Raw genomic sequence first — 57,671 nt, forward strand, 5'->3', positions numbered from 1 at the left:
GTTAATTTTGCAATTCAAACATGGGGGTGACTTTTAACAAATGCATATTGTGATGGTGGGTCTAAATTATAAAACTGCCCCTATTGAAATTCGTGAGCAGTTAACATTTAATGAAGCAGACCTAGGGGAAGCAATGAAAAAATTACAAACTAAAAAAAGCATCCTCGAAAACCTGATTGTTTCTACTTGTAATCGGACAGAGATTTATGCGGTTGTTGATCAGCTGCATACTGGACGTTATTATATAAAAGAATTTTTATCCGAGTGGTTTCAACTGGAACAGTCTGATTTTGTTCCCTATTTAAATTATTTTGAAGAGGACAATGCGGTAGAGCATCTCTTTACGGTTTCATGCGGGCTTGATTCAATGGTCCTTGGAGAAACACAAATCCTTGGCCAGATTCGGACGGCTTTTTTAGCAGCGCAAAAAAATGAAACAACTGGTACGATTTTCAACCAGCTGTTCAAACAAGCTATTACAGTGGCCAAACGCGGACACTCGGAAACGGAAATTGGCGCAAATGCCGTTTCTGTCAGCTATGCAGCGGTAGAACTTGCCAAGAAAATCTTTGGTTCGCTCGACCACAAGCACGTTGTGATCCTTGGTGCCGGGAAAATGGGCGAACTGGCTGCTCAGAATCTGCATGGCAGCGGTGTAAAAAAAGTGACGGTACTAAACCGGACATACGAAAAAGCGATCGATCTTGCCAGCCGATTTAACGGCCAGGCAAAAACGATGGAAGAGCTTGAGAGCTCTTTAGTTGATGCGGATATTTTGATCAGTTCAACAGGGGCAAAGGACATCGTTATTTCAAAAGAAACAATGGCTCGTGTAGAAAAAATAAGAAGAGGCAAGCCGCTGTTTGTCGTTGATATCGCTGTTCCCCGTGATCTCGACCCAGGAATTGCCGAGCTGGAAAATGTTTTTTTATATGATATTGATGATTTAGAAGGAATCGTCGAAGCAAACATGCTGGAGCGCAAAAAGGCAGCAGAAAAAATCCAGCTAATGGTTGAAAGAGAAATGGTCGAATTCAAGCAATGGCTGTCCGTACTTGGGGTCATTCCGGTTATTTCAGCATTAAGAGAAAAGGCACTTGCGATTCAGGCAGAAACAATGGAGAGCATTGAGCGCAAGATTCCTCATTTATCTGAACATGATCGGAAAGTACTAAATAAGCATACAAAAAGCATCATCAACCAGCTGTTAAAGGATCCAATCCTTCAGGCGAAAGAATTAGCTGCCCGGCCTGACGCAGAGCAAACCTTGGATTTATTTAAAAAGATTTTCAATATTGAAGAGCTTGTGGAAAAGCAGCAAGCAATTGCAGCAGAGACCCCAAAAGCAGCGATCAACAAACCACTGGCTTCTTTTCAGCCGTAAGAGGAATCATTTATGTTTGAGATCTATATGACCAAACTGCATGAGCTGACTGTCGTTGTGTATGCCTTCAGCGTGCTGTTATACTTTTGGGATTTCATTCACCATAACCGGAAGGCGAATCGGATTGCCTTCTGGTTACTTGCGTTTGTATGGGTATTACAAACGGTTTTTTTATTGCTGTATATGGTGAAAACAGGAAGATTCCCGGTATTGACGATTTTCGAGGGACTTTATTTTTATGCATGGGTCTTGATAACTTTGTCACTCGGAATCAATCATTTATTGAGAATGGATTTCATTGTTTTTTTTACGAATATCCTTGGGTTTATCGTTTTGGCCATTCATACCTTTGCCCCTGTGCAATATGAATCCCATTTGATCGGCCAAAAGCTGATTTCGGAATTATTGTTGATTCATATTACCATGGCGATTCTTTCGTATGGCGCGTTTTCGCTTTCGTTTGTGTTTTCCCTGCTTTATTTAATTCAGTACGATTTGCTGAAACGTAAGAAATGGGGCAAACGCCTGTTAAGATTAGCCGATTTGCAGCAGCTTGAATCACTATCCTTTATGCTGGCGGTAATCGGAGTGCCGATCCTCATTTTAAGTCTGATTCTTGGGCTTCAGTGGGCCTTTATTAAAGTTCCCGGACTCACATGGTATGACAGCAAAGTCCTTGGTTCCTTTGTTGTTTTAATGGCGTACAGCATTTATTTGTATTTAAGAATTGTAAAAAATTTCGCAGGAAAATCATTGGCACTCTGGAACATTGCTTCCTTTCTCATTGTATTGATTAACTTCTTCCTGTTCGGCCAATTATCATCATTCCATTTTTGGTATTCATAAAAGGAGGCTCCTCATGCGGAAAATTATTGTTGGCTCAAGACGAAGTAAACTTGCTTTAACACAAACAAACTGGGTAATTGAACAGCTGAAAAAACTCGGCGCTCCTTTTGAATTTGAAGTGCGGGAAATCGTGACAAAAGGCGATAAAATTCTTGATGTAACCTTGGCAAAAGTTGGTGGAAAAGGCCTGTTTGTCAAAGAAATTGAACAGGCGATGCTTGGCAAAGAGATTGATATGGCAGTACATAGTATGAAAGATATGCCTGCTGAGTTGCCAAATGGCCTTACCATTGGCGGCGTGCCTTTTCGCGAAGATCATCGGGATGCACTGATTTCAAGAGGCCATATTCCTTTAAAGGAATTGAAACCGGGTGCGATCGTTGGTACAAGCAGTCTGCGCCGCAGTTCACAGCTTTTGCTGAAACGTCCGGATTTGGAAATCAAATGGATTCGTGGAAACGTGGATACAAGGTTAAACAAGTTGAAAGAGGAAGAATATGATGTGATTATTTTGGCAGCTGCCGGCCTTTCCCGTTTAGGGTGGACCAGTGAAGTTGTCACCGAATTTTTGGATACAGATAGTTGTATTCCGGCAGTTGGCCAAGGAGCGTTGGCAATTGAGTGCCGGGAAGATGACAACGAGCTGCTCGATTTGCTAAAGCAATTTACTTGTCAGAAGACCGAAAAAGCTGTTCGGGCAGAGCGGGCGTATTTGCAAAAAATGGAGGGCGGATGTCAAGTCCCCATTGCAGGATATGCCGATGTAAATGACAACGGAGAAATTGCTTTGCATGCTCTTGTTGCCTCTCCTGACGGAAAAGAAGTATATAAAGAGAAAGTTTGCGGACAAGTTCCTGAGGAAGTAGGGCGGCTTGCAGCCGATCGTTTAATTCAAAAAGGGGCAAAAGATTTAATCGACAAGGTAAAGCGGGAGCTTGAAGGGCAATGACGGCTCCTCCCCCTTTGAAAAATAAAAAGGTGCTTATTCCGCGGGGAGAAAAGCAGGCAGAAGCTTTTTCAAAACTTGTGGGAAAATATGGTGGAATTCCTGTGGAGATCCCGCTTATTGCCTTTCGTCCCGTTAAACGCACTTCGGCGCTTGAGAGATTTTTACAGCGATTGAATCAGTATGATTGGATCATCTTTACAAGCAATGTTGCAGTCGATACCTTTTTATCATTTTTGGATAAAGCCTCGTTCACAAGCCTGCCCAAAATAGCTGTGATTGGGAAAAAAACAGCGCAAGTAGTATCAGCTAAAGGGTTGAAGGTTGAGTTTACACCGTCCCAATATGTCGCCGAGACGTTTGTCACCGAGTTTTCCTCCTTAATACAGCCTGGAATGACTATTTTTATTCCAAAAGGAAATCTTGCGAGAGAATACATTGGCAAATCATTAAGAAAAAAGGGTGCCGTTGTTGACGAGGCTATTGTGTATGAGACGTATTTGCCGGTAGAGAACCGTGCAAAGCTGTCTGAAATGATTGTTGCCGGAAAGTTGGATATTTTGCTGTTCACAAGTCCGTCTACCGTGGATCATTTTATGGAAATTGTCAGCGAATACGAACTTAAAGACCATCTGGCGGATTGCTTGATCGGGTGTATTGGCCCTATAACCGAGAAAAAATTGTTCACATACGGCTTGCCGGTACACGCTTCCCCAAAGGTGTACACGGTTGAGGAAATGGTTAAATGTATGATTACGTATCTTGAAGAAAAAAATAGAGGTGTTTAAAATGGATTTGCAATTTTCACGTCATCGCCGCTTACGCTCTGGCGCGAACATGAGAGCATTGGTCAGAGAAAATCAACTACACGCGGAAGATTTTATTTACCCGCTCTTTATTGCCGAAGGCGAAAAGATTCGAAATGAAGTTTCGTCAATGCCGGGAGTATACCAAGTTTCGCTGGATCACCTTGAGACGGAAATCCAAGAAGTTGAATCACTTGGAATCAAATCAGTGATTCTATTCGGGATCCCGGCAACAAAAGATGCTTGCGGAACAGGGGCATATCATGATCATGGAATCATCCAGAAAGGGACGCGTTTGATCAAAGAAAAGTTCCCTGATATGCTTGTCGTTGCCGATACGTGCTTATGTGAATACACAGACCATGGCCATTGCGGCGTTGTTGAGGGTGAAAAAGTTCTCAATGACGAATCGCTTGACTTACTTGTAAAAACAGCGGTCAGCCAGGCGAAAGCCGGTGCCGATATCATTGCGCCTTCGAATATGATGGACGGCTTTGTTGCCGCGATCCGTGCCGGTCTCGATGAAGCAGGCTTTATCGACGTTCCGATTATGTCTTATGCCGTTAAATACGCATCTGCTTTTTATGGACCGTTCCGCGATGCTGCTGAAGGTGCACCGCAATTTGGCGACCGCAAGACCTATCAGATGGATCCGGCGAACCGTATGGAAGCATTTCGCGAAGCGGAGTCAGATGTGGCAGAGGGGGCTGACTTTTTGATTGTCAAACCAGGAATGCCTTATCTCGATATTGTTCGCGATATGAAAAATCATTTTAATCTTCCTGTTGTTGTATACAATGTCAGCGGCGAATATGCAATGATCAAGGCTGCTGCACAAAATGGCTGGATAGATGAAAAAAGCACGGTACTTGAAATGCTGCTTGGGATGAAGCGTGCCGGCGGAGACTTGATCATCACGTATTTTGCCAAAGACGCTGTCCGCTGGCTGCGTGAAGCGGAGTAATGGAACATAACCTTATCGAAAAGAGGGAATTCGATGCGTTCGTATACAAAATCGATTGAGGCTTTTAAAGAAGCGCAAAAGCTCATGCCAGGAGGTGTAAACAGCCCTGTCCGCGCCTTTAAATCTGTAAACATGGATCCAATTTTTATGGAAAAAGGAAAAGGATCGAAAATTTATGATATTGATGGCAATGAGTATATTGACTACGTTCTTTCATGGGGGCCATTAATCCTCGGCCATTCCAATGAGCGGGTAGTTGAAGCATTAAAAAAAGTAGCCGAAATGGGTACGAGCTTTGGTGCACCGACATTAATGGAAACGAAACTTGCCAAGCTCGTTGTCGAACGGGTGCCGTCCATTGAGATTGTCAGAATGGTTTCTTCCGGAACAGAAGCAACCATGAGTGCATTAAGGCTTGCAAGAGGGTACACCGGGCGCAATAAAATTCTGAAATTTGAAGGCTGCTACCACGGTCATGGCGATTCCTTGCTGATCAAAGCAGGTTCCGGTGTTGCCACCCTTGGACTTCCTGACAGTCCCGGAGTTCCTGAAGGGGTTGCGAAAAACACGATTACGGTTCCTTACAATGATCTCGAAGGCGTCAAGTATGCATTTGAACAATTTGGTGAAGATATTGCCTGCATCATTGTCGAACCTGTTGCGGGAAATATGGGCGTTGTGCCGCCACTAACGGGATTTCTCAAAGGCCTTAGGGAAATTACCGCAAAATACGGCGCCTTGCTGATTTTTGATGAGGTAATGACCGGCTTCCGTGTGGACTATCATTGTGCCCAAGGCTATTTTGGCGTGACACCTGACATTACCTGTCTAGGAAAAGTAATTGGTGGCGGCCTCCCTGTTGGCGCATACGGCGGGAAAGCCGAGATTATGGAGCAAATTGCGCCAAGCGGACCCATTTATCAGGCAGGAACGCTTTCAGGAAATCCACTGGCAATGACGGCTGGGTATGAAACATTGTGCCAATTAACGCCAGAGGATTATCAAGAATTTAGCCGCAAAGCGGATTTGCTTGAAAAAGGTTTCAATGAAGCAGCGGAAAAATACGAGATACCCCACACCGTAAATCGCGCTGGTTCGATGATCGGCTTCTTCTTTACAAATGAAAAAGTCATCAATTATGAAAAAGCAAGAACGTCCAATCTTGATTATTTTGCTTCTTACTATAGAGAAATGGCTAACCAGGGCGTATTCCTGCCTCCTTCACAATTTGAAGGATTGTTCCTGTCGACTGCTCTCTCAGACGAAGATATTGACAAAACCATTAAGGCAGCAGAAATGGCTTTTTCCAAATTAAAATAATTTTCAACAACACACCTGTCAATTGTGCGGGTGTGTTTATTTTTTTATCATAAATAAAAATGATTTTTCATAGAGTGTAAGTGACATAGTGATTTTTAAATAAACGGAAATGAAGGGAGGAGTCGCTTTGTCTCAGGAAAATCAATCGTGTCTGCGATTTTCTTTGGAGGAATCATTGTGGTTTAGAAAAGGACAGGAAGTCGAAGAATTGATTTCGATTTCGCTTGATCCCGATATCACCATCCAAGAAAATGACCAGTACGTGACGATACGTGGGTCATTGGAATTGACCGGAGAATATAAAAGCTTTCATGACGGCGAGGGAATGGAGGAAGAAGCGGAGTTTGCCCAAAAATATGTACAACGGGTGGATGAAGGCGACGAAGGGGTTTATGAGTTTGCGCATCGTTTCCCAGTTGATATAACGATACCAAATAATCGGATTCAAAGCATTTATGATATCGATGTGATGGTTGAAACCTTTGATTACTCTCTTCCAGAACGAAGTTGCTTAAAATTATCGGCCGAATTGACGATTTCCGGTTTGTACGGTGCCCGGCAGGATCAGGGGGATGAGGTTGAAGCTGTTTTTGCAAATGCGAGCCGCTTAGCCGAAGATTCAGTTAGTGAAAAAGCCGCTGAGGAAACAGCAGAAGCAAGTTCTGTGGAGGAGCAAGAACGTCCACTATTTGTAGTAGAAGCAAGAAAGCCGCTGGAAGACGAAAGCTCACGGGAAACGGTATCCTATCCGACATTTTCCTATCAGCCGCAAGGGAAACCTGTAGTTCAGCCCGCATTCACCCAATTTTCGGATTTCAGCCAGCCGGACCGCGGTGAAGAAAAGCCGAAAATCGAAGTAGTGGCAGAAGAAGTAAAAGATGAAGTCGAAGTAAACGAAGCTGAAGAAACAGAAGAGATAGAGATCGAAGAAAAAGAGACAGATGAAGAAAGTTCATCCTCCTCTTCAAGTGACGAAGGTCCTGTTTCGAAGCTAACTGATGCGATAAAGAAAAAAGTAACGAAAAAGAAAAGCATGTCCTTAACAGAATTTTTTGCCCGCAAAGAAGACCGTGATGAGCAGCAGGCAAAGTTAAAAATCTGTATTGTCCAAAAAGGGGAAACGCTGGATCAGATAGCGGAACGGTATGATGTCACATTTCAAAATCTTCTTCGCGTCAACCGGCTTGAAGTAAACCAGGATGTGTATGAAGGGCAAGTCCTCTATATACCGACAGCTTTCGCAAAAAAATAGTGGGAGACGAAAAATAAGCATGAGCGGGTAACCTATGTGCCTGCTCCTTATTTTTCTATTGGAGGATTTTAAAAATGAGCGGCGAAAATCGACTGGCAGTACTGGCGCCAATTTTGCGAAATTATCAGCTTGAACCGTACTTTGTAGAGGATTACGGCAATGTCCAGAAAGTCTATGCCAATAAAGGGACATTTGCGCTGAAAAAAATCCCTCCAAGCAACGGAACCGATTTTATTCGTCATGTCCACTCCCTTTATCAAATGGGTTTCAATCGAATTGTGCCGATTTATCCGACGATTGATGGGAGATATGCTGTTTTAGATCAAGCGTACCTATATTATTTAATGCCTTGGCTCCCGAACGATGAAAGGGAACAACGAGAGAAAAGGCATCAGCAGTTATTTCGTGAGCTGGCGCGAATGCACACATTATCGGCAAAAGAAATTACGATCAAAAAAGAAGAGCGGACAGAGCATTATGAGAAAACCTTGCAGCAATTTGAGAAAAATAAAGAGTTTCTTGACGGCTTTACGGAAGAATGTGAAAAAAAGGTTTATATGTCACCGTTTGAGTTGTTGTATTGTCTCTACTCTAACGAAATCAGTCAAGCGCTGAAATTTTCGAAAAGCAAATTTGAAGAATGGTATGAAATGACGAAGGAGAATGAAAAAGCAAGAATGGTCATTAATCATGGGAAAATCTCGATTGAGCATTTTTTGTATGATGACAGAGGGTACGGCTATTTTGCCAATTTCGAAAAAGCTGGCTATGGTTCACCTTTTCATGATCTTTTGCCATTTCTTTCGCGTACATTAAAAACCCGCCCACAGCGCAATGAGGAATGTGTGGAGTGGATTTACTATTATTACAAATATTTTCCATTACGAGCAGATGAAAAACTGTTGTTTTACAGCTATCTAGCCTACCCGTTTTCAATTATTCAGACCGTTGAGACCTATTTCCGGAAACCGGAAAAACGAAATGAATTAAAAGCAGTTCAGCAGCTGCAGCGTCAGTATTGGTATTTAAAAAATACGGAATATGTAACAATGAAAATGGTAGAATTCGATAACAGCCAACAGACAAAAGAAGGAGCCCCCGAGTAATAGACGAGGTGCTCCTTAAATCATTTCAAAATAAAGGGCCAGGGCAACTAAAATAAAAAAGATTAACAGTAAAATATCAAAGGTTGTTGGCAACAAAAGCGTGCGGATCCCTTGAAAAATGGTGAACGGAATAATAAATTGTCCACAAACACGTTTTACCTTTTGCATCCATGGAGGCAGGACATAGCGATTAAATCGTTTTTTCATCAAAACACTCCTTCCCTTCTTACACGTTATTAGTCTATGTATATTCAATCCCCTGTGTGTAATCCCTAAAATTATCAAGCCATCGGCAACGAACAAACTGCATGCTTTTATTTGAATCGCTTTTTTGTGGATCTTCGTATAAAATATAAAAAATTGGTTATCATGATTGACGACACTCCCCTTTTTTCGGTAGTATATTGATATAAATTCATACATAAGCAAAGACAGGGAAGAGTACAATGTCCCCCTGCTTCAAGAGAGGGAATCCAGTTTCTGGAAGGTTTCCTAAGCAGGCCATTGGAATGTCGCCCTTGAGCTTCTTTTGCGAAAGGACCAAGTTTCGAGTAGTGAAAGACGGAAGATGTCCGTTATTCTTGGAAGAGCCAATCGTTTTTTTGATTGGAAAAAAGGTGGTACCGCGAAGCAAACTCCATTCGTCCTTTTACGGCGATGGGGTTTTTTCATGTTCAGAAAGTGAAGGAGGATATTAAATGGATACAAATGATCTTTCAATGCCGACCAAATATGATCCGCAATCAATTGAAAAAGGGCGCTATGATTGGTGGGTGAATGGCAAGTTTTTCGAAGCGAAAGGCGAAGCAGCGAAACAACCGTACACCGTTGTCATTCCGCCACCGAACGTTACCGGGAAACTGCATTTGGGTCATGCTTGGGACACGACCCTGCAAGATATTATTACAAGAATGAAACGCATGCAGGGCTATGATGTTCTTTGGCTTCCTGGAATGGATCACGCCGGAATTGCAACCCAGGCGAAGGTGGAGCAAAAGCTTCGCGAAGAAGGTAAAAGCCGTTATGATCTGGGCAGGGAAAAATTTATCAAAGAAACTTGGAAGTGGAAAGAAGAGTATGCTGACCATATTCGCAAGCAATGGGCAAAGCTTGGCCTTGGCCTGGATTACAGCCGGGAGCGTTTTACCCTTGACGAAGGGCTCTCCGCCGCAGTCAGGGAAGTCTTCGTTTCCTTATACAAAAAAGGGCTTATTTACCGCGGTGAATATATTATCAACTGGGATCCATCAACCAAAACGGCCTTATCCGATATTGAAGTTATTTATGAGGATGTCCAGGGAGCGTTTTACCATATGCGATACCCACTTGCAGACGGATCCGGCACGATTGAGATTGCAACAACCCGTCCGGAAACCATGCTTGGCGATACCGCTGTCGCCGTTCACCCGGATGATGAACGCTACAAGCATCTAATTGGCAAAACGGTTATCCTCCCAATTGTCGGACGCGAGATTCCCATTGTTGGCGACGATTATGTTGATATGGAATTTGGATCAGGCGCCGTTAAAATAACCCCTGCCCATGATCCGAATGACTTTGAAATCGGCAACCGCCACAATCTTGAACGGATCCTCGTCATGAATGAAGATGGGACGATGAATGAAAAGGCCGGCAAGTACCAAGGACTTGACCGTTTTGAATGCCGCAAACAAATTGTGAAAGACTTACAGGAGCAGGGCGTTCTGTTCAAAATTGAGGACCATCTGCACTCTGTTGGTCATTCAGAACGGAGCGGTGCGGTTGTTGAGCCGTATTTGTCCACGCAATGGTTTGTCAAAATGAAGCCGCTCGCCGAACAAGCAATCGAGCTGCAAAAGCAACCAGAAGCGGAAAAAGTCAACTTTGTCCCAGACCGTTTTGAAAAAACATATTTGCATTGGATGGAAAACATCCGCGATTGGTGTATTTCCCGGCAACTTTGGTGGGGACATCGCATTCCTGCCTGGTACCATAAAGAAACAGGTGAGGTTTATGTTGATCACAAGCCGCCAACTGATATCGAAAACTGGGAACAGGATCAGGATGTGCTTGATACATGGTTCAGCTCTGCGCTATGGCCGTTCTCTACCCTAGGCTGGCCTAATAAAGATGCGGCTGATTTCAAACGTTATTTCCCAACCGATGCCCTTGTAACCGGTTATGACATCATCTTTTTCTGGGTATCAAGAATGATTTTCCAAAGCCTTGAATTTACTGATAGCCGACCGTTTAAAGATGTCCTGATTCACGGACTTGTCCGCGATGCTCAAGGGCGGAAAATGAGTAAATCACTTGGCAACGGTGTTGATCCAATGGATGTCATTGATCAGTATGGAGCCGATGCACTGCGTTATTTCCTATCCACCGGAAGCTCTCCGGGTCAGGACTTGCGCTTTAGCACCGAGAAGGTTGAAGCAACCTGGAATTTTGCCAATAAAATTTGGAATGCTTCTCGTTTTGCTTTAATGAATATGGCGGACCTTAAATTTGAAGATATCGATTTGACAGGCGAAAAATCGGTTGCAGATAAATGGATTTTAACCCGGTTGAATGAAACCATTGAAACGGTCACAAGGTTATCGGAAAAATACGAATTTGGCGAGGTTGGCCGCGCTCTTTACAATTTTATCTGGGATGATTTCTGTGATTGGTATATTGAAATGGCGAAGCTGCCTTTATATGGGGAAGATGAGAACGCGAAAGTCACGACCCGCTCCATTCTTGCCTATGTGTTAGACAACACGATGCGCTTGCTGCATCCGTTTATGCCGTTTATTACCGAAGAAATTTGGCAAAACCTTCCGCATGAAGGTGAATCAATTACAAAGGCAAAATGGCCAGCAGCAAAGGGTACATGGAATGATGAGCAGGCTGCTGTTGAAATGAAGCTTTTAATGGAAGTGATTCGCGCTGTCCGCAATATACGGGCTGAAGTAAACACACCCATGAGCAAGAAGATCAAAATGCTTGTAAAGGCAAAAGACGAAGAGACGCTGGCGATTATTGAGAAAAATCGTGCCTATATTGAGCGGTTCTGCAACCCGGAAGAACTTGTGCTCGGTACGGATATCGAAACACCTGAAAAAGCAATGACTGCCGTTGTCACAGGACTGGAAATTATCCTGCCGCTTGCAGGGCTGATCAATATTGAAGAAGAAATTGCCCGGCTTGAAAAAGAAATGGAAAAATTGAATAAAGAAGTAGAACGAGTACAAAAGAAACTGGGCAATGAAGGCTTTATGAAAAAAGCACCGGAAACGGTTATTGCCGAAGAACGGGCAAAGGAAAAAGATTATCTAGAAAAGCGATCAATTGTAGAAGCAAGAATCAACGAATTAAAGGGATAATGAACAAGCAGGCGAATCCAGAAATGGGTTCGTCTTTACCTTGTTACTGTTGGGAGATGCGAATATGGTAACGACCTATCAAGAAGCGTTGGATTGGATCCACGCCAGATTAAAACTTGGCATAAAGCCGGGTTTGAAGCGAATGGAATGGATGATGGAGAAGCTGGGAAATTCGGAAAAATCGCTTAAGACCGTTCATATTGGCGGGACGAATGGCAAGGGCTCAACGGTCACCTTTTTACGATCAATTCTTCAGGCTGGAGGATACACCGTCGGCACCTTTACTTCCCCATATATTGAACAGTTCAATGAACGGATTAGTTTGAATGGGAAACCGATCAGTGACGAAGAGATCGTTAAGTTAACAAATGTCATTCTTCCACTTGCGGATGAACTGGAAAAAACGGAGCTTGGCGGGCCGACAGAGTTTGAAGTGATCACGGCCATGTCCTTATACTATTTTGCCAATGTTCATCCCGTAGATATTGTTATATATGAAGTCGGCCTTGGTGGCAGATTGGATTCAACCAATGTGATCAAGCCGCTGCTTTCAATTATTACAAATATTGGGCTTGATCACACGGCAATTCTCGGAAATTCCTATTCGGAAATTGCTTTCGAAAAAGCGGGAATTATTAAAAAAGGAACCCCGGTGTTTTCGGCAGTACAGCAGCCCGATGCGATTAACGTTATTACGGAAAAAGCAAGGGAGATGACTGCACCGCTTTCCCTTTTGAATCGGGATTTTTCAATTTGTTCCCATTCAGCACTTGAACACGGGGAAAAATTTTCGCTGGAGACATCTGTTAGAATTTGGGGTGATTTAGAAATCGGTATGATGGGTTCCCATCAAACTGAGAACGCCTCCCTTGCTGTTATGGCAGCGGACTATTTAAGCCGTTTTGCTTCTTTTCCGCTCGTTGAGGCGGAAATGAGAACCGGTTTAAAAACAGCGTATTGGCCAGGAAGGTTTGAGGTTGTTTCAACCAACCCGCTTGTTATTGTGGATGGTGCTCACAATGATGAAGGAATCAAGGCACTTGTTGAAGTGTTAACAAGCCGCTTTCAAAATCGAAAGATCCATCTTATCTTTACAGCGTTAAAGGATAAAAAGCTTGATCAAATGATTGCCAGTCTCGATCAAGTAGCCGAAGAAATTGTATTTGTTTCATTTGAGTTCCCTAGAGCTTCAACAGCTGCCGAATTATATGACTTAAGCTGCTCTCCAAATAAGGCAGCAAATGAAGATTGGCAATCGGCTGTTGTGCAACAAATCGGGAAAATCGGGAACAATGATGTTTTGGTCATCACCGGTTCGCTTTATTTCATTTCCATTGTAAAACCATTCCTGCGCGACCTATTGCAAAAATAGAATCATTACTTACACTAAAAAGGAGAGGTTTTTTATCCCTCTCCTTTTGCAAAACTATTTACCGTAAATGGTATTTAATTCTTTTTTGGTGATTTTAGCCGCTGTGGGGATTCCTAAAGGTAAATTTTTGAGCATGTCTTGATTGTACACAATGGAAAGTCTTGAGTTTGTATCATTCAAGGCAGCCAAATTAATCGGGTTGCCATATATACCCCCAACGATTTTTACATTTGAAAGAAACCCTAACATATTTAGCGAAGAATTTGTATAGAAAAAAGCATTCATTACTTTAGGATTTTCGCGATCACTGTTGGAAAAAAATAAAGTAATCGGACCGTCGGAGGCGACGATCACTGTTTGACGCTCGGTATCGGCTCGAAAATCAGAAAGTTGTGCACCTTTACGTATATAAATTGTTCCATTGCTATTGATGCTGTCCTTAATCTCGACAAAATCATCCGCATAAATGGGTCCTTTTAGGGTCAGATTGGATAGGGTTGCGTAATTTTTTACATATAAATAGTTGTTTTCAGAAAATGTCAATGTCCCCGATAAATCAGCGGTGCCATAAACCATTAGGGAGCCATTGATCGTTAACGTGCTTCCTTCTTCCATTTGCAAATTCCCTGCCACAACAAGATTTCCGTTAATCGTGTACGATTCATTTTTTTTGACCTTTAGATTTGAATCAATAAAATAACCTGCCTCGTTCGGGTAGCGGCTTACGTCCTTTAATTTCGAAATGGTCATCGACGTTTTTATAGGTGTGCTTTTGGTTTGAATGGCATGGAGTACATCAATTGATGGAATTACAGTGTCTTGCCATTGCTGCACGACAGGCGGGATTGCAAAATATTTTTTTAAGTTATTTTCATCTGGGAAATATTCAGTTAACCCAAGAAAACCGGTATAATACTTTCCTTTTACCGTTAAATTTCCTTTAACAGAGGGGAAACCAAAAAAATTGAATGTGTTGAGATTGCCTCCGACTAAAACATTCCCTTCAATATACGGTGTACCATAAAGAACCAAATCTCCAGGTGTGACAACACCATAATGAAAAACCTCCGAGACAGTTGATAAATCCAATGTTTTCGTAATCGATTTTCCGGATTTTCCAATCGGAGCTTTTATCGTGACATGTTCAACATATACTCCGTTTGCTGTATTCTTGGGTGCATGCGTCAATGTAAACGGATGGGCTCCAAGGCTTTTGACTTGGTTAAGGGAGGCCTGCACCTGCGCTTGTATCGATTCAGGCGGCAATTGGTTGCTGCTTATAGCTGAATTAACTGCGGCGATGAGATTATCGATTTGCGCCATTGCTTCATCAATCGCCATTTCGGCGGATGCCTTTTCTTCTATAGATGTTTTGCTTGTGCTCACGAATTTTAGTGAGTTTGCGGTCAATCCCGCCAGCGTTAAACCGATTATGCTGACCACCGTAAAAATCACGAGAACGGTGAGCAATGTATACCCGCTATTTTGCTTCATGTATTTCAGCATTGCAATCACTCGCCTTGTAAGTTATAAAGCTTAAAAAAAGTAAATTGTTTATGGGTTTTGAGTTCTTCGATGACATAGTAAACTTGCAAATTTCCGTTTACTTGCTTAAACATTGTCTTTGCAAGGGAGTAACCATCCGCGTTCATTTGCCGATGGTTAATCAATAATTTGCCATCTGCCGTAATTTCAAACGGGACAACAAGCGTTTCGACCTGATCCGGCTGTTCCTCATTGATTCGCTGATCAATGCCTTGAAAGGATTGAAACGTTCCGTCTGCATTTGGTGTTCCGGTTCTTTCAATCAAGTCAATATTCAGCATCGCCTGATCAAACTGTTGGGTAATCAAGATGGACTCATTGCGCAGCTTTGTTTGCAAGGTTGATTGTTCAGCGGATTTCATCATAGAAAACAGGATCGAGTATCCAACAGCAAGAATAATAGAAGAAAGGGCAATCACGGCCAATAGTTCTACTAAAGTGAACCCCTTTTGATCAATTTTCCTCATTTCGTTTATACCCTTCTAATGAAGTTTGTTTTTTTATCCCATTTACTTCCGAAAAGACCGTCACTTTAATGACAATCAGCCGGTTTTGCAGCTGCGGTTCTGGGTGTTTTTGAAACTCGACTTGTGCTGAATAAGAGCCGTAATCAAAGGAAGGATCCATTTGCAACTGGCTCTGTATATCAATTTTTTCGCTTGTTCCAACCCTTTGAGCGAGATCCGGGAAGCTCATTTTTTTATAGCTGTTTAATAGGCTCTCTGCCAGCTGAATGGCAGAGTATTGTTTGGAAATACCATTCGATTGCTGGTAGCTGTTAACGAAGTAGGCGCCAATAATGGTGAAAAGAATCGAAATCAGTAAAATAGACACTAAAACCTCAATCATCGAGAAGCCGCTTTGGCTTCCACTCATTTTGTATTTTCTCATTTTTCCACCACACTTATTTGGCTGAATAATTTTGGATATTCTTTTAAACTAGCTAAAATTATTATACAATATCAAAGAGAAGAAGTTTGTTTTTTTTAGGCTAAATGAATCATCTTTTCATTATTTTTGCAGAAGGATGTCGGAAAAGGAGGAAGAAAATGGTGCTTGCTGTCTGGGTCTTTAGTTCGATTCTTTTGGTCGGCGTGATGGTAACTGTCCTGCCCCTTGGCTTGAGTAAATCAGGTAAAGCCATCGCAACGTTTTCCTCCTTGCTTTTGGCAATGGCAGGGCTTGCTGCAGCAGTTTCTTTCCCGCTTTGGTTTACTTTTGTTCTCCTGCTCCTGCTTGCTTTTTTGACAGCATCTCTACTCGACAGCCGCTGGCATCGATTCATATACAAAAAAAGCAGCCAGTTTACTGTTCCCGATTTTTATGTGGCAGATCAAGATTCGCTTGCTGCTGAAAATAAAGAGCTAAACGTCCCTGAACAGCCTCCGGTTTTGGCAAACATATCTCCTGGATTCATGGAGCCTGCATCGGTTGTGCCTGATATCGAGGAAGATCTTGTCCGTATGTTAAGCCGAAATCAAGATGCTGGGGAGGAAGAAACATTCAAAATGTCCGAACTCGAAACAGACTACTTGTCTGATATTGAAGAATTGCTGGCAGCGAGGGTGGAAAATGGAATTGATTCTGTAGACATGGAGCAGTCAAGCACGGCCTTAGAACAAGAAAGTGAAATTCCATTGGTGACTGTTGACAGCAGCGGAGGCAAGTAGGATGAAAAAAAACATTCAATTGCTTAAATTATTTTTCGCCATTTCTGGCAGTACGGCGATTATCTTTAGTTCCGCCTATTTTGGCTCTAAACTGTATGGAGATTTTAAAAAATCAACAGCTACTGTCCGGTCTGCTTCCCAAATGAAGCAGAAGAATACGGTGGTTTCAACAGCTGCCCCAGCAAAAAAGGCGCTGCCAGTCGTGATTAGCCAGGCGTCGATCAGCAGTGCTCAGCTTCCGAATGATGCACACGATTTGCTTGGAAATAATTTGAAAATTGAACTTCCAGCGGAATCAACGTTTTCGTTTTTAGGCTTTTTAAAAAGTAGGAAGTTGGAACACGACGTCAGCAGCGAAGCACTCAGCATGATCGGATCATTACTGTATCAAACCATTTTGCCAACCAATTTTACGGTTGAAGAGCGTACGATTAGCAGCCATCTGCCCCGATTTGCGAAAATTGGCTACGAAACGAAAGTAAGTACAGACCAAAACCTTGATTTGTCATTTTACAATCCAAACAGCACTTCATATACATTGGAATTTCAATTCAATCAAGGCATCTTAAAAACGGTGCTAATCGGTGCGCCACTGTCTGCACAATTCAAGATCCGCACAAGCGAAGTGCAAACGTATAAGCCGAAAACAATCATTCAATACAGTTCACTCATAGAGCAAGGAAAGAAAAAAATTACCGTTGCTGGTGAAAATGGCCGAATGGTCAAGGTGTATAAAGATACGTTCCGAAATCAAGAACAAATCAAATCAGAACTAGTGGCAGAAGATTATTACGCGCCTGTTTACCGTGTTGAAATTCATCCGCTAATAGCTCCGGCAGCCCCGTTGTCCTCACAGACAGCCGACCCAACAGTTGCCCAGCCTGCTAATCCAGCAGAAAGTCAAAAGCTGCAGCCGGGAGCAGATCAATCGAGTGCGGCAGGGAATAGTTTGCAGACCGATTCTGCCGGTCAAGCCTCCTCATCAAACGCAAACGCAAGCAATCTTTTCGGAAAACCGGCTGAACTGCCAAAATAATTTTTACAAGTAAGGAGGTGGAACGATGAACCAGACTCGCAAGCGACTAGGTGATCTCCTGGTAGAAGCCGGTCTAATTACAGAGGAACAACTTCAGACTACTTTAAAAGAAAAGCCTGCTGAACAGCGGCTCGGCGATGCTTTGTTGATGCGGGGGTATATTACTGAGCAGCAATTGATTGAGGTTCTGGAGTTTCAACTTGGGATCCCTCATGTCAGTTTGTATCGCTACCCATTCGATTCAACGCTTTTTTCGCTCATCCCAAAAGAAGAAGCAAGGCGAAACTTAATTATTCCGTTAAAAAAAGACGGTAACCGCTTGTTTGTGGCAATGGCTGATCCAATGGATTTTTTCGTCATTGACGATCTGCGGCTGGCAACTGGTTTTCAAATTGAAGCGGCGATTGCAACAAAAGATGATATATTGCGATCCATTTCTAAATATTACGATGTAAATGAAGGGTTTGAAGAATTGCTTGGCGAACTGGGCCAGCCGGAAATAACTGAAGTTGAAGACGTTTCCGATCAGGATTCGCCCATTGTCAGGCTTGTCAATCAAATCATGAGCAATGCTGTTGTTCAGAGGGCAAGTGATATTCATATTGATCCACAGGAGACGAAGATTGCCGTGCGCTACCGTGTGGACGGCATTCTCCGAAATGAGCGGGTTTTGCCGCGTCATATGCAAAGTATGCTGATTGCCCGGATTAAAATAATGGCCAACTTGGACATCACGGAACACCGGATTCCACAAGACGGACGGATCAAAATCAATTTAGACTTTCATCCGATTGATTTAAGGGTATCAACCATGCCAACGATCTATGGTGAAAAAATCGTGATGCGGCTTCTCGACATGGGGACCACTTTAAATGATATAACCAAATTGGGATTTAACTCGCTTAATTTTAAACGATTCACAGAGTTGATTACAAAACCGACTGGAATGGTTTTAATCACAGGACCTACTGGATCGGGGAAGTCATCCACCCTATATGCCGCGTTAAATAAACTTAACAGTGAAGAAGTCAACATGATTACAATTGAAGATCCGGTAGAATACCAGATTGAAGGAATCAACCAAATTCAAGTCAATCAGCAGGTGGGAATGACTTTTGCTGCCGGTCTCCGTTCCATTCTCCGGCAGGATCCAAATATTATTATGGTCGGTGAAATCCGCGATAAGGAAACGGTTGAAGTGGCGATTCGCGCATCTTTAACCGGACATCTTGTGCTTAGCACTTTGCATACAAATGATTCGTTAGGGACAATCACTAGACTTCTTGATATGGGAGTCGAGCCGTTTCTTCTAGCCGCCTCTTTAAGCGGGGTCGTTGCCCAGCGGCTTGTTCGTAAAATCTGCCGCGACTGTGCTGGAGTTCATGAACCATCAAAGCGGGAAGTGGAGATTTTTTCAAAGCGCGGAATTAAGCTTGATCAAGTTGTTCGCGGAAAGGGCTGCTCTTCCTGCAATATGACCGGTTACAAAGGGAGAATTGCTCTTCATGAAGTGCTTGTTTTAAATGAAGACATGCGCCGGGTGATCATGAATGGCGAGAGTTTTCAGAAGATGAGAGAGCTGGCGATAAAAAATAAAACCATTTTTTTATTGGATGATGGATTGTTAAAGGTCAAACAAGGGCTGACGACGACCGAAGAAGTATTGCGTGTAGCCATGTTAGAGTAGGAGTGCCGAAAAATGAAGGAAAAAATTGATTATTTACTGCGGGCTGCTTTTGAATTAAAGGCATCGGATATTCACTTAACGGTTGGTGTTCCTCCCGTTATGCGTATCAATGGCGAATTGAGACGCTATGGAAAAGAACCGTTGACGCCAGCCGATACAGAGGGAATGGCAAAAGAAATCGTTCCCTTACAGATGTGGGAGTTGTTCAAAGAAAAAGGCGAGCTTGATTTTTCATATGGAATTCCCGGGGTTTCGCGCTTTCGCGTAAATACGTACCACCAGCGGACATGTGTGTCTATGGCAATCCGGATTGTTCCTTCAAAGATTCCAACACTGGAAGAACTTGAATTGCCTGATATCTTGAAAAAAATGATTGAAAAACCGCACGGCTTGATTTTGGTTACCGGACCAACGGGAAGCGGCAAATCAACAACCCTAGCGGCAATGATTCATTATATGAACCAGCATATGCATAATCATGTGATAACGCTTGAAGATCCGATTGAATACCTTCATAAGCATGGCAGCTGCATTATCGATCAGCGTGAGGTCGGCTTTGATACAAGGAACTTTGCCAATGGGTTGCGCGCGGCGCTCCGCCAGGATCCCGATGTGATTCTTGTTGGCGAGATGCGGGATTTAGAAACGATTCAAACAGCGATTACCGCAGCAGAAACAGGGCACCTTGTATTGGGGACGCTGCATACATCGAGCGCACCGGCAACAATCAACCGCATTATTGATGTATTTTCACCGGCACAGCAGCCGCAAATACGCATTCAGCTTGCATCGGTTTTAGTTGGCATTGTTTCGCAGCGCTTATTTCCCACCATCGATCGAAATGGGAGAAAAGCGGCGACTGAAATTATGATCAACAACTCTGCGATTGCGAATCTCATCCGGAATGAAAAAATTCATCAAATTGTCAGCATCATGCAAGCTTCCCGTTCTAAAGGAATGCACACGCTTGAGGCAAGCATCAAAGAGCTGATTGAGCATGGCCACATTCAAAAAGAAATCGCGCTTCCTTATTTGCAGGAGAAGTATAATTAAGATGGCTAGATTCAAATATTTGGGACGCGATACGCGTGGAAAGCGGCAAGGTACGGTTAATGCAGCATCCAAGCGTGAGGCAATGCTGAAGTTAAAAGAAGAGGGCATTCGGATTATTGAAGTTCACGAAGTTCCGGAAACCTGGTTAACGAAGGATATTACGCTTGGCAGTCCTGTCAAGCTTCAGCATTTTGTGATCTATTTAAGACAGTTTTCCACATTAATAAAAGCGGGCGTTACGGTTGTTGATGCTACGAAAATTCTTGCCTCTCAAACCGAGAGCAGGCATCTGAAGCGATCCTTGCTTACAATTGAACAGGACTTGCGTGAAGGAAATCCATTATCAGAGGCAGCAGCAAAGTTTCCGAAAATCTTCACCTCCATGTTTATTAATATGGTAAAAGCAGGTGAGGCAGGAGGAAATATGGATGAAACGCTGGAGCGGCTTGCCGATCATTTTGAGAAGCAGCATTTTACGAGGCAAAAGATTGTCTCAGCACTTATGTATCCATTGGTAGTGGGCTGTATTGCGATCGCAGTTGTTCTTTTCCTGCTTGTGGCGGTTGTTCCGACGTTTGTCCAGATGTTTGCCGATATGGGCAGCACGCTTCCGGCCATTACAAGATTTGTCCTTGGCGCAAGCAGTTTTATGCAAAAGTTCTGGTGGTTTGTTGTCGTTGCTTTAATTGGGCTAGCGGTTTTGTTTGTTTTTTTGCGAAGCAAGCGGAAGTCAAAGTATTATTTGGATTACTTTGCCCTTAGGATTCCCGTTTTCGGGAAAATGCTGCAAAAAGCCGCGATCGCTAGGATGATGCGGACACTCAGTTCGTTGTTTTCCAGCTCGGTTCCAATTTTGCAGGCGATGGCGATTGTCGAGAGGGTTGTTGAAAATGAGGTATTGGCAAAGGTGGTCCGTGAGTCGCGAGATTCGCTTGAAAAAGGAAAGTCGATGGCGATTCCAATGAAAGCACACTGGGCCTTTCCGCCGCTCGTAACGCAAATGATTGCCATCGGCGAAGAAACAGGTGCACTTGATTCCATGCTGAGTAAAGTGGCTGATTTTTATGAGAAGGAAGTAGAAGCAAGTACAGACCGGCTAAAGTCGCTTATTGAACCGCTGATGATTGTTTTGTTGGCAGCGCTTGTCGGAACGATCGTAACGGCAATTATCGTGCCGATGTTTGATCTGTTTAATCAAATCCAGCAAAAGTACTAAATGGTGGAAATTAAAACTTCGACAAATGTTTACAAAAAGTACAAAAAAATTATTTCATATTAAAATAATACCATTATAATAGAAGAGTAGAAAACGAATAGTTCAACCGAACTAAAAAAGGAGAGAAGAACAATGATTAAACTAGTAAAAAAGAAACTCAAAGATCAGCGCGGATTAACACTAGTCGAATTACTGGCTGTTATTGTGATTTTGGGAATTATCTCGGCCATCGCAGTGCCGAATATTGGAAATGTGATTTCCAACTCTAAAGATAAAGCGAAAGTAGCAGAAGGTCTTCAAATAATTGAAGCAGCCAAATTGTATGTTGCAAATAATGGGGATAGTATTACTTTTGACAAAGATGGAAAAGCCACTTTAGATAATAACACACTGGGTTCGTATTTGGATCATGTAAAAGATAATAGTTATGTTGTAAATTTAACAAAGGATGCTAATACTGGAAAGATTTCTTATTCTTTATCAAGTCATGAATCGGTTGCATTGGCTGCAAAAAGTGGTGCATCAGAAGCAACCGAACAGGATTTAGTTGATTATAGTAAAAAATGATTCAATTTTTACTATTCTTATACGGTCTCATCTTCGGCTCCTTTTTTAATGTTGTTGGTCTGAGGGTGCCGGTAAAGCAGTCGATTGTTGCGCCACGGTCGGCTTGTCCATTTTGTGGCCGCCAGCTAAAAGTGTATGAGCTGATACCAGTTATCTCGTTTTTGCTTCAAGGGGGAAAGTGCCGCGGCTGCAAAGCGCGCATTTCTCCCCTTTACCCAATTGTGGAATTACTGACAGGAGTTTTGTTCGCAGTCGCACCGGTTTTTGTAGGCTGGTCCCAGGAACTGATTGTGGCTTGGACGTTAATCTCCCTGCTAATGATTATATTTGTTTCCGATCTTCGCTATATGCTGATCCCTGATAAAATTTTGTTGATTTTTTCCGGAATTTTTTTGTTGGAACGAATAGTTATTCCACTTACGCCATGGAGGGACAGCCTGTTTGGTGCTGCAACCGGCTTTTTGCTGCTGCTTGCCATTGCACTCATCAGCAAAGGTGGCATGGGCGGCGGCGATATTAAGCTGTTTGCTGTGATCGGGTTTGTGCTCGGCGTAAAACTCGTAGTATTGTCTTTTTTTCTATCAGCCTTATATGGCGCAATCTTTGGAATTGCCGCATTGCTGTTAAAAATAGTAAAAAGACGGCAGCCGATTCCGTTCGGTCCCTTTATTGTGGCCGGAACCATATCTGCCTATTTTTGGGGTTCAACGCTTATTGCTTTGTATTTTCACTTCCTAGAACATGGCTTTTCATAAGGAGTTTTCGAAATGGCTTTCACTCTCATTACAGCAAAAAATCGTCATGCAAATCTGGTCATCAACGACCACTCCATTCGCTTCGTCGAACTTTTGCGCTCCCATCCTCTTACCATTCACAAATGGCGTGAGCATGATCTGCCGCCAGGGATTATCAGCGGTGGAAAGATTGCCGATTATGAAACATTATCCAATATTCTTGAAGAATGCATTGAAGATTGGAAGATTCATAAGCGGGATCTCCGTTTTCTCGTTCCGGACTCCCTTGTTATTATTCGAAAAATCTCCGTTCCTAAAGACATTCAAGATGATGAAATGCAGGGCTATTTGTACTTAGAAATGGGGTCAAGTATTCATTTGCCGTTTGAAGATCCGGTATTTGATTACTTCCCATTAAAAACGACTGAAAAAACAAAGGAAATACTGCTGTTTGCCGCACCTGAGAAAAATGTTCTTGAGTACGCAAATTTGTTTGCAACATTAAAGCTGAATCCAGTCGCAGCAGATATTTCTCCGCTTTCCTTATACCGATTGTATGATTATCTGGGCGATACAAGCGAAAAAGAGATTCTCTTTACGGTTCAATTTGACATAACAAGTGTAACCATTGCTATTTTTGAAGGAACTGTACCATATGTCATGCGCCAGTTCCCTCTCCCATTTGAAAGCAATAAGTGGGAAATTCGGCGGGGCGAGACTGCAAATGAATACGTTTATAATGGAAATGAAAACGAGATGTTGCTCCAGATCGAAGATATACAAAAAGAAATGAACAAACTGATGGATTTTTATAAGTATTCCTTAAACAATGGAAAAAAAGAAATCACGTTGATCCTTTTAAATGGGGATCACCCAATGCTTCCGTTTATTTTTCGAGAATTAAAAGAAAATTCTACTGTTCCCGTGGAAATTCTTACACTTAAAGGCAACGCAAGGATAAAAACAGCTTCTATTCCTCCAGGGCATTTTCTTGCATTAGGCCTGGCGCTTAAAGAGGTGAAATGATGCTCGTAGAAATCAATCTGCTGCCGAAAAAGGAGCCAAGAAAATTTGGCTTTTTTGCGGCGATGCTGATTTTCGCCGTCGTATTTTTATCGATAGCAGCCATATATTTTTGGCAAATCCATTCAACCAATCAGCAATTGGAAAAAACCAATAAACAACTCGCACTGCTAGATAAAGTAATCGAAACCAAGACGATCCAATCAAGTCAGAACAAAACGCCAAATTCTGTGAATCGTTTAAAAAAATCGATCGATTGGGTGGAGTCATCAAAAATGGAAACGGTGCCTGTTCTGGATGAGCTAACCTCCCTATTGCCAGAGCGTGGTTTTATCCTTTCCTATCAATCAGAAACGGAATCCGATACTGTAAAGTTGTCGGTGCAGTTTGATACTGCAAACGATGCTGCTTATTATTTAAACCGTCTCAACCAATCAAAAATGGTGGCCGAAGCAAGTATTGGTACCATTAGCAGCAATCCGGCTTCAACAGATGGATCGGCAACCTCCAATTCTTCGGCAACTATGCCAGGATTAGGGACAAACAGTCAAGTTCAAACAAGCAGTGGTAATCTAACGAACGGAAATAATTCTGCGGGAATAAAGGATGTTGCAGGTGCAGTAAATGGCCTGGCGCCAGTTGATCCCAGCAGTTCAAATACTCAGGGAATCCCCCGTTCCCTGGCTCAGTTTACAATTAAGCTGAATCGGGAGGAAATAAAGAAAATCGAAAATAACAACAATCAAGCGGAAGGGGCAGCAGGACCATGAACATTTATTTTTCGAAACAGCAAAAGCTGGTTCTGTTAATCGCGATGCTGCTCTTGATCTCATTTGTGTTATTTTTGCAATTCGTATTTTTACAACCTGCAAAAGCAGAATTAATGGCAAAACAAAAGACACTGCAAACCGAACAAAGGCTTGCCGTAGTTACGGCGCAAAAAAAGACCGGACAACCAAAGGATGAAATAGCAGACACTCACGCCCTTCAGTTGAAGCTGCCGGTAAAACCGCTTCAAGCACAGTTTATGTTAGCATTACAAAAAGTTGAAACCCAATCAAATAGCGAGATTAAGTCGATGAATTTTACAAATGATAAACAAGCTGCTTCCATGACAAACCAGTCAAATCCCCTAGCAGGGATGATCCAGCCGCCGCAAAACAGCAACCCAGGGACAAGCGGTTCATCCCAGCAAAGCGCAACCACTGGCAAACAGCCAGCAACGGTTGCAATACCAAATGGTTTAGAAAAATTAACCGTTCAATTGACTGTCCAATCACCAAGCTATCAAGACTTTGAAAAATTCATTGAAAATCTTGAAGGATTAAAGCGCTTGGTTGTGGTTGAAGCGATTCAGTATGCCGGTCCGAATGAAACGACTGCCATAACACGAGAAAGCAGACCATTTACGTCTACTCTTACGGTTTCCGCATTTTATATGGCAAATTTACCAGACTTGGAAAAGGATCTTCCAAAGATCGATACCCCGGAGCCAGCGGGGAAAAATGATCCATTAAACCAATTTCCCACTATCGTGAATCGATAGAAAAGGGGAAATTTGACGAAATCATTCGATAACAAGACGACAAAAGTCTTGTTATTTTTTTTGGCAACTATGATAGGATAGAACAGATCAGCCGTCAGGTGGAAAGGAGCGACTGCAAATGGACAAGCTGGAAAGCGGCAAAACGATTACGATAAAAATTAATGGCAAAAATCAGCCATTTATCGACGAACAAGCAGAAAAAGGAAGTCAAATGGAAACAGAGCCTGCAAAATCAACAGCCGATCTTCACGCAAAACCGGAAGCCCATCAAGAAGTAGCGGCTTCAAAGGAAGCGGCTGAAGAAAGCTTTGACTGGATTTTTCCGGAAGCAGAAACAGGGATACCGGAAATAGCTACTTATAAAAAGGTGAACAACGCTGGAGTAAAAACGCAAAAACTTTCTGCCGCATATAAAAAGGATCATATGCAAAAAAGACCGATCAAGACTATTCTTTTTTCAACCATATTTGCCGTCCTCATCGGGACAAGTTTTGGGATGCTTATGCTCAAGCTGGTTGTGATGAATCCAAGCAAACCGGCAGTCGTTGAACCCCCTGCAGCAGGTAATCAGGCAGCAGCTTCACCAAGCAGCAGTTCGGAATCTGCTGTGCTGAAAGCTTTTACGACGTATGTTGTACAAGAAGGCGTCTACACTTTAAAGAAATCAGCTGAGGACATCTCGAAATTAGCTGTGCAAAAAGGTTTGCCAGCCAAAGTTGTTGAGATCAACGGCCAGAACTTTTTGTTCCTCGGAATTGCAAATTCACTGGAAGCGGCAAAAGGGATGGAAAATGTTTATAAAGGAAAAGGGGTAAATGAACCATACTCAAAGGCATTGGCTGTTCCCGAAAAAAAACTAACGAATGTAAGCCAAGCTGAAAAAATATTCAGTGAAGCAATGCCAGCGTATTTTTTAACAATATCAAAAGCTGCAGCGAATGCAATGGCCTCGGCTGATGTGCCCGCCAATTTGCAAAAAGATCTTGCATCAATTTCCATAGATGAAAAGCAGGTAAAAAACAAGCAGTTAAAAAGTTTAGCAACAGCTTTAGCAGGAGCCAATGAACAATTAAAGGAGTTTCAAAAATCCAAAAATCAGCAAGCAATTGTTAAAGCCCAACAAGACCTGCTAACATTTCTTCAATTGTATTACTCACTGTAATTTTTTCGCCAAAATCTAACGAAATTCGATTATTTTCCGGGAAATGGAGAAGCTGTCATTATACACGACAGCTTCTTTTGATTATTTTGGCTACTCAGAATTTATATCCATAAATTCTGAATGGGAATCAAAGAAAGCATATGATCCTCGAAATGGGAATGATATATAACTTGGTAGCGTAGCAGGATTTATTTTGTAAACAGAAAATTTAATTGCATAGTTAGACAAATTTTATCAAATTTTAACAAATAGAAATTGTTTACTTTCGCTATTTTTGATACGATAAAAATGTATCTCCCGATTCTGAACAAAAGGCATGGTGATTTTATGCAGAACCTCATACTAGCCTCTTCTTCTCCGCGCCGCAAACAACTACTAGAAAACCTTCAAGTAACTTTCCAAGTTATGAGCAGTGAAGTAGATGAAAGCTTTGACTCTACGCTCACACCGGAAGAAATTGTTATGGAGCTGGCAGGTCGAAAAGCGATGGCTGTTTTTGAGGCAAATCCTTCTTCGTTTGTCATTGGCGCTGATACAATTGTAGTTGCTCAAGATCATGTATTAGGTAAGCCAAAGGACAAGCAGGAGGCTTTTGAAATGCTAAAAAAGCTATCAGGAAAGCAGCATGATGTTTTTACCGGTGTTTCGATAATGTCTCCACATTTTTCATCTCGTTTCTATGAAAAAACAGAAGTTGTGTTTTGGGAGTTGACGGACAAAGAAATTGAAGCCTATGTGCAAACGGGTGAACCGCTTGATAAAGCCGGGGCATATGGCATTCAGGAATTCGGCAGCATGCTTGTCAAAAAAATACACGGTGATTATTTTGCCGTTGTTGGACTCCCTGTTGCAAGGACGATTCGTGAACTGAAAAGAGCGGGTTACAGGCTTCCATTTTCCCTATAGCATCCCCGCAACTCCCGAGCCAAAGGGAGGAATAATTTTGTCAACCAACACGTTAATGATTCGTGATTTTCCCCAGGATGAAAGACCAAGGGAACGCTTTATTCAACAGGGACCGCAAAGTTTATCGAACCATGAATTGATTGCCATTTTACTCCGTACTGGCACAAAAGATGAATCGGTTTTGCAATTATCCAATCGGCTTCTTTCCCATTTCGAAGGGCTGAGACAACTAAAGTCCGCAACCTTAGAAGAAATAACCGCGATTAAAGGAATCGGTTCGGCAAAGGCAATTCAGGTTCTTGCCGCGATTGAAATCGGCAGAAGGGTAACAAGTTTGACGTTTGCAGACCGATATGTCATTCGCTCTCCAGAAGATGGCGCCAAATATGTCATGGATGAAATGCGCTTCCTTTCACAAGAACATTTTGTCTGCCTATACCTCAATACGAAAAATCAAGTTCTTCACAAACACACTGTCTTTATCGGCAGTCTAAATGCTTCGATTGTGCATCCGCGCGAAGTGTATCGAGAGGCATTAAAACGCTCAGCTGCTTCCATTATTTGTCTGCATAACCACCCTTCCGGTGACCCTACGCCAAGCCGAGAGGATATTGAAGTGACACGAAGGCTTTCAGAAAGCGGAAAAATCATTGGCGTTGATCTATTGGATCATTTGATTATTGGGGAAAATAAATTTGTGAGTCTTAAGGAAAAAGGGTATGTATGATACTATGATTTTCATGGACGTTACGATATAATAATGTTTATGATTTTTTCGGATTCATTGCATTATTGAATCCTGCTAGTTTATTGGAACCCATTGAAAAATAAGTAAAAAATTCACCTTACCTAAATGCATTTCGTATCAGAAAGGGAGATACAGCTATGTTTGGAATTGGTTCAAGAGATCTAGGAATGGACTTGGGAACAGCAAATACACTTGTTTTTGTAAAAGGAAAGGGCATCGTTGTCCGCGAGCCTTCCGTTGTTGCTTTGCAGACAGATACAAAGCAAATTGTCGCAGTCGGAAATGATGCAAAAAACATGATCGGCCGGACACCGGGGAACATCGTCGCTCTAAGGCCAATGAAAGATGGCGTCATCGCTGACTATGAAACCACGGCAACGATGATGAAATATTATATTAAACAGGCAATGAAAAATAAAAGCTTTTTCTCAGGAAAACCGTATGTAATGGTTTGCGTTCCATCTGGAATTACAGCTGTTGAGGAGAGAGCGGTTATTGATGCAACAAGGGCTGCTGGGGCGCGTGATGCCTTTACGATTGAAGAACCGTTTGCCGCTGCGATTGGCGCAAACCTGCCTGTTTGGGAACCGACCGGTAGCATGGTTGTTGACATTGGCGGGGGTACAACCGAAGTGGCGATCATTTCGCTTGGAGGAATTGTCACAAGCCAATCGATACGAATTGCCGGTGATGAGATGGATGAAGCCATTATTTCCTATATCCGCAAGAATTATAATTTGATGATTGGTGATCGTACAGCTGAAACAATTAAGATGGAAATCGGTTCAGCAGGAGATCCTGAAGGGATTGACAATATGGAAATCCGCGGACGTGATCTTTTGACAGGACTACCGAAAACGATCGAAATTACAGCCGAAGAAATTGCCGGAGCCTTAAAAGACACGGTATATGCGATTGTCGACGCAGTTAAAAACACATTGGAAAATACACCACCAGAATTGGCTGCAGATATCATGGACCGGGGCATTGTTTTGACAGGCGGGGGCGCCCTTTTGCGCAATTTGGACAAGGTGATAAGCGAGGAAACGAAAATGCCAGTTTTAATTGCTGAAAGTCCGCTTGATTGTGTCGCAATTGGAACAGGAAAAGCATTAGAGCATATCCACTTATTTAAAAATAAAGCGAAAGACTCACGATAATAACAGAGGTGTAAATCATGCCACAATTTTTCTGGAATAAAAGGCTGATTATGCTGCTTGTCAGCATTATCATTCTCGTGGCGTTGATTGGGTTTTCTTTACGGGGGAGGAGTCAGCCCTCCTGGCCAGAGCAGTTTGTAAAAGACACTGCTGGCTGGATTCAGTCCCTTGTTTCAAAGCCTGCCCAATATGTTGCCAGCTTCATTGGAAACCTTCAAGATTTGCAAAACACATATGACGAAAATAAACAATTGAAAACTCGCGTGGAAAAAATCGTCAGTTTAGAAGCGCAAGTACAAATGCTAAAAAAAGAAAATAAGCAGCTGCGCGATGTATTAGGCGAGAAAAAATCGTTGAGTGATAAAGAGCCAATGGCGGCAGCGGTAATTGGCAGAAATCCTGATCGATGGCAGGAAATTGTAATTATTGATAAGGGAAAAGTCAACGGCATTAAACAAAATATGGCGGTTATGACCGCTACCGGTTTAGTTGGTAAAGTAAAAAGCGTGAACCAATTTACTTCTACTGTCCAGCTGTTAAGTGCGATGGATCCGAAAAACCGGATTTCTGCAATTGTCCAAGGCAGCAACACAAACGGAACAGTCGAAGGGTATGACGAAGAGAAGAAGCTTTTGCTCGTTAAACGAATCCCGTATGACGCAAAAGTTGCGAAGGGGCAAACGGTCATTACCTCAGGATTGGGCGGCGTTTTTCCCGAAGGGCTTTTAATCGGAACGGTTGTTGATGTCAAACCGGATCAATATGGATTAAATCAAACAGCTTACGTCAAGCCTGGAGCGGACTTTTATGAGATTCGAAACGTTCTTGTCATCACAAGACTTATGCCCCAGCCTAGTTTAAGTCAAATGGGAAGCCAAAAGGGGGAGAATTTTTGAGAAAATTTCTTCTTCCTTTACTCTTTTTATTTTTGTTTGTTTTTGAAAGCATCTTTATGCAATTCTTACCAGGTACTATATTTCAAAGGGAATGGATCCTGGCTCCTCACTTTTTAATTGCCGCAATTCTTTTTTTTACGATCTATGGCAGCGAGAGGCGCGGTATACTCTACGGATTATTATTTGGACTTCTATTTGATGTCGTCTATACCGAAATCATTGGTATCTATTTGTTTTTGTATCCATTTGTCGCATATTTGGTGACCAAAATGATGAAGGTGCTGCAAACCAATCTTTTTTTGGCATCCTTGATGGTAGTAACTGGAGTGGCATTGGTCGAACTAGGTTCATATGAAATGAACATGCTGATCCATATAACAAGCATGAATTTTATAACTTTCGTTACGATTCGACTTTTTCCAACTTTGATTCTCAATGCAATTTTTATTCTTTTGGCCGCCTTCCCATTAAAGCGGTATTTTGAAAATTTCGCTAAAAACTTGCGCGCAGAGTAAGACAATCTTTTGTTAAAAAGAGGAGTTTTCTTTTTTTTATCGAATTCAGATATAAGGATAAAAACAATGAAAAAGCAAGCTGCCGTTCGCAAGCAGCTTGTTTAAATATGAGAAATGAATGGCTATGCTTGCTTATTGAGGTGAACTTCTTCATGAATAAACGGCAAAATGTAACAATTAAAGGAACAAAAGATGGATTGACACTAAACTTGGATGATAGCTGTTCTTTTCATGAGTTAAAAAAGGAATTGGATGATAAGCTGTCTGCTACCTACCGGGTACACGAAGACCGACCGTTGATTCATGTCAGACTTGAAACAGGAAATCGCTACTTAACAAACGCTCAGCAAGAAGAATTAAAAATGCTTGTCAGACAGAAAAAGAATCTTATTGTGGAAGAAATCCGTTCAAATGTCATCACAAAGGAAGAAGCAGAGGCATTAAGGAAGCAGCATGAAGTACTGACATTGGCAAGAATTATTCGTTCGGGACAAGTTGTTGAAGTTACCGGCGACTTGCTGCTGATCGGGGATGTGAATCCGGGCGGAACCGTAAAAGCGGGTGGCAATATATTTATCATGGGGACATTAAGAGGAATGGCGCATGCAGGCTGCTACGGCAATGAAGAGGCCGTGATTGCCGCCTCGAGCATGAAACCTTCGCAGCTAAGGATCAGTGATTGCATCAACCGTGCGCCTGACCATGCTATAAACGTTGAAAAACACGAAATGGAATGTGCTTACATAAATGAAAATCGTCAAATTATTGTTGATAGATTACAAGGTTTAGTACATCTTAGACCGAATCTAACTAGATTAGAAGGGGGACGTTAATATGGGAGAAGCGATCGTCATCACATCTGGTAAAGGCGGCGTCGGGAAAACAACAACATCTGCCAATATCGGTACTGCTCTAGCATTACAAGGAAAGAAAGTTTGCTTAGTCGATACAGATATTGGATTGCGCAATTTGGATGTTGTCATGGGGCTTGAAAATCGAATTATATATGATCTTGTAGATGTCGTCGAAGGGCGCTGCAAAATCCATCAAGCGCTTGTGAAGGATAAACGGTTTGAAGACTTGCTGTATTTGCTGCCAGCTGCCCAAACAACCGATAAATCGGCTGTTACACCGGAACAAATGAAAACGTTAATTGATCAATTGAAGCAGGATTACGATTATATTGTAATCGATTGTCCAGCCGGAATTGAGCAAGGCTACAAAAATGCGGTGGCCGGTGCCGATAAAGCAATTGTCGTCACCACTCCGGAGGTATCGGCAGTCCGTGATGCGGATCGTATTATTGGTTTGCTTGAAAAGGAAAAACACATTGAATCACCAAAGCTTGTTATTAATCGGATCCGCAACCATATGATGAAAAATGGCGATATGCTGGACGTTGATGAAATAACTACACATTTATCCATTGAGTTAATTGGCATTGTTGCCGATGATGATGAGGTCATCAAGGCATCGAATCATGGCGAGCCAATCGCAATGAACCCAACAAACAAAGCATCAATCGCCTATCGCAATATCGCCAGAAGAATTCTCGGTGAATCGATTCCACTTCAGCCGCTTGAAGACAGTGATAAAGGCGTCTTCGCGAAATTGAAAAAGTTTTTTGGCGGGAAATAATAATGAAAAGAAGTACTGAAAAAAACGCTTGAATCGAATTGTTCAAGCGTTTTATATTTGTCCATCAAGTCATACTCACCGCCTGTCCTTCATAAACTTGTACAAAGTGGAAAATGGATGAAGGATGGGGGATGAACGAGTATGGCACGCTCAAGACCTGATGAGATACGGCGGAGAATTGCCAAAAGACGAAAAGAAAACAGAGGAAACGGTTCGGAGCGCATGGTGGTTCTTCCGGAAGAGGATGAAAAATATGGCTTTAATCAGTTTGCTTCCTATGAACCGGGCGGACGGGATGAGGAAATTCACCCGTTATTCCGCAAAGAGGTGTTCTTTTTTAAGCTGCTTGCATCGATCTGTTTGTTCCTTGTCGTTGCGATCATGTTTCGAAATCAGTCGCCGGCACTGGATTCAGCAAGGTCGATTGTAAAAAACTCTTTTTCCCAGGAATTCCAATTTGCCGCTGTCAGCAAGTGGTATGAGAATAAGTTTGGCAAACCATTAGCACTCTTGCCATTTAATGAAAAAAAGCCTGATGTCAAAAACGTAAGCAATCAATATGCTGTTCCGGCATCTGGAAGAATCCTTGAGAATTTTGACAAAAATGGGCAGGGCGTAATGGTGGAAACAAGCAAAGGGTCACCGGTAAAAGCGTATAATGAAGGCGTTGTAACCTTTGCTGGAATAAAAGATGGTTTGGGAAAAACGGTTATCATCCAACATTCAGACAAGACGGAATCGTGGTATGGAAACCTCGATCAAATCAATGTCGGCTTATACGAATTTGTTTCAAAAGGAAAAGAGGTCGGCACGGTTTCGGGATCAGCCGGCAAGGACAAAACAAAGGGTGAATTTTACTTTGCCATCAAAAAAGGGGATGCGTTTATTGATCCCATTCAGGTGATTCGCTTTGACTAAAGCGTTCAAACTTTTGCAGCTTGTGCAAATTCATCCATTGTTATGGCTCGTGATTGCAGTCTCTGTTGCCACGGCGCATTTTTTAGAATTATCGATCATGATGGCGATTATTTTCATTCATGAAATGGGGCATGCTGCTGCAGCGGCTTTTTTTTCTTGGCGCATAAAAAAAATTGTCCTGCTGCCATTTGGCGGTGTAGCTGAAATGGATGAGCACGGGAACAGGCCTTTAAAAGAGGAGGCCATTGTTGTTGCTGCAGGCCCCTTGCAGCATGTGTGGATGATCGGCCTTGCGTATGTGCTCTATCTATCATCATTTATGCCTGAACCGTTCTTTCAGCTTTTTTTTCAATACAATTTGATGATTCTGTTCTTTAATCTCTTTCCGATTTGGCCGCTAGACGGCGGAAAAATGATCTTTTTACTCTTTTCATTGAAAAAATCATTTTCTCAGGCGCACCACATCACCCTAATCATCTCAGGCTTCGTTCTGAGTCTCTTTTCCCTGTTTATTGCCGTTAGTGCACCTTACCATATCAATGTTTGGGTTGTGATTGGCTTTTTGGCTTTTTCGCTCTTCCACGAATGGAAACAACGGCGATATGTTTTTATTCGCTTTTTATTGGAGCGTTATTATGGAAAAAAAACGGGATCCTATTTATTAAAGCCAATCCAAGCGGATGAAAGTGAATTGATTATTCATGTTCTCGAGCGGTTTCAACGCGGCTGCAAGCATCCAATTATGATCAGCGGCTCGGGCGGAGAACAGGCCACTCTGGATGAGAATGAAATACTGCACGCGTATTTTAGCGAAAGAAGAGTTTCGGCTAAAATAAGCGACCTTTTCTTTTCTTACTGAAATTCAAGGAAATCGTTATAATAAGAGTATAAAAGAAAAAGTGAGGCAGTAAGATTGAAAAAATTGATTGTCAATTATACAGCAAGAGAAAAGAGATTTGCCTTAGTAAACGATAACCGGGTAGAGAGCCTGGTTTTTGATCGGCCGGATCAGCAATCACTTGTCGGAAATATTTACTACGGAACCGTAACAAAGGTATTGCCCGGCATGAATGCTGTTTTTATTGAAATCGGCGAAGGGAAGCAAGCGTACCTGCCTCGCAAGCTGCTTGCAAGCTATGTACAATCCCAAGAAGATCGGGCTGTGAAAGAGAAAAAAAGTCTATCTGCCTTTGTTCATCAAGGGGAAAAAATGCTTGTGCAGATTGAAAAGGATGCTACAGGAACGAAAGGGCCAAAGGCGACAGGCATTATTGAAATTCAAGGCCGTCATCTCATCTATATGCCCCAGGGTAAGTATGTCGCTGTTTCCAAAAAGATTGCCGGGGAGAAGGAAAAAGCTGCCCTCAGAGCAATTGGCCGTCAACTAAAGAACGAGGATGAAGGTCTTATTTTTCGAACTTCAAGTTTGGACTGTTCAGAGGAAGAAGTGGCGTCAGAGCTTTTGACGCTCAGGAACCAATACCGCGAACTGCTCGGAAAAGCCGGCAGTTTCAAGTATCCAGGGTTGCTTTTGCAAAGGGATTCATTTTTGGATCAGGTGATCGAAGCAGCCAAAACCATTCCAAACGGTGAAGTCATGGTTGACGACGGAGAGGTAAAACGATTCCTTGAAACGAGCGAAGCAGTAAAAGATCGTGCAATCAATGTGACATTTTACAATCAAAAGGAAAATATTTTTGCAGCAGCCAAAATTGAACATGCGGTTGAAAAGGCGTTGAAAAGGCTTGTTTGGCTTGAAAATGGCGCATACCTTGTCTTTGATCAAACCGAAGCGCTGACGATTATTGATGTCAATACAGGCAAGTTTTCCGGAAAAGTCGATCTTGAGGATACGATTGTAAAAACAAACCTTTTGGCTGCAAAGGAAGCTGTAAGGCAATTGCGCCTTCGCGATATCGGCGGCATGATTTTGATTGATTTTATCGATATGGCAAATGACGGAGAACGGAAAGCCGTTTTAAAAGCGATTGAACAAGAAATCGAACGGGATGAAAAAAGGATCAAAGTCAGTGGCTTTACGGAGCTTGGAATACTACAGTTAACGAGGAAGAAAACGAAAGTATCACTGTCAGAAGCATTGGAAGAAAAATGTCCGGTGTGTGATGGGAAGGGAAGGGTCATGAGCGCCGAGACCGCTGCCTTTAAACTGGAACGAGAATTACTGGAACACCGCCACAGTGAATACGAAGCTGTTCTGATTGACACCACAGCGGCGGTAAAAGAAGCTTTTGAAGGTCCGGGCAAAGATTTTTTAAAGCAATTTGAAGAAATGATTCATTTAAAAATCTTTTTTTCGATTGAACCGAATCCTGTCCCGTTCTATTCCATAAGGCAATTTGGAACAATAAAAGACATTGCACAAAAAGGCGATTTCTATTGACACTCGAAAAGGTGTTGTGATAGACTTTTACTGTTATGTTTGTAGCACCTGTGCTACAACCGCACAGATCAGGTTTTAAGTTTTTGCGTTCTGCCAAACACCTGTGAATGGCGAGTCTGAGTTTATAAGGAGGTGCATTTCATGTACGCAATTATCGAAACGGGCGGTAAGCAAATCCGTGTGGAAGAAGGCCAAGCCATCTACATTGAGAAGCTTAACGCTGAAGCAGGCGAAACCGTTACTTTTGACAAGGTTCTTTTCGTTGGTGGTGATAATGTAAAGGTAGGCAGCCCATTAGTAGAAGGCGCTACGGTTACAGGAACTGTTGAAAAACAAGGCCGTCAAAAGAAAATCATTGTTTTCAAGTACAAAGCAAAGAAAAACAATCGCAAAAAGCAAGGTCATCGTCAGCCTTATACAAAAGTTGTTATCGGCAAAATCAATGCCTAAGGTGCTGGAAAATCGATGATCCAAATAACGATTAATCGTACAAAATCCGGAATCATTCATTCGTTTACGCTTGAAGGTCATGCCGACTTTGCAGATCACGGTGAAGACATTGTTTGCGCAGGAGCCTCTGCCGTTTCCTTTGGCACTGTTAACTCGGTCATCAAGTTAACCGGTGTGGAACCGGACATTGAAATGGGGGAAGGCGGCTTTCTCCACTGCGTCATTCCGAAGGGACTTTCGGAAGAAATTCAAGAGAAAGTACAACTGCTGCTTGAAGGAATGATCGTGTCACTGCAAACGATTGAACAGGATTACGGAAAGCACATAAAAATTACCTTCAAACAATAGGAGGTGAAACAAATGCTAAGATTAGATCTTCAATTTTTCGCTTCTAAAAAGGGAGTAGGTTCTACAAAGAACGGACGTGACTCAATTGCAAAGCGTCTTGGCGCGAAGCGTGCAGATGGTCAATTCGTTACTGGCGGTTCCATTCTATACCGTCAGCGCGGAACCAAAATCTATCCAGGTGAAAATGTTGGCCGCGGTGGAGACGATACTCTTTTTGCAAAAGTGGACGGCATCGTGAAATTCGAGCGCCTGGGCCGCGACCGCAAAAAAGTGAGCGTTTATCCAGTGGCACAAGAAGCATAAGCTGCCCGAAAGAAAACTCTAACCGATCGGTTAGAGTTTTCTTTTTTCCTCTGCTTGATTTTTTAGGAAAAGGATGAACAGGGAGATTCTTCAACAATCTTCGGAAAACTGCTTACGTGAAGCAGCTTTTTTGTTATACTAACAGCAAACAGTTTTGCAGGGATTATCTAGGAGTGCTTGTATGGAAAAAGAATGGAATATTATCGAGGTGCTGCGCCACTCTCGCCATGATTGGCTGAATAAACTGCAATTAATCAAAGGAAATTTAGATTTAAATCGAATTGATCGGGCAAAAGCGATTATTGATGAAATTGTTGTCGAATCGCAAAACGAATCGAGGCTGTCCAATTTGCAGCTGCCGGCTTTTGCTGCATTGTTAATGAAAGCAAACTGGGAAAACTATTTGTTTCAAGTGGAATATGAAATCCTGGAGGATACAAATGCAATCCGTGTTAATGAACGTGAACTTGTTACATGGGCGAATTTGTTTTTCGACAGTTTAAACGCATCAGTAGCAATGGAGGCAGAAAATCTTTTGGCGATTACCATTGTTCCGCTTAAAGAAGGGGCTCGGTTCTTTTTTGATTTTCGCGGAATAATAAAGGAGAAAGAACGGATTGAACAGTTCCTGATTGATGTCAGCCGATTTGCAATCGAAACATCTGTAAAGGAATTTACTGAGCATGAACTCGCAGTAGAAGTTTATAGCCCCTAAGTACGAGCAGGGCTAAAACAATTGCGATTCTCGTCCGTCATCGTTCAATTTCCAAATGCAGTCGGGAGGAAAAAAATGTTTGTAGATCGAGTGAAAATATATGTTAAAGGCGGAGATGGCGGTAATGGAATGGTTGCCTTCCGCCGCGAAAAATATGTTCCGAAAGGCGGTCCGGCCGGTGGAGATGGCGGAAAAGGAGCGGATGTGGTTTTTGAAGTCGATGAGGGACTTCGAACGTTAATGGATTTCCGCTATCAGCGCCATTTTAAAGCACCTCGGGGCGAACACGGCATGTCGAAAAACCAGCATGGAAAAAATGCGAAGGATATGATTGTAAAAGTGCCTCCCGGAACAGTGGTAATGAATGAACAGACAAAAGAAGTGATTGCCGATTTGGTTGAGCATGGGCACCGGGCTGTCATTGCAAAAGGTGGCCGCGGCGGACGGGGGAATACCCGGTTTGCAACACCAGCCAATCCTGCTCCGGAGCTATCAGAAAATGGTGAGCCTGGACAAGAGCTTGAAGTCATTCTTGAATTAAAGCTGCTTGCCGACGTTGGTCTTGTTGGATTTCCAAGCGTTGGAAAATCTACATTGCTATCTGTTGTGTCTTCAGCTAAACCAAAAATTGCGGAGTATCATTTCACAACGATTGTCCCGAATCTCGGCATGGTTGAAACGGAAGATGGGAGAAGCTTTGTGATGGCTGACTTGCCGGGATTGATTGAAGGCGCCCATTCCGGTGTAGGGCTTGGTCACCAATTTTTACGGCATATCGAACGGACAAGAGTCATTGTTCATGTCATTGATATGGCTGCCACTGAAGGTAGAGATCCATATGAAGATTTTGTTACAATCAACAATGAACTTAAAGAATATAACTTACGATTAACGGAAAGGCCGCAACTGATTGTTGCCAATAAAATGGACATGCCGGAAGCGGAAGAAAATTTACGGATATTTAAAGAAAAAGTTTCGGAGAATTTCCCTATTTTTCCAATCTCGGCGGTTACCAAGAAAGGCTTGAGAGACCTTTTATTTGCGATTGCAGATAAACTAGAAGAAACCCCTGAATTTCCCCTCGAACACCAAGAAGAATCAGGCGTGCACCGCGTCGTTTACAAGCATGAAGCTGATGTGGATTCGTTTACGATTACCCGGGACTCCGCTGGGTCGTTTATCGTTTCCGGGGAGAAGGTTGAAAAATTGTTCAAAATGACCGACTTTACGCGGGAGGAATCCGTGCGCCGCTTTGCCCGTCAGCTGCGCGGTCTTGGGGTTGATGATGCGTTAAGAAGCAAAGGAGCGAAAGACGGCGATACGGTGAAACTGTTGGACTTTGAGTTCGAATTTATCGAGTAGTCTTTTGGAGCTTGAGGTGAAGAGATGGGAACAGATCCATTCGATAAGAAGTTTTATTTGGTTCGGGAAGATGTTTTACCTGAAGCGATGAAAAAAACGCTTGAGGTAAAAGAATTGCTTGAAAGGGGAAAAGCCGAATCCGTTTGGGAGGCGGTTCATCGTGTTGACTTAAGCCGAAGCGCCTTCTACAAATACCGTGATACCGTTTTCCCATTTTCAACAATCCAAAAGGAACGGTTGATTACGCTTTTTTTTCACCTTGAGGATCGCTCTGGCACCCTTTCGCAGCTCTTAAGTGTCGTCGCGACATCTGGCTGCAATGTGCTAACCATCCACCAAACAATCCCGCTGCAAGGGCGGGCAAATGTAACGCTGTCATTGAACACATCCGATATCCGTATGGAAATTGATGATTTACTTGCAGAGCTCCGCAAACTCGAGTTTGTGGAGAAAGTGGAAGTGCTTGGGACAGGGGCATAGACAAACTAGTATCAGCTGTACCGGCAAAGGAGAGAGCAATAGTGAAAGTAGGTTATTTTGGCCCAAAGGCTACCTTTACCGAATTGGCGGTAAACCATTTTTTTCCTGATTTAGAGCACCAGCCCTACCGGACCATTCCCGACTGCATTGATGCAGCTGTCAATCAGGAAGTGGCATATGCCGTTGTTCCGGTAGAGAATGCCTTAGAAGGTTCGGTTCCAATTACGCTTGATTATTTAACGCGCGAAGTGGAAATTCCGATCATTGGCGAGATCACTGCACCAATCCGCCAGCACTTTATGGTGCATCCAGTGAATGGAGATGACTGGAAAGAGACAGAGAAAATTTACAGCCATTCGCATGCAATTGCACAATGCCATAAATTTTTACATAAATACTTTAAAGAAGCATCGATTGAAAGTGTGGCATCGACCGCTGCTGCAGCCATCATGGTAAAGGATCAGCCTGAAATGAAACTGGCGGCCATTGCCAATGAACAAGCAGCAAAGGAGTATGGTTTGACCATTGTTCAACGAGATATCCATGATTTTGATTATAACCATACTCGCTTTGTCATTCTTTCGAAGACGGACTTTGACCATGAATTGAAGCATGAAGGCTTTTTAGGTGATAAAACAACCATTATGGTGACCCTCCCTGACGACTATGCAGGAGCACTTCATCAAGTGTTATCTGCCTTTGCTTGGCGAAAAATCAATCTTTCCAAGATTGAATCGCGGCCGATGAAAACAGGGATTGGAAATTATTTCTTCATTATTGATCTTGATATGATGCTGGATGATGTATTAATTCCGGGAGCAATCGCGGAATTAGAGGCGCTCGGCTGCGGGGTAAAATTGCTGGGCAGCTATCCTTCGTACTTAATTGATTTTAAATAACACAAATGGAGCAACACGGCCAAAAGGGATGGATAGAAGCAAACATCAATTGCTTCTATCTTTTTTAGCTAATTTATATGGATAAATTCTGAACGGACGATGGACAGGACGTCCTAGTCAGGCGAGTGCCACAGGATGTGGCAGGTATACGAGCGTGGTAAATTCAACTACGCCTCTGTCTTCGTCCAAAGGACTCGCCAGTCGGCGAGTTTTCATTTATTCACTTTCTACTATGAAACCTGCATTCTTGAGAGCGATTTCTGCTTTAATTAGATTGTTTTCGCTGTTTGAGGTGATTGTATGCAAATGAAAGCCTTCTGTCAGTTCAGACAAATAGCTGGCTTTTGTCGCTTTGATTTTTTCCAAAAATTGCTTTACTTCTTGCCGGTTCGAAACCATAATGGATGCGGTAAGGTCGCCGTAGATCGGATGCTCAACCCGGACATCCTTGACGGTTACTCCATGGTCAACCAAAATAGTTAACTCTTTTTCCGTATCACGAGGCAAGTGCTTGCAAGCAATTGTTTTTTCAAATTGCGGCGGCGTTGATGCTTGCTGTAAATAAATATACCCTTGGCTTGTGGCAATGATCGGTTCATTTTTTGCTTTTAAGAGAGTGATGTCGCCGACGATCACTTGTCTGCTGACATTTGTTTGTTCTGCAAGTTCGCTTCCGGTAATTGGCGAGGGGCTGTTTTTTAGTTGTTGCAGGATCCATGCCCTTCTCTCATCCCCCAACAATTTTTTTGCTTCTGTCATTTATTGAAAACCTCCCACTATTCTTTACCTGCTTTTTATTCTACCATATCCCCGCCAAATTTTAAGAATTGCCTTTTAGTACAAAGTAAATCCAGCATATGGATAAGCGGTATGTACGCGGAGCTCCATCCATCCTATTTGTTATTTTTCATTCCACTCTATTCAAAGACTTGCAAGGAAAAAAGTCCGAATCATAAATGCGGAAAAAAAATCATAAGTTTTTGTGTAGATCATTAGCACTTTGCCCATTTTCACATACACTATATGGACTTATGCCATAGGAGGGAAATCAGAGTGAAGATCCATATCGTACAGAAAGGGGATACTCTTTGGAAGATCGCCAAGAAGTACGGCGTGAATTTTGAAGAGCTGAAAAAGATGAACTCACAGCTCAGCAACCCTGATATGATAATGCCCGGAATGAAAGTGAAAGTTCCTACATCTGGTGGGATGATTAAAAAAGAGGCACCAATGGGAACAAAACCGGGAACGGAAATCCATAAAGGGGTAAAAAAAGAAATACCGCTTGAGCACCCGTTTGCGAAAGAAAAGCCGATGCCTGCACCAATTGAAGAAGCTCCGGTAAAGGAAGTGCCTATATTAAAAGAAGCGCCAAAAGCACCATATACTCCTAAAATGCCTCTGCCAGTTATTCCTGAAATCGATATTAACAACTATTATATGATGAATATGGCGAATATGACAGTTCAGCCGCCGCCACAGCCACAGCCGCAGCTTCCGCCAAAACCGGTTAATATTCTTCCGGAAGTAAAAGAGGTTCCGAAAAAAGAAATGCCTCAGCCAGTTGTGGAAAAACCGCCTGTGGAATTGCCTCCACAAGCTGAACAGCCGGTTTGTCAAGATTATTGTGTACCTGTTACACCTGTTTTGCCTGGACCTGGTTTTTGTCCGCCAGAGTATCCACCGCAGCCCATGATGCCCATTCAGCAAGTTCCATATAACCCGGCCATCCCCTATGGGGTGATGCCAGAAGCACCTGTTCCAGCTCAACCTATTGCAGGTGCCTCATTCGTGCCGCCACAATACGAAGATGAATCTTCATCCTCGTTTATGCCGCAAATGCCCATCAATTCAATGGCTGGTGCGGTGCCAGGAACAGGAATGCAAGGCTATATGATGAACCCGCAAGGTATGCCAATGCAGGGAATGGAAGGTCAGTACCCAATGATGGACCCGCAAGGTATGCCAATGCAGGGAATGGAAGGGCAATATCCAATGATGAACCCGCAAGGTATGCCAATGCAGGGAATGGAAGGGCAATATCCAATGATGAACCCGCAAGGTATGCCAATGCAGGGAATGGAAGGGCAGTACCCAATGATGAACCCGCAAGGCATGCCAATGCAAGGAATGGAAGGTCAGTACCCAATGATGAACCCGCAAGGCATGCCAATGCAAGGGATGGAAGGTCAGTACCCAATGATGAACCCGCAAGGCATGCCAATGCAGGGAATGGAAGGTCAGTACCCAATGATGAACCCGCAAGGCATGCCAATGCAAGGGTATCCTGAATATCCTTCGGGCTACTCTACAGGCAGAGAGCCGGTTCAAAGGACGATGTATCCAACTCCATATGGCAGCCCGGGAATCGCTGCGCCATATGCACCAGCCGGCATGATGTATCCTTATGGCCAACCGACATATGGATATCCGCAAATGGGGACAATGTACCCTGGATACGGTATGGGTGTAGGCGAATACGAATCACCGGATATGGATTCTCCGGAAGTTGGAAGCCAGCCTTACCCATTACAAGGGCAAATTCCTGTCAGCACAGGCGGATTAGGTGATTGCGGCTGCTCAGCACCTGTACAGCCGAACTTTATCCCGCCGACACCGCCGATCTATTCAGCACCATACACAACACCAACCACCTTTGCCCAGCCGCCCTATATGAATCCATATGGAATGCCGCCGATGGGAACAGGATCTTATGCTATGCCGCGTTATGAAGCTGATGGCTATGAAGAGGAAGATGATTAACAATAACGGAGGCGATGATTATTCCAATCGTCTCCTTTCCTATTTAAACAGCCAATTTATTGAAAAAATAATAAGAATAGCGAAAATAAGGGACTATGTTTACATTGTTGAAACCGTTCAAAATAAATATGTAATAAAAGGCTATTCATCCTATAATAAATTAAGACTGCAAGAGGCTTTTACGGACACTTTAAAGAAAGAAGGATTCTTAAAAACCTATTCCTTTGTCCATCATCTCAGCAAAACGCCGCTGTCATTTGAAGGAAAATATTTTGGCTGCATGGACTACTTAGCTCCCGGCCGTAAATCATTTACGTTTTCAACCCATCGGAACCGATTGGATGGTTTGTCGGTAGTAGAGGAATTTCACCAAATTACAGGTTCCGTTGTGCCGCGTTATCAAACATTGCTGCCGTTCAATGATATTCAGGCAAAATGGGAGGATCGGCTGAAACAATTCGAGCAAAATTATTCTTTGCTGCAACGTTTTTTAAAAGAAAAATACCATCAAGAAATGGTTCAATGGGGAGAATGGGCGTTAAATGGCATGAAAAAATATGCCGATTCTTTTGTAAAAGAGCCCTACGTTGTTTTGCATGGAGATGTAGCACACCATAACTTTTTGCTTGACAAAAAAGGAAGATTAAATTTAATTGATTTTGATTTGATCAGCATTGGGCCGCCAGCGCTTGATTATCTGCAATATGCAAACCGGATACTGCCTTTTCTTGATTGGTCTTTAGCGGAGCTACATCGTTATCCGTCAATGATAACAGGTTTAAAACAGCCTGCATTTTTGTATGCGCTTGCTTATCCAGCAGATATTTTTCGTGAATGGAATCGGGTCATCCGGGAAAAATCCTATATGAATCCGGCACAGTTCCAGCAGGTGATCGAATTAACGTTTGATCAGTATTCGCTAAGGAGAAAAATGGTTGAAACGTTAATGAAAGTAGTGAAGTAAGGCTGTTAGTGGTGAATTAGCAGTGATGCAGCACAGTTGTAAATGAATGAAAACCATTCCCTCGATACATGCTACAATTGAGCAGATTTTATGCTCAGATTGAACCTGAGGGGGGGTTCGCATTGGCTCGAAAAATATGGATCATTCCAATCGTTGTTTTATTGGCAGCTGGGATAACGGGGTGTTCTGGAAATCAGCGTTCTGGTGCAAATGAACAGTATAACGATAATGCCAGGCCAATGGGATATTATTCAAATGAAAACCATCCGAAAAACCAATCCGGACTATGGAACGATAATGATGGTCCATTAACAGAAATGATGGATCACACTTTTGGTGCAGAAGGCCAACTGGCAAAGAATCAGCAAAGAAGGCAGCTGCAAACAAGGGATGAAAATGGAAATCCACCAAACCCTACGGTCCCTTTGGCCAGTCATGACCAAACTTTTTTCAAACGGGATAATCGCTTTAGTACAGGGGATGCAAATTACCATGGACAGTTAAATCAGAACATTGCCAACACCGGGTTTTCAACAGATCCGGCAACACATAAACAGCTGACAGACCAAGTTCGGCTAGCAGCAGAAAAAGTCCAAAATGTTCGAAAAGTTCGTTCGGTGATCTATGGTTCATCCGTGTTCATCTCTGTAGAACTGATGGATCAAGCGAAAGCAGCCGGGACAAAAAAAGCGATTCAAAAAGCGGTTTCACCATACGTGGATGGTCGCAATGTCGATGTCGTCACAGATGAAGGAACGTTTACCCGGATGAGAAGCCGATGAGCGAAATGGTTAAGCGGCCCACAAGGCCGCTTAATTTGTGTGCAGTAATCGTATGAACTTACAGAAAAAGGATAAACTACGAATAGAAATTCATTATTAGGAAAGCGGGGGATTCACATGAGTCATAATGCAGCAGTTCGTTCGGTTTGGATAGCAGCAATCGCTGTAAGTCTCTTCATGATCTTGCAAAGAGGACCTGAAGTCATGGCTGCAGGCTCTGTTAGCCAATCGGCAGCCGATCACCCCCAGCAGCAAGCAGAACCCATCAGTTTAAAAGTGGTTTTAGAGCGGGTTTACCTTGATGGCGAGATGAGTGAAGAAACGATTCAGGAGCCTGTTACCTCTTTAGCTGACTTTTGGGCAAAGTATGACCAATGGGAGCTTTTGAGTAGTAATGAAACTGCGCTTGTTTTTCGGAAGCAAGTTGACGATATCTCTCCTTTATCAAAAGCAAATGGCTATTTTGGGGTAACAGATAAGGGCATATTAACCATCTTTAATGGAAAGCCTGGCCAAGCGAGAATAATTCAATCTTTTTTTCAAATTGATATAAAAAAATTGGAGAGTTATAGGCAAAAAGAGCTTTTTAAAGGAATTCCAGTCAAAACAAAGGATCGGTACATAAAAGTATTGGAAACCTTTAAACCGTATTCCACTGGTGAAAAGCTGGGAAGATAATAAGATTTAAGCCAAGCAGAGCAAATCAGCTTGGTTTTTTACTATTTTCATTAAATATTGTATGTTAGAATGATATACAGCCATTTGTTTGAGGGAGAGAAGCAGACAGTGTATGAGTTTATTAAGGGAAAAGTTGAATTTGTTGGGCCTGAATACATTGTTGTTGAAAACAATGGCCTTGGATTTCAAATTGTAACGCCCAACCCCTTTGTCTATTCCAGCAAGGTTAGCCAAACGGTTGTGGTCTATACGTATCAATATGTCCGTGAAGACTTGATCGCCCTCTACGGTTTTTCCACAAGAGAAGAAAAAAGTCTGTTTATGAAGCTTTTAAGCGTTTCAGGAATCGGTCCAAAAGGGGCGCTTGCCATTCTTGCATCCGGCGATGTCGGGCAAGTCGTTCAAGCAATTGAAAACGAAGATGAAGCGTTCCTCATCAAATTCCCCGGTGTTGGGAAAAAAACTGCCAGACAAATGATTCTTGATTTAAAAGGGAAACTGCAAAACATTGTTCCGGATTTCTTTCCGAATTTATTTAATGCAAGCGAGATGACGGAGGCACCAACGGAAAGCTCAAAGGCGTTCGAAGAAGCGATCCTTGCGCTAAAAGCGCTCGGGTATACTGAGAAAGAAATCAAAAAGATTTCGCCTGATTTAAGGAAAGAAACATTGTCAACAGATCAATATATCAAAATGGCGTTGCAGCGCCTCTTAAAATAGGTGATGATTCATGGAAGACCGGATTATTTCAAATGAGGCAGATTTGAACGATCTGTCATTTGAGCAGAGCCTGCGGCCGCAAACCTTAAAGCAATATATTGGCCAGGAAAAAGTCAAAGCCAATTTAACTGTTTTTATTGAGGCGGCAAAGATGAGAAAGGAAACGCTGGATCATGTTCTTCTTTATGGTCCCCCGGGGCTTGGCAAAACAACATTGGCGACCATCATTGCCAATGAAATGGGCGTTCACATACGTACTACATCTGGACCTGCGATTGAACGTCCGGGCGACCTTGCTGCTGTGTTAACAGCCCTTGAGCCAGGGGATGTCTTATTTATTGACGAGATTCACCGTCTCCCAAGATCGATTGAGGAAGTTCTTTACCCGGCAATGGAAGATTTCTGCCTTGATATAGTAATCGGCAAAGGACCAAGTGCACGCTCTGTCCGTCTTGATTTGCCGCCATTTACGTTAATTGGTGCCACAACAAGAGCCGGTTCGATCTCCGCCCCGCTTCGTGATCGATTTGGTGTTTTGAGCCGGCTTGAGTATTATAAAGAAGAGCAATTAGCCGATATTGTTAAAAGAACAGCTGACTTATTGGCAATTGAAATCATGGATACAGCAGCAGCAGAAATCGCTAGAAGATCGCGGGGTACCCCGCGCATTGCCAACCGGCTATTAAGGAGAGTAAGGGATTTTGCCCAAGTAAAAGGTGATGGCAGGATTGATCTTTTTCTTGCGAACGAAGCGTTGGAGCTGCTTCAAGTAGACCGGCTTGGGCTTGATCATATCGATCACAAATTGTTAAAAGGCATTATGGAGAAATTTCGTGGCGGGCCGGTGGGGCTTGATACAATTGCGGCAACGATTGGTGAAGAGCGTGAAACCATCGAAGATGTTTATGAACCCTATTTGCTGCAAATCGGCTTTTTGCAGCGGACGCCAAGGGGCAGAATGGTAACCGAGCTTGCCTATCGCCATTTTCATATGGAGGTGCCAAAGACGTGACAGGATTATCAAAAATGCTTATGCTAATCGGTGCGCTTCTTTTTCTGGCTGGTTTCCTGATGTCTTTTTTGCATCTTGGAAAATTGCCGGGGGATTTCGTTAGTAAAAAGGGGAATACCACTTTTTATTTTCCGGTAGCTACCTCCATTATCATAAGTATACTCTTGTCAGTCGTTTTTTACTTTTTCAACCGGTTTCGCTAAAATCTAGATGGGGATGTCAGAAAATGAAAGTAGATTTGTTTGATTTTCACTTACCAGAGGAATTAATCGCTCAAGTTCCATTGAAAAACCGTGCTGATAGCCGGCTAATGGTTTTAGATAAACAAACAGGGGCCATACATCATACTGTTTTTAAAAATTGTAAGGATTTTTTGCGGGAAGGCGATTGCCTTGTGTTAAATGATACAAAGGTGTTGCCCGCAAGACTGTTTGGGATAAAAGACGATACCGGCGCAAAAATCGAGGTGCTGCTTTTAAAGCAGCTTGAAGGGGATCAATGGGAAACACTTGTAAAACCTGCAAAACGAGTAAAAGTGGGGACAAAGCTCAGCTTCGGTGATGGACTGCTGACCGCTGTATGTACGGATGAGGCCGATCATGGGGGCAGAACTTTAGAATTTCGATACGAGGGCATTTTTTATGAGGTGCTCGATCGATTAGGCGAAATGCCGCTTCCGCCCTACATAAAAGAACAGCTGGAGGATCGCGACCGCTATCAGACAGTCTATGCACGCGAACCCGGCTCTGCGGCTGCACCCACTGCAGGTCTTCATTTTACCGAAGCGCTTTTGGATGAGATTCGAAAAATGGGTGTGCATATAGTTTTTATTACCCTTCATGTTGGTTTAGGAACGTTTCGCCCGGTCAGTGTCGATGATGTCCTGGAACATGAAATGCATGCTGAATTTTACATGATGACTGAAGAAACAGCCCGCGTGTTGAACGATGTTCGAAACAGCGGCGGCAGGATCATTTCGGTTGGAACAACATCGACGAGAACACTTGAAACGATTGCAGCCCAAACCGATGGCGTTTTTACGGAAAGCAGCGGCTGGACAACTATTTTTATTTATCCTGGATATCAATTTAAAGCGATTGATGGCATGATCACGAACTTTCATTTGCCAAAGTCGACGTTGATCATGCTCGTTAGCGCTTTGGCAGGTAGAGAAAATATTTTGCATGCTTACAAAACTGCTGTACAGGAACAATATCGTTTTTTCAGCTTTGGCGATGCAATGCTGATCATTTAACCATGAATGTGGAAGGAGATACATTTTTTGACTGCCATACGTTATGAACTCATTAAAACGTGCAAACAAACGGGTGCCCGGCTTGGGATTGTCCATACACCGCACGGCTCTTTTGAAACACCGACATTTATGCCAGTAGGCACACTGGCAACGGTAAAAACGATGGCTCCCGAAGACTTAAAAGCAATGGGTGCTGGGATCATTTTAAGCAATACGTATCATTTATGGCTTCGTCCTGGTCATGAGATTATTCGCGAAGCTGGCGGTCTTCATAAGTTTATGAACTGGGATCGTGCGATTTTAACCGATTCAGGCGGTTTCCAAGTGTTTAGTTTAAGCGAATTCCGCAATATTCAAGAGGAAGGTGTTCACTTCCGCAACCATTTGAACGGAGACAAATTATTTTTGTCGCCGGAAAAAGCAATCGAAATTCAAAATGCACTTGGGTCTGATATCGCAATGGCGTTTGATGAGTGTCCGCCCTATCCCGCAACGTATGAATATATGAAGAAATCTGTCGAACGGACATCACGCTGGGCTGAGCGCTGTCTAAGCGCTCACAAGCGTCCGAATGACCAGGGAATCTTCGGGATCGTTCAAGGCGGGGAATACGAAGATCTTCGCAAACAAAGCGCCAAAGATCTCGTGTCGCTTGATTTTCCAGGGTATGCGGTCGGCGGGCTGTCAGTCGGCGAACCAAAGCACGTGATGAATCGTGTTCTTGAATTTACGACACCATTGCTTCCGGCAAACAAACCGCGCTATTTAATGGGTGTCGGATCACCGGATTCGTTGATTGATGGATCGATTCGCGGAATTGATATGTTTGACTGTGTTTTGCCAACAAGGATTGCCCGTAATGGCACCCTGATGACAAGCACAGGCAGACTTGTAGTGAAAAATGCAAAATATGCCCGCGATTTTGGACCGATTGATGAAAACTGCGATTGTTATACGTGCCGAAACTATAGCAGGGCTTATGTGCGCCACCTTATTCGCAGCGATGAAACATTCGGACTTCGGTTAACAACTTACCATAATCTCTATTTTCTGTTAAAATTAATGGAGCAAGTCAGACAAGCCATCAGAGAAGACCGGCTTGGCGATTTCAGAGAAGAATTTTTTGAGCGTTACGGCTTTAATCAGCCAAACGCAAAAAATTTCTAATAGATACCATTTTGAAAGGAGGGGAACAGAATGCAAAGTCTTGGCACGATATTGCCGCTTATCTTAATGTTTGTTTTGTTTTACTTTTTATTGATTCGCCCGCAGCAAAAACGTCAAAAATCCGTTCAGCAAATGCAAAGTGATCTGAAAAAAGGGGACAAAATTGTAACGATTGGCGGTTTACATGGATTCGTCGACTCGCTTGATGAAAATAAAATCGTCATTAAATGTGGAGATGGAAGCCGTTTAACGTATGACCGCTCCGCTGTGCGCGAAGTTCTAGAGTCAGCTCCAGCCCCAGCAGCAGCTGATAAGCTGGCAAAAAAGGAATAAAAAAAAGGAGGCCGCATGTTTTGCCGGCTTCCTTTGTTTGTTATGAGGATCTTTTGTTTGTAGATAGATTCACTCCAAGTATCCCGCCCATCATGGCGATGAGGATGTAGCAAATGTAGTAGATGAGCTGCTGAACGTCAAAGAAGCGGTCATAGCCTAAATATTGGAACAAAAAAACAATCAGCGTGTAGACCAGCCCGGTTAATCCCCCGATCAGCCACCCTTTTTGCTTTCCTTTTCCTCCGGATAAAAATCCGCCGCCAAACAACCCGATAAAAGACATGGCAGTTACAATGTATTGCAGCGAAGCTTCCTGTACAGAAGAAAATCGAAGAATAAGGGAAAAAATAAGACTGGATAGGGCTGCGAAAACAAAGATAAAAATGACCCCATACAGAACGGCTGTGCTCAAGCTTTTCGATTCGATGTTGCATTCCTCCTTCACTTTTGCCAAAAAGGCAGTTGTTTCAGCTGCTGTTTTACCCAAAGCCCATTTCAAAAAAAAAACAGCATTTTTCCTAGTACAAGCATATTCGGGGGATTGAAAAAATAGAAGAACATTTTCGTAAAGATACCGTCGGATGGAATAAATTGCTTGCTATCAGATTGCTTGTTTCGATCAACACTAGACATGAAAAGGGGCGACTGGACGATGGAGGAACATCTCATTATCGTTTTTCGGACGATTCTGCTATATGTCTTGATTCTTATTATTTTTCGGGTAATGGGAAAAAGGGAAATTGGCGAATTAAGCATCTTGGATCTCGTTGTATTTATCATGATTGCGGAAATGGCTGTTGTGGCCATTGAGGACACAAAGGACCCTCTTTTGCATACCATTTTGCCGATGCTGCTTTTAATGGTGATCCAAATTACCTTGGCATTGGCTTCGTTAAAAAGCAAACGATTTCGCGATTTCGTTGATGGCCAGCCGACGATTATCATCAACCGGGGAAAAATTGATGAAAAAGCAATGCGCAAGCAGCGCTACAATTTCGATGATTTGATGAGCCAACTTAGGGAAAAGGATATACGCAGCATTGCTGATGTCGAGTTTGCGATTTTAGAGTCGTCTGGAAAACTATCGGTTATCGAAAAAGAAAAAAACCAAAACATGACAGAAAAAAGCGGAGATATCACGATCCCGCTCATCATCGACGGTGCAGTCAACGAAGAAAATTTAAGAAGAATTGAGAAATCGAATTTTTGGTTAAGGCAAGAATTGAAAAAACGGGGATATAAAGAGATTAAAAAAATCTCTTTTTGCAGTTATGAGAACGGTCAGTTTTTTATCGACTTAATCGACGAATAAAAGACACGGATTCGATTGAAGATGCCGTGTCTTTTTGACTTTTAAAACTAGCGAAAAGCAAATTTCGAGAGTGGTTTTCCGATAAATGGGATCCGTTTCAGATCATCTTTCCTTAGCAGGCCGAGCAGCAAAAGAAGAACAAAATAGGAAATGGACATCAAGGAAACGGCTATAGTCACCCTGGTAAGTAGCATCTGATCGGTAAACAGATGGGCAAACGACCAATAACCAAGCCAGCCGGATACAATCATCACAAGGAAAGCCTTAACATATTCCCGGACATAAAAGGAGAAAGAGATTTTTTTTAATACAGTTGAAAAATGCAATAGCGTGACAAGGACAAATCCAACAACAATCCCCAAAGCAGCCCCATTGATGCCAAAAGAAGGCTGGGATGCAAGCAAAAACACGACAAGGGTTTTGACAACGGCGCCGATTAAGCTGTTAATCATCGCAGCCCGGGCAAGATTAAGGGCCTGTAAGACAGCCTGGAGTGGGCCTTGATAATAATAAAACAAAAAGAACGGTGCCATAAGACGGATAAACCCTGAGCCATTTTTAGATCCGTACATCAGCTGCATTAAAGGGTCTGCCAAAATATAAAGAACCACCACTGCAAGGCCGCCGCTTAAAAAAGCAAATTTCAGTGCTTGTTGAACACGATGCTCAATTAAACGGTGATTATTGCGGGAATTGGCTTCACTAATTGCGGGAACGAGTGAAGTTGCCAGCGAATAAGTGATAAAGGACGGCAGCATTAACAGCGGCATTGCATAACCGGTTAATGCCCCGTACTGTTTTGTGGCAGTGACGGCAGCTATTCCGGCAAGGGCCAGGCTGTTGGAGACGACGATTGGCTCAAAAAACCAGGCGAGAGAGCCAATTAGCCGGCTTCCGGTTGTCGGAATGGCAATTTCCATTAAATCGCGAAACGTTTTTTTTCCGGCATGAACGGACTTGAAAAAATTCTTGCGCAGTTTGAAGCGTTTTTTTAGCTTAAAGGTCGTCATGAGATACAGGAGGGAACTAAGTTCTCCGATTACCGTTGCAGCCATTGCAGCAGCAGCAGCAAATTCAATCCCATATGGAAGAAAGGCCTTCGTCATCACAGCAATGAGCGTGATGCGGATGGCCTGTTCGACAATTTGCGAAGCTGCGGACGGACGCATGTTCTGCCTGCCTTGAAAATAGCCGCGAAGCACGGAGGATACCGCAATAATCGGGATCACGGGCGCAATCGCTACAAGCGGATAATAGGTTCTCGGGTCGGTAAAAAGGGCCGTTGATAGAAATGGAGCAAGCAAAATAAGCGCAGGTGTAAACACAACTGATAACGCTAAAGTTGTCGCCAGCGAGACAACAAGAATTTTTTTAATTTCTGCATAATCACCTCTTGCTTCAGCTTCGGCAACGTTCTTGGAGATCGCAACCGGCAGGCCGAGCTGGGTGAGTGTGACAACAAGGCTAAAGGTCGGAAATGCCATCATATATAAACCCACACCCTCTTCACCGATGCTGCGGGCAATTACAATTCGGTTAATAAATCCAAGTACTCTTGTAATGAAACCGGCGATAAGCAAAATAAACGTTCCTCTTAAAAACTTCGACATTAACTTCCCTCCTTCTCAAAAAAGAAGAATTCATATACAATTAACTATATGCACAATAGTGGACAAAGCATGACAAGCAGGAAGATTTTTATCCGATAAGAACAAAAAGCGCAAGCAATTTATTCCAGGGAGGAACAGCCTTATGGGAGCAGAGCATGCCTATCATCATTTTCGCAGCCAGGTCAAGCCGGCATTATGGAGCAAATTGGATGAATTTCGTCTGCTTGGCTATGATGCGATTTCAGAAGCAGAAATTTGGGAATTTTTGGTTCGAAAAAAATGGAAAAAAGTTAAAGAAGAAGGAAAATTGCATGAAATCATCCAAGATATTTTGTCAATCAAAGTTAGTGATTACCTTTCCTATCGAACCATTGAAACATTTAAAACAACTGAATTTTCGATGGATAATGAGGAGGATTGGAAAGAGCTTTTGAAGTAGTGCTGCTGTCGGGGAAATTGACAGCCTTGTCAACTTATTTCATAATGGAACCAATGGCTTTTCGGATTTTGAAGGACTGGTTTTAGTAGCCTAAGGAGGAACTATACATAATGGTAAAACGCAGTAGAATCGTTGCTTTTATCCTCTTACTTCTCTTGGTGGGAAGTCTGCTCGGAACAACGACGAAAAATATCTTATCGAATTTGAAGCTCGGTTTGGATCTTCAAGGTGGTTTTGAAGTATTGTATGAAGTAAAACCGGCAAAAAAAGGTCAAAAAATTGACAAAGATACCCTCGCCGCAACGGCGCAAGCACTCGATAAACGGATTAACGTTCTGGGGGTTAGTGAACCGAACATTCAAATTGAAGGAAACAACCGGATACGTGTTCAGCTCGCCGGAGTAAACGATCAAAACAAGGCACGGGAAATTTTGTCGACCCAAGCCAATTTGTCTTTCCGAGATGCAAATGACCGGTTGATGATGGATGGAACAGATCTTGCGCAAAATGGAGCAAAGCAAACGTTTGACGAAAATGGGAAACCTAGTGTGTCATTAAAGCTGAAAAGTGCGGACAAATTCCGCAAAGTCACACAGGAAATCGTCAATATGACTCCAAACAATTTCCTCGTGATTTGGCTTGATTTTGAAAAAGGCAAAGACTCTTTTAAAAATGAAGCAATAAAGAAAAATCCAAAGTATTTATCGGCTCCAACCGTTAAACAAGTTTTTAACCAAGATACAGTATCGATTGTTGGAAACTTTACTGTTAAAGAAGCGCAAACGCTTGCCCAACTTTTAAATGCTGGTGCACTTCCAGTTCAATTGAAGGAAGTGTATTCAACTTCTGTCGGCGCGAAATTCGGTGAACAAGCATTAAATGATACCATTTTTGCCGGGATTGTCGGCGTAGCGATCATCTATTTGTTTATGTTGCTTTATTACCGGTTCCCGGGCTTTATTGCGATTCTTTCATTATCGATATACATTTATTTGATTTTGCTTGTTTTTGACTGGATGAACGGTGTGCTTACATTGCCGGGGATCGCCGCGATTATTCTCGGGGTCGGAATGGCGGTCGATGCGAACATAATTACCTATGAGCGGATAAAAGAAGAATTGAAGGTAGGAAAATCGGTTAAGTCTGCTTTTCAAGCGGGGGAGAAAAACGCATTTACTTCCATTTTGGATTCGAACTTAACGACGATTTTGACAGCGGCCGTTTTGTTTGCTTATGGGACAAGCTCTGTTAAAGGATTTGCAACAATGCTGATTGTCAGTATTTTAATGAGCTTTCTTACGGCCGTTTATGGGTCGCGCCTTTTGCTCGGTCTTTGGGTTCACAGCGGCTTTTTAAACAAAAAGAAAAGCTGGTTTGGCGTCCGTGCCGATCGGATTCACAGCCTTGATAAAAATATTGATACGCTGGATTTGCCAACCCGCTTTGACAAAATAGATTTTATGAAAAATCGTAACAAATTTTTTATATTATCCGGCACTTTACTTGGAATTGGCTTAATCGTGCTGCTTGTTTTCCGTTTGAATTTGGCGATTGATTTTTCAAGTGGTACACGGGTAGAGGTATTGTCGAAATCGCCGCTCTCGGTACAGCAATTGCAAACTGCCTTTACTAAACAAAATCTAAAGACAGATGACATTGTAATTTCCGGTAATAAAAAGGATATTGGTGTTGCGCGTTTAAAAGGTGTACTAACGAAAAATGAGATTGCCGATTTAAAGGCGAATTTTAAAAAGGAATTTGGCAATGAGCCAAATGTCAGCACCGTTTCGCCAACAATTGGCAAGGAGCTTGCCAAAAATGCAATTAAGGCGATTCTGATCGCGTCAGTGGGAATCATTATTTATGTCACGATTCGCTTTGAACTTTCAATGGCGATTGCCGCGATCGCTTCATTGCTTCATGATGCCTTCTTTATGGTTGCGTTCTTCAGTATTACCCGCTTGGAGGTCGATTTGACATTTATTGCCGCGGTGCTGACGATTGTCGGATATTCCATTAATGATACGATTGTCACCTTTGACCGGATGAGGGAAAACATGCATAAGAAGAAGCGTTTGAAAACCTTCCAGGATATTATGGATGTCGTCAATGTGAGTATCCGCCAGACTTTAACACGCTCGTTGAATACGGTATTTACTGTTTTAATAACAGTAGTGGCATTATTGATATTTGGAAGTGAAGCGATTCGCAATTTCTCGATTGCCTTGCTCGTTGGATTGGTAGTCGGAGTCTACTCCTCAATCTTTATTGCAGCATCGCTTTGGGTCGTTTTAAAGGGGAAAGAGCTGAAGAAAAAAGGAGTAATCCGAACGGTAAAAGAAAAGAAACGCTATTCGGATCAGCCGCAAGTATAACCGCAGATTTCTGCGGTTTTTCTTTTGATTGAATCACTTCTGCAGCTCCTGTATAATTAGGTAAGTTGAAGGGGTGACACGGAAAAATGCTAGCAGCCAAAACGCGATGGAAGATGAAACCGTTCGATCAAGAAAAGATTCATTCACTTGTTAATGAAATGAAAATGACCCCTTTTGTTGCTTCTATGCTTGTCAATCGAGGGATAAATACCGTTGAAGCTGCACGGTATTTTTTGTTTGGAGAAAATGAATTTCATGACCCTTTTTTATTCCAGGGAATGGACAAAGCTGTTGCAAGAATTCAAGCAGCCATTCAAAAGCAAGAGGCAATTTTGATTTTTGGCGACTACGATGCCGATGGTGTCAGCAGTACAACGGTTTTAATGAGAACCTTAAACGATTTAGGTGCAAACGTGCAATTTTATATTCCGAACCGCTTCACTGAAGGCTATGGACCAAACGAAAAGGCGTTTAGAGAGGCGGCTGCAAAAGGGATTGCCTTGTTGATTACAGTTGATACCGGTATTGCTGCCGTACACGAAGCCCAGGTGGCAAAAGAATTAGGTATGGATTTGATCATTACCGACCACCACGAACCTGGACCGGTTTTACCTGATGCTTTTACGCTGATTCATCCAAAAATACCGGGAAGCACGTATCCATTTCGCGACCTCGCCGGTGTTGGAGTTGCCTTTAAACTTGCCCATGCATTATATGGCAGAGTTCCGGAACATTTGTTGGAAATAGCCGTTATCGGTACGATTGCTGACCTTGTCCCATTAAAAGGGGAAAACCGCTTGATTGCCAAACGGGGATTGGAAAAATTGAAATCAACCGCGAACTTAGGTTTGAGGGCTATTCTCAAACTTGCTGGAGCAAATCCAAAGTCAATTGACGAAGAAACGGTCGGTTTTACGCTTGCACCGAGGATTAATGCTGTCGGCCGGCTTGAAGACGCTGATCTTGCTGTTCACTTGCTTTTGACAGACGACCAGGATGAAGCCGAAGCATTGGCACACCAGATGGAGAGTTTGAACAAAGAACGGCAACAATTGGTAGCCGCAATGACAGAAGAAGCGGTAGAAGAAGTGGAGAAAAATTTCCCTGCTGCTCAAAACCGGGTTCTTGTTGTTGGAAAGGAAAACTGGAATGCCGGCGTCATTGGGATTGTTGCCTCAAAATTAGTTGAAAAATATTACCGGCCGGCGATTGTCCTTAGTATTGACCGCGAAAAAGGAGTGGCAAAAGGTTCAGCGCGCAGCATCCCAGGATTTGACCTTTTTAAAAATTTATCAGAGTGCCGTGATCTTCTGCCGCATTTCGGCGGGCACCCGATGGCAGCCGGGATGACCATGAATCTAGCGGATGTTTCAGAGCTTCGCGATCGTTTAAACCAGCAGGCAATGGAGCATTTGACAGCGGAAGACCTGATTCCGATAACGATGCTTGATGCCGAGATGGAACTAGCGGACATTGATTTAGCGTTGATTGAGGAAGTGAACTTGCTTGCGCCTTTCGGGGTAGAAAATCCAAAACCGAAAATCATAATCAAAGATACGGCGATTTCATCAATTCGGAAAATCGGAGCAAACCAGACCCATTTAAAATTAACGATTTCTGAAAATGGAGCAAATCTCGATGGCGTTGGATTCGGATTGGGTGCACTGGCTGATCAAATCTCCCCAATGGCAAAGATTTCGCTTATGGGGCAACTTGCCATTAATGAATGGAACAATATCCGCAAGCCGCAAATTTTTATTCAGGATTTGGCCGTACAAGATTGGCAGTTGTTTGATTATCGCGGAGGAATGCGGATGAATAGCATTTTTCAATCAGTGCCGAATGAAAAGCGCAAGTGGATTGTGTTTCAAGAAAGTTTAATGGAAGAACTAAAGAAAAAACTGCTGACAGACGATGAAGTGCTTTTGATTCAATCGGCA

The 57,671-nt window shown here is 42.8% G+C and carries 58 protein-coding genes, 1 pseudogene and 2 other annotated features (1 of these 61 cut by a window edge); of the genes and pseudogenes, 52 read left to right on the plus strand and 7 right to left on the minus strand.

Translation table 11 applies throughout. The annotated features are described in order from the left end of the window. Positions 1 to 40 precede the first annotated feature (40 nt). The 8 genes from hemA (at position 41) to ysxE (ending at position 8,624) form a co-directional block, all read left to right on the plus strand. Complete coding sequence (hemA, locus tag ACQYAD_RS15660) at positions 41 to 1,384, plus strand: glutamyl-tRNA reductase (protein WP_430239568.1); 1,344 nt, start codon at positions 41 to 43, stop codon at positions 1,382 to 1,384. Between the two features lie 12 nt (positions 1,385 to 1,396). Beyond that, complete coding sequence (locus tag ACQYAD_RS15665; protein ID WP_430239571.1) at positions 1,397 to 2,230, plus strand: cytochrome C assembly family protein; 834 nt, start codon at positions 1,397 to 1,399, stop codon at positions 2,228 to 2,230. Positions 2,231 to 2,243: 13 nt separating this feature from the next. Next, positions 2,244 to 3,179, plus strand: coding sequence for a hydroxymethylbilane synthase (gene hemC / locus ACQYAD_RS15670; protein ID WP_430239572.1), 936 nt, complete (start codon positions 2,244 to 2,246; stop codon positions 3,177 to 3,179). Continuing rightward, positions 3,176 to 3,964 (plus strand): uroporphyrinogen-III synthase, encoded by a 789-nt coding sequence (locus ACQYAD_RS15675; RefSeq protein ID WP_430239575.1) that lies wholly within the window; start codon positions 3,176 to 3,178, stop codon positions 3,962 to 3,964. The genes hemC and ACQYAD_RS15675 overlap by 4 nt, the downstream gene beginning before the upstream one ends. A 1-nt stretch (position 3,965) precedes the next feature. After that, positions 3,966 to 4,946 carry a porphobilinogen synthase gene (gene hemB, locus ACQYAD_RS15680; protein WP_430239578.1) on the plus strand — a complete coding sequence of 327 codons (981 nt, stop codon included), beginning with the start codon at positions 3,966 to 3,968 and terminating at the stop codon, positions 4,944 to 4,946. A 33-nt stretch (positions 4,947 to 4,979) separates the two neighbouring features. Then, positions 4,980 to 6,266 (plus strand): glutamate-1-semialdehyde 2,1-aminomutase, encoded by a 1,287-nt coding sequence (gene hemL, locus ACQYAD_RS15685; protein ID WP_430239580.1) that lies wholly within the window; start codon positions 4,980 to 4,982, stop codon positions 6,264 to 6,266. Between the two features lie 109 nt (positions 6,267 to 6,375). Then, on the plus strand, positions 6,376 to 7,518 hold the full coding sequence (gene spoVID / locus ACQYAD_RS15690) for a stage VI sporulation protein D (RefSeq protein WP_430239581.1): 1,143 nt from the start codon (positions 6,376 to 6,378) through the stop codon (positions 7,516 to 7,518). Between the two features lie 74 nt (positions 7,519 to 7,592). Next, positions 7,593 to 8,624 carry a spore coat protein YsxE gene (gene ysxE, locus ACQYAD_RS15695; protein WP_430239583.1) on the plus strand — a complete coding sequence of 344 codons (1,032 nt, stop codon included), beginning with the start codon at positions 7,593 to 7,595 and terminating at the stop codon, positions 8,622 to 8,624. Between the two features lie 15 nt (positions 8,625 to 8,639). Here ysxE and ACQYAD_RS15700 read toward each other — a convergent pair whose 3' ends face one another. After that, the gene (locus ACQYAD_RS15700; protein WP_430239585.1) at positions 8,640 to 8,831 is read right to left on the minus strand and encodes a hypothetical protein; all 192 of its coding nucleotides are present in this window, start codon (positions 8,829 to 8,831) and stop codon (positions 8,640 to 8,642) included. Positions 8,832 to 9,043: 212 nt separating this feature from the next. After that, positions 9,044 to 9,276 (plus strand) — a binding site (T-box leader). A 46-nt stretch (positions 9,277 to 9,322) separates the two neighbouring features. Here ACQYAD_RS15700 and ACQYAD_RS15705 point away from each other — a divergent pair. Both ACQYAD_RS15705 and ACQYAD_RS15710 read left to right on the plus strand, forming a co-directional pair. Further along, on the plus strand, positions 9,323 to 11,971 hold the full coding sequence (locus ACQYAD_RS15705) for a valine--tRNA ligase (protein ID WP_430239587.1): 2,649 nt from the start codon (positions 9,323 to 9,325) through the stop codon (positions 11,969 to 11,971). A gap of 64 nt (positions 11,972 to 12,035) precedes the next feature. After that, a complete protein-coding gene (locus ACQYAD_RS15710; protein ID WP_430239589.1) occupies positions 12,036 to 13,343 on the plus strand; it encodes a bifunctional folylpolyglutamate synthase/dihydrofolate synthase in 1,308 nt (435 codons plus the stop codon). Between the two features lie 54 nt (positions 13,344 to 13,397). Here ACQYAD_RS15710 and ACQYAD_RS15715 read toward each other — a convergent pair whose 3' ends face one another. Genes ACQYAD_RS15715 through ACQYAD_RS15725 form a run of 3 tightly spaced genes read right to left on the minus strand, consistent with a single transcriptional unit; the run spans position 13,398 to position 15,764 of the window. Next, positions 13,398 to 14,849 carry a type II secretion system protein gene (locus tag ACQYAD_RS15715; RefSeq protein WP_430239591.1) on the minus strand — a complete coding sequence of 484 codons (1,452 nt, stop codon included), beginning with the start codon at positions 14,847 to 14,849 and terminating at the stop codon, positions 13,398 to 13,400. A 5-nt stretch (positions 14,850 to 14,854) separates the two neighbouring features. Then, complete coding sequence (locus ACQYAD_RS15720) at positions 14,855 to 15,355, minus strand: PulJ/GspJ family protein (RefSeq protein ID WP_430239592.1); 501 nt, start codon at positions 15,353 to 15,355, stop codon at positions 14,855 to 14,857. Continuing rightward, positions 15,342 to 15,764, minus strand: coding sequence for a type IV pilus modification PilV family protein (locus ACQYAD_RS15725; RefSeq protein ID WP_430239594.1), 423 nt, complete (start codon positions 15,762 to 15,764; stop codon positions 15,342 to 15,344). The genes ACQYAD_RS15720 and ACQYAD_RS15725 overlap by 14 nt, the downstream gene beginning before the upstream one ends. A gap of 173 nt (positions 15,765 to 15,937) precedes the next feature. Here ACQYAD_RS15725 and ACQYAD_RS15730 point away from each other — a divergent pair, with 173 nt between their 5' ends. From ACQYAD_RS15730 to pheA, 28 genes are all read left to right on the plus strand, one after another. Continuing rightward, entirely contained in the window at positions 15,938 to 16,558 is a 621-nt protein-coding gene (locus ACQYAD_RS15730; protein WP_430239596.1) for a hypothetical protein, read from the plus strand. Between the two features lies 1 nt (position 16,559). Continuing rightward, positions 16,560 to 17,594 carry a G5 domain-containing protein gene (locus ACQYAD_RS15735; RefSeq protein WP_430239597.1) on the plus strand — a complete coding sequence of 345 codons (1,035 nt, stop codon included), beginning with the start codon at positions 16,560 to 16,562 and terminating at the stop codon, positions 17,592 to 17,594. Positions 17,595 to 17,619: 25 nt separating this feature from the next. Continuing rightward, positions 17,620 to 19,281: a GspE/PulE family protein gene (locus ACQYAD_RS15740; protein ID WP_430239598.1), complete on the plus strand. Its 1,662-nt coding sequence runs from the start codon at positions 17,620 to 17,622 to the stop codon at positions 19,279 to 19,281. Between the two features lie 12 nt (positions 19,282 to 19,293). Then, positions 19,294 to 20,334, plus strand: coding sequence for a type IV pilus twitching motility protein PilT (locus ACQYAD_RS15745; protein WP_430239600.1), 1,041 nt, complete (start codon positions 19,294 to 19,296; stop codon positions 20,332 to 20,334). 1 nt (position 20,335) lies between these two features. Continuing rightward, complete coding sequence (locus tag ACQYAD_RS15750) at positions 20,336 to 21,550, plus strand: type II secretion system F family protein (RefSeq protein WP_430239601.1); 1,215 nt, start codon at positions 20,336 to 20,338, stop codon at positions 21,548 to 21,550. A gap of 132 nt (positions 21,551 to 21,682) precedes the next feature. Next, positions 21,683 to 22,117 carry a pilin gene (locus tag ACQYAD_RS15755; RefSeq protein WP_430239602.1) on the plus strand — a complete coding sequence of 145 codons (435 nt, stop codon included), beginning with the start codon at positions 21,683 to 21,685 and terminating at the stop codon, positions 22,115 to 22,117. After that, entirely contained in the window at positions 22,114 to 22,872 is a 759-nt protein-coding gene (locus ACQYAD_RS15760) for a prepilin peptidase (RefSeq protein WP_430239603.1), read from the plus strand. Before ACQYAD_RS15755 ends, ACQYAD_RS15760 begins: the two co-directional genes overlap by 4 nt. 12 nt (positions 22,873 to 22,884) lie before the next feature. Further along, complete coding sequence (gene pilM, locus ACQYAD_RS15765) at positions 22,885 to 23,877, plus strand: type IV pilus biogenesis protein PilM (RefSeq protein WP_430239606.1); 993 nt, start codon at positions 22,885 to 22,887, stop codon at positions 23,875 to 23,877. Next, positions 23,874 to 24,644 (plus strand): PilN domain-containing protein, encoded by a 771-nt coding sequence (locus ACQYAD_RS15770; protein WP_430239608.1) that lies wholly within the window; start codon positions 23,874 to 23,876, stop codon positions 24,642 to 24,644. Before pilM ends, ACQYAD_RS15770 begins: the two co-directional genes overlap by 4 nt. Next, entirely contained in the window at positions 24,641 to 25,420 is a 780-nt protein-coding gene (locus ACQYAD_RS15775; protein WP_430239610.1) for a hypothetical protein, read from the plus strand. The genes ACQYAD_RS15770 and ACQYAD_RS15775 overlap by 4 nt, the downstream gene beginning before the upstream one ends. A gap of 118 nt (positions 25,421 to 25,538) precedes the next feature. Further along, on the plus strand, positions 25,539 to 26,582 hold the full coding sequence (locus ACQYAD_RS15780; protein WP_430239611.1) for a hypothetical protein: 1,044 nt from the start codon (positions 25,539 to 25,541) through the stop codon (positions 26,580 to 26,582). 327 nt (positions 26,583 to 26,909) lie between these two features. Next, the gene (locus ACQYAD_RS15785; protein WP_430239613.1) at positions 26,910 to 27,488 is read left to right on the plus strand and encodes a Maf family protein; all 579 of its coding nucleotides are present in this window, start codon (positions 26,910 to 26,912) and stop codon (positions 27,486 to 27,488) included. A gap of 37 nt (positions 27,489 to 27,525) precedes the next feature. Beyond that, a complete protein-coding gene (radC, locus tag ACQYAD_RS15790; RefSeq protein WP_430239615.1) occupies positions 27,526 to 28,215 on the plus strand; it encodes a RadC family protein in 690 nt (229 codons plus the stop codon). A 158-nt stretch (positions 28,216 to 28,373) separates the two neighbouring features. Further along, positions 28,374 to 29,396: a rod shape-determining protein gene (locus ACQYAD_RS15795; protein WP_430239616.1), complete on the plus strand. Its 1,023-nt coding sequence runs from the start codon at positions 28,374 to 28,376 to the stop codon at positions 29,394 to 29,396. A gap of 17 nt (positions 29,397 to 29,413) precedes the next feature. Further along, a complete protein-coding gene (gene mreC / locus ACQYAD_RS15800) occupies positions 29,414 to 30,292 on the plus strand; it encodes a rod shape-determining protein MreC (protein WP_430239618.1) in 879 nt (292 codons plus the stop codon). Beyond that, a complete protein-coding gene (gene mreD / locus ACQYAD_RS15805) occupies positions 30,289 to 30,807 on the plus strand; it encodes a rod shape-determining protein MreD (protein WP_430239619.1) in 519 nt (172 codons plus the stop codon). The genes mreC and mreD overlap by 4 nt, the downstream gene beginning before the upstream one ends. A gap of 152 nt (positions 30,808 to 30,959) precedes the next feature. Further along, positions 30,960 to 31,640 carry a septum site-determining protein MinC gene (minC, locus tag ACQYAD_RS15810; protein ID WP_430239621.1) on the plus strand — a complete coding sequence of 227 codons (681 nt, stop codon included), beginning with the start codon at positions 30,960 to 30,962 and terminating at the stop codon, positions 31,638 to 31,640. A gap of 1 nt (position 31,641) precedes the next feature. Further along, entirely contained in the window at positions 31,642 to 32,445 is an 804-nt protein-coding gene (gene minD, locus ACQYAD_RS15815) for a septum site-determining protein MinD (protein ID WP_430239623.1), read from the plus strand. 141 nt (positions 32,446 to 32,586) lie between these two features. Further along, positions 32,587 to 33,363, plus strand: a complete 777-nt coding sequence (locus ACQYAD_RS15820) for a peptidoglycan DD-metalloendopeptidase family protein (RefSeq protein ID WP_430239624.1) — start codon at positions 32,587 to 32,589, stop codon at positions 33,361 to 33,363. Beyond that, positions 33,356 to 34,222, plus strand: coding sequence for a M50 family metallopeptidase (locus ACQYAD_RS15825; RefSeq protein WP_430239626.1), 867 nt, complete (start codon positions 33,356 to 33,358; stop codon positions 34,220 to 34,222). The genes ACQYAD_RS15820 and ACQYAD_RS15825 overlap by 8 nt, the downstream gene beginning before the upstream one ends. A gap of 54 nt (positions 34,223 to 34,276) precedes the next feature. Next, positions 34,277 to 35,764 (plus strand): Rne/Rng family ribonuclease, encoded by a 1,488-nt coding sequence (locus ACQYAD_RS15830; RefSeq protein ID WP_430239627.1) that lies wholly within the window; start codon positions 34,277 to 34,279, stop codon positions 35,762 to 35,764. A gap of 47 nt (positions 35,765 to 35,811) precedes the next feature. Next, positions 35,812 to 35,892: a sequence feature (ribosomal protein L21 leader region), on the plus strand. Between the two features lie 13 nt (positions 35,893 to 35,905). Next, complete coding sequence (gene rplU, locus ACQYAD_RS15835; RefSeq protein WP_430239628.1) at positions 35,906 to 36,214, plus strand: 50S ribosomal protein L21; 309 nt, start codon at positions 35,906 to 35,908, stop codon at positions 36,212 to 36,214. A gap of 15 nt (positions 36,215 to 36,229) precedes the next feature. Beyond that, entirely contained in the window at positions 36,230 to 36,562 is a 333-nt protein-coding gene (locus ACQYAD_RS15840) for a ribosomal-processing cysteine protease Prp (protein ID WP_430239629.1), read from the plus strand. Between the two features lie 12 nt (positions 36,563 to 36,574). After that, positions 36,575 to 36,865, plus strand: coding sequence for a 50S ribosomal protein L27 (gene rpmA, locus ACQYAD_RS15845; RefSeq protein WP_430239631.1), 291 nt, complete (start codon positions 36,575 to 36,577; stop codon positions 36,863 to 36,865). A gap of 181 nt (positions 36,866 to 37,046) precedes the next feature. After that, positions 37,047 to 37,580: a Spo0B C-terminal domain-containing protein gene (locus ACQYAD_RS15850; RefSeq protein ID WP_430239632.1), complete on the plus strand. Its 534-nt coding sequence runs from the start codon at positions 37,047 to 37,049 to the stop codon at positions 37,578 to 37,580. A gap of 75 nt (positions 37,581 to 37,655) precedes the next feature. Continuing rightward, the gene (gene obgE / locus ACQYAD_RS15855) at positions 37,656 to 38,942 is read left to right on the plus strand and encodes a GTPase ObgE (protein WP_430239633.1); all 1,287 of its coding nucleotides are present in this window, start codon (positions 37,656 to 37,658) and stop codon (positions 38,940 to 38,942) included. A gap of 24 nt (positions 38,943 to 38,966) precedes the next feature. Then, positions 38,967 to 39,422: an ACT domain-containing protein gene (locus ACQYAD_RS15860; protein ID WP_430239635.1), complete on the plus strand. Its 456-nt coding sequence runs from the start codon at positions 38,967 to 38,969 to the stop codon at positions 39,420 to 39,422. A gap of 41 nt (positions 39,423 to 39,463) precedes the next feature. Continuing rightward, positions 39,464 to 40,321 carry a prephenate dehydratase gene (pheA, locus tag ACQYAD_RS15865; RefSeq protein WP_430239636.1) on the plus strand — a complete coding sequence of 286 codons (858 nt, stop codon included), beginning with the start codon at positions 39,464 to 39,466 and terminating at the stop codon, positions 40,319 to 40,321. 216 nt (positions 40,322 to 40,537) lie between these two features. On the opposite strand, the gene ACQYAD_RS15870 is transcribed toward pheA, so the two are convergent. Continuing rightward, the gene (locus tag ACQYAD_RS15870; RefSeq protein ID WP_430239638.1) at positions 40,538 to 41,080 is read right to left on the minus strand and encodes a transcription repressor NadR; all 543 of its coding nucleotides are present in this window, start codon (positions 41,078 to 41,080) and stop codon (positions 40,538 to 40,540) included. A 294-nt stretch (positions 41,081 to 41,374) separates the two neighbouring features. On the opposite strand from ACQYAD_RS15870, the pseudogene safA reads away from it, so the two are divergent. The 10 genes and pseudogenes from safA to yajC all read left to right on the plus strand — a co-directional run. Beyond that, positions 41,375 to 41,528: pseudogene (gene safA / locus ACQYAD_RS15875) on the plus strand (SafA/ExsA family spore coat assembly protein); the annotation flags it as partial. A 1,536-nt stretch (positions 41,529 to 43,064) separates the two neighbouring features. After that, a complete protein-coding gene (locus tag ACQYAD_RS15880) occupies positions 43,065 to 44,048 on the plus strand; it encodes a phosphotransferase (RefSeq protein WP_430239640.1) in 984 nt (327 codons plus the stop codon). A 122-nt stretch (positions 44,049 to 44,170) separates the two neighbouring features. Further along, on the plus strand, positions 44,171 to 44,830 hold the full coding sequence (locus tag ACQYAD_RS15885) for a YhcN/YlaJ family sporulation lipoprotein (protein WP_430239641.1): 660 nt from the start codon (positions 44,171 to 44,173) through the stop codon (positions 44,828 to 44,830). A 117-nt stretch (positions 44,831 to 44,947) separates the two neighbouring features. Next, positions 44,948 to 45,508, plus strand: coding sequence for a BofC C-terminal domain-containing protein (locus ACQYAD_RS15890; protein WP_430239643.1), 561 nt, complete (start codon positions 44,948 to 44,950; stop codon positions 45,506 to 45,508). 108 nt (positions 45,509 to 45,616) lie between these two features. Next, entirely contained in the window at positions 45,617 to 46,228 is a 612-nt protein-coding gene (gene ruvA, locus ACQYAD_RS15895) for a Holliday junction branch migration protein RuvA (protein WP_430239645.1), read from the plus strand. Positions 46,229 to 46,238: 10 nt separating this feature from the next. Next, entirely contained in the window at positions 46,239 to 47,240 is a 1,002-nt protein-coding gene (gene ruvB, locus ACQYAD_RS15900; RefSeq protein WP_430239646.1) for a Holliday junction branch migration DNA helicase RuvB, read from the plus strand. After that, complete coding sequence (locus ACQYAD_RS15905; protein WP_430239649.1) at positions 47,237 to 47,443, plus strand: DUF2905 domain-containing protein; 207 nt, start codon at positions 47,237 to 47,239, stop codon at positions 47,441 to 47,443. The genes ruvB and ACQYAD_RS15905 overlap by 4 nt, the downstream gene beginning before the upstream one ends. A 23-nt stretch (positions 47,444 to 47,466) precedes the next feature. After that, a complete protein-coding gene (queA, locus tag ACQYAD_RS15910; RefSeq protein ID WP_430239651.1) occupies positions 47,467 to 48,495 on the plus strand; it encodes a tRNA preQ1(34) S-adenosylmethionine ribosyltransferase-isomerase QueA in 1,029 nt (342 codons plus the stop codon). 27 nt (positions 48,496 to 48,522) lie between these two features. Next, on the plus strand, positions 48,523 to 49,662 hold the full coding sequence (tgt, locus tag ACQYAD_RS15915; RefSeq protein ID WP_430239654.1) for a tRNA guanosine(34) transglycosylase Tgt: 1,140 nt from the start codon (positions 48,523 to 48,525) through the stop codon (positions 49,660 to 49,662). Positions 49,663 to 49,692: 30 nt separating this feature from the next. Next, the gene (gene yajC, locus ACQYAD_RS15920; RefSeq protein ID WP_430239655.1) at positions 49,693 to 49,995 is read left to right on the plus strand and encodes a preprotein translocase subunit YajC; all 303 of its coding nucleotides are present in this window, start codon (positions 49,693 to 49,695) and stop codon (positions 49,993 to 49,995) included. A 40-nt stretch (positions 49,996 to 50,035) separates the two neighbouring features. On the opposite strand, the gene ACQYAD_RS15925 is transcribed toward yajC, so the two are convergent. Next, positions 50,036 to 50,494, minus strand: coding sequence for a TIGR04086 family membrane protein (locus ACQYAD_RS15925; protein ID WP_430239656.1), 459 nt, complete (start codon positions 50,492 to 50,494; stop codon positions 50,036 to 50,038). A gap of 153 nt (positions 50,495 to 50,647) precedes the next feature. On the opposite strand from ACQYAD_RS15925, the gene ACQYAD_RS15930 reads away from it, so the two are divergent. After that, complete coding sequence (locus ACQYAD_RS15930) at positions 50,648 to 51,307, plus strand: DUF421 domain-containing protein (protein ID WP_430239658.1); 660 nt, start codon at positions 50,648 to 50,650, stop codon at positions 51,305 to 51,307. Positions 51,308 to 51,354: 47 nt separating this feature from the next. Here ACQYAD_RS15930 and spoVB read toward each other — a convergent pair whose 3' ends face one another. Further along, on the minus strand, positions 51,355 to 52,917 hold the full coding sequence (spoVB, locus tag ACQYAD_RS15935; RefSeq protein WP_430239660.1) for a stage V sporulation protein B: 1,563 nt from the start codon (positions 52,915 to 52,917) through the stop codon (positions 51,355 to 51,357). Positions 52,918 to 53,059: 142 nt separating this feature from the next. Between spoVB and ACQYAD_RS15940 the strand changes: the two genes are divergently transcribed. From ACQYAD_RS15940 to recJ, 3 genes are all read left to right on the plus strand, one after another. Then, a complete protein-coding gene (locus ACQYAD_RS15940; RefSeq protein WP_430239663.1) occupies positions 53,060 to 53,356 on the plus strand; it encodes a post-transcriptional regulator in 297 nt (98 codons plus the stop codon). Between the two features lie 110 nt (positions 53,357 to 53,466). Further along, complete coding sequence (gene secDF / locus ACQYAD_RS15945; RefSeq protein WP_430239666.1) at positions 53,467 to 55,731, plus strand: protein translocase subunit SecDF; 2,265 nt, start codon at positions 53,467 to 53,469, stop codon at positions 55,729 to 55,731. Positions 55,732 to 55,817: 86 nt separating this feature from the next. Beyond that, positions 55,818 to 57,671, plus strand: partial view of a single-stranded-DNA-specific exonuclease RecJ gene (gene recJ, locus ACQYAD_RS15950; protein ID WP_430239668.1) — the 5' portion only. Its footprint extends 516 nt past the window's final position; the window shows 1,854 of its 2,370 coding nt (coding positions 1-1,854); its start codon is at positions 55,818 to 55,820; its stop codon lies beyond the right edge, outside the window.

The organism is Neobacillus sp. SM06, assembly GCF_050496765.1.
Taxonomy (GTDB): Bacteria; Bacillota; Bacilli; order Bacillales; family Cytobacillaceae; genus JAEVLT01.

What these genes read in the sequence shown, in the direction of transcription:
- hemA (WP_430239568.1), top strand. Translation starts at nt 41, where the DNA reads ATGCATATTGTGATGGTGGGTCTAAATTATAAAACTGCCCCTATTGAA.
- ACQYAD_RS15665 (WP_430239571.1), top strand. Translation starts at nt 1,397, where the DNA reads ATGTTTGAGATCTATATGACCAAACTGCATGAGCTGACTGTCGTTGTG.
- hemC (WP_430239572.1), top strand. Translation starts at nt 2,244, where the DNA reads ATGCGGAAAATTATTGTTGGCTCAAGACGAAGTAAACTTGCTTTAACA.
- ACQYAD_RS15675 (WP_430239575.1), top strand. Translation starts at nt 3,176, where the DNA reads ATGACGGCTCCTCCCCCTTTGAAAAATAAAAAGGTGCTTATTCCGCGG.
- hemB (WP_430239578.1), top strand. Translation starts at nt 3,966, where the DNA reads ATGGATTTGCAATTTTCACGTCATCGCCGCTTACGCTCTGGCGCGAAC.
- hemL (WP_430239580.1), top strand. Translation starts at nt 4,980, where the DNA reads ATGCGTTCGTATACAAAATCGATTGAGGCTTTTAAAGAAGCGCAAAAG.
- spoVID (WP_430239581.1), top strand. Translation starts at nt 6,376, where the DNA reads ATGAAGGGAGGAGTCGCTTTGTCTCAGGAAAATCAATCGTGTCTGCGA.
- ysxE (WP_430239583.1), top strand. Translation starts at nt 7,593, where the DNA reads ATGAGCGGCGAAAATCGACTGGCAGTACTGGCGCCAATTTTGCGAAAT.
- ACQYAD_RS15700 (WP_430239585.1), bottom strand. Translation starts at nt 8,831, where the DNA reads ATGAAAAAACGATTTAATCGCTATGTCCTGCCTCCATGGATGCAAAAG.
- ACQYAD_RS15705 (WP_430239587.1), top strand. Translation starts at nt 9,323, where the DNA reads ATGGATACAAATGATCTTTCAATGCCGACCAAATATGATCCGCAATCA.
- ACQYAD_RS15710 (WP_430239589.1), top strand. Translation starts at nt 12,036, where the DNA reads ATGGTAACGACCTATCAAGAAGCGTTGGATTGGATCCACGCCAGATTA.
- ACQYAD_RS15715 (WP_430239591.1), bottom strand. Translation starts at nt 14,849, where the DNA reads ATGCTGAAATACATGAAGCAAAATAGCGGGTATACATTGCTCACCGTT.
- ACQYAD_RS15720 (WP_430239592.1), bottom strand. Translation starts at nt 15,355, where the DNA reads ATGAGGAAAATTGATCAAAAGGGGTTCACTTTAGTAGAACTATTGGCC.
- ACQYAD_RS15725 (WP_430239594.1), bottom strand. Translation starts at nt 15,764, where the DNA reads ATGAGTGGAAGCCAAAGCGGCTTCTCGATGATTGAGGTTTTAGTGTCT.
- ACQYAD_RS15730 (WP_430239596.1), top strand. Translation starts at nt 15,938, where the DNA reads ATGGTGCTTGCTGTCTGGGTCTTTAGTTCGATTCTTTTGGTCGGCGTG.
- ACQYAD_RS15735 (WP_430239597.1), top strand. Translation starts at nt 16,560, where the DNA reads ATGAAAAAAAACATTCAATTGCTTAAATTATTTTTCGCCATTTCTGGC.
- ACQYAD_RS15740 (WP_430239598.1), top strand. Translation starts at nt 17,620, where the DNA reads ATGAACCAGACTCGCAAGCGACTAGGTGATCTCCTGGTAGAAGCCGGT.
- ACQYAD_RS15745 (WP_430239600.1), top strand. Translation starts at nt 19,294, where the DNA reads ATGAAGGAAAAAATTGATTATTTACTGCGGGCTGCTTTTGAATTAAAG.
- ACQYAD_RS15750 (WP_430239601.1), top strand. Translation starts at nt 20,336, where the DNA reads ATGGCTAGATTCAAATATTTGGGACGCGATACGCGTGGAAAGCGGCAA.
- ACQYAD_RS15755 (WP_430239602.1), top strand. Translation starts at nt 21,683, where the DNA reads ATGATTAAACTAGTAAAAAAGAAACTCAAAGATCAGCGCGGATTAACA.
- ACQYAD_RS15760 (WP_430239603.1), top strand. Translation starts at nt 22,114, where the DNA reads ATGATTCAATTTTTACTATTCTTATACGGTCTCATCTTCGGCTCCTTT.
- pilM (WP_430239606.1), top strand. Translation starts at nt 22,885, where the DNA reads ATGGCTTTCACTCTCATTACAGCAAAAAATCGTCATGCAAATCTGGTC.
- ACQYAD_RS15770 (WP_430239608.1), top strand. Translation starts at nt 23,874, where the DNA reads ATGATGCTCGTAGAAATCAATCTGCTGCCGAAAAAGGAGCCAAGAAAA.
- ACQYAD_RS15775 (WP_430239610.1), top strand. Translation starts at nt 24,641, where the DNA reads ATGAACATTTATTTTTCGAAACAGCAAAAGCTGGTTCTGTTAATCGCG.
- ACQYAD_RS15780 (WP_430239611.1), top strand. Translation starts at nt 25,539, where the DNA reads ATGGACAAGCTGGAAAGCGGCAAAACGATTACGATAAAAATTAATGGC.
- ACQYAD_RS15785 (WP_430239613.1), top strand. Translation starts at nt 26,910, where the DNA reads ATGCAGAACCTCATACTAGCCTCTTCTTCTCCGCGCCGCAAACAACTA.
- ACQYAD_RS15795 (WP_430239616.1), top strand. Translation starts at nt 28,374, where the DNA reads ATGTTTGGAATTGGTTCAAGAGATCTAGGAATGGACTTGGGAACAGCA.
- mreC (WP_430239618.1), top strand. Translation starts at nt 29,414, where the DNA reads ATGCCACAATTTTTCTGGAATAAAAGGCTGATTATGCTGCTTGTCAGC.
- minC (WP_430239621.1), top strand. Translation starts at nt 30,960, where the DNA reads ATGAATAAACGGCAAAATGTAACAATTAAAGGAACAAAAGATGGATTG.
- minD (WP_430239623.1), top strand. Translation starts at nt 31,642, where the DNA reads ATGGGAGAAGCGATCGTCATCACATCTGGTAAAGGCGGCGTCGGGAAA.
- ACQYAD_RS15820 (WP_430239624.1), top strand. Translation starts at nt 32,587, where the DNA reads ATGGCACGCTCAAGACCTGATGAGATACGGCGGAGAATTGCCAAAAGA.
- rplU (WP_430239628.1), top strand. Translation starts at nt 35,906, where the DNA reads ATGTACGCAATTATCGAAACGGGCGGTAAGCAAATCCGTGTGGAAGAA.
- ACQYAD_RS15840 (WP_430239629.1), top strand. Translation starts at nt 36,230, where the DNA reads ATGATCCAAATAACGATTAATCGTACAAAATCCGGAATCATTCATTCG.
- rpmA (WP_430239631.1), top strand. Translation starts at nt 36,575, where the DNA reads ATGCTAAGATTAGATCTTCAATTTTTCGCTTCTAAAAAGGGAGTAGGT.
- ACQYAD_RS15850 (WP_430239632.1), top strand. Translation starts at nt 37,047, where the DNA reads ATGGAAAAAGAATGGAATATTATCGAGGTGCTGCGCCACTCTCGCCAT.
- obgE (WP_430239633.1), top strand. Translation starts at nt 37,656, where the DNA reads ATGTTTGTAGATCGAGTGAAAATATATGTTAAAGGCGGAGATGGCGGT.
- ACQYAD_RS15860 (WP_430239635.1), top strand. Translation starts at nt 38,967, where the DNA reads ATGGGAACAGATCCATTCGATAAGAAGTTTTATTTGGTTCGGGAAGAT.
- ACQYAD_RS15870 (WP_430239638.1), bottom strand. Translation starts at nt 41,080, where the DNA reads ATGACAGAAGCAAAAAAATTGTTGGGGGATGAGAGAAGGGCATGGATC.
- ACQYAD_RS15880 (WP_430239640.1), top strand. Translation starts at nt 43,065, where the DNA reads ATGAAGAGGAAGATGATTAACAATAACGGAGGCGATGATTATTCCAAT.
- ACQYAD_RS15890 (WP_430239643.1), top strand. Translation starts at nt 44,948, where the DNA reads ATGAGTCATAATGCAGCAGTTCGTTCGGTTTGGATAGCAGCAATCGCT.
- ruvB (WP_430239646.1), top strand. Translation starts at nt 46,239, where the DNA reads ATGGAAGACCGGATTATTTCAAATGAGGCAGATTTGAACGATCTGTCA.
- queA (WP_430239651.1), top strand. Translation starts at nt 47,467, where the DNA reads ATGAAAGTAGATTTGTTTGATTTTCACTTACCAGAGGAATTAATCGCT.
- yajC (WP_430239655.1), top strand. Translation starts at nt 49,693, where the DNA reads ATGCAAAGTCTTGGCACGATATTGCCGCTTATCTTAATGTTTGTTTTG.
- ACQYAD_RS15930 (WP_430239658.1), top strand. Translation starts at nt 50,648, where the DNA reads ATGGAGGAACATCTCATTATCGTTTTTCGGACGATTCTGCTATATGTC.
- spoVB (WP_430239660.1), bottom strand. Translation starts at nt 52,917, where the DNA reads ATGTCGAAGTTTTTAAGAGGAACGTTTATTTTGCTTATCGCCGGTTTC.
- ACQYAD_RS15940 (WP_430239663.1), top strand. Translation starts at nt 53,060, where the DNA reads ATGGGAGCAGAGCATGCCTATCATCATTTTCGCAGCCAGGTCAAGCCG.
- secDF (WP_430239666.1), top strand. Translation starts at nt 53,467, where the DNA reads ATGGTAAAACGCAGTAGAATCGTTGCTTTTATCCTCTTACTTCTCTTG.